This is a genomic window from Sphingomonas sp. F9_3S_D5_B_2, from assembly GCF_054263715.1.
Window position 1 is genome coordinate 293,177 of sequence record NZ_JBSZFB010000003.1, and the last position, 53,880, is coordinate 347,056.

Genomic DNA, 53,880 nt, shown 5'->3' on the forward strand with positions numbered 1-53,880 from the left:
GGCTGACCTGCACGCACGCGAACGTGACGGACAAGGGCGAGTATCGCGCCACCTGCGCCGAACTCGGCCTGATCTTCGTCGCGCCGGACACGAGCCCGCGTGGCGAAGGAGTGCCGGACGCGGAGAGCTATGACTTCGGCCAGGGTGCCGGGTTCTACGTCGATGCGGCGGAGGAGCCGTGGGCGCGCAACTTCCGGATGTGGACCTATGTCACCGACGAACTGCCTTCACTCGTCGCTGCCGAGTTTCCGGTCGACCCTGCCAGGCAGGGAATCACGGGCCATTCCATGGGCGGCCACGGCGCATTGACTGTGGCGCTGCGCCATCCCGAGCGCTTCCGCAGCGTCTCGGCTTTCGCGCCGATCGGCGAACCCACACAGGTGCCGTGGGGCGAGAAGGCGCTTGCCGGCTATCTCGGTGACGACCGCGCAGTCTGGCGCAAGCACGACGCCGTTGCTTTGATCGAGGACGGTGCTCGCTTGCCGGAGCTGCTGGTCGACGTCGGCACAGCGGACCAGTTCCTCGAGCAGGAGCTTCGGCCGGAACTGCTGGAGCGCGCTTGCCATGATGCCGGGATCGCACTGACGCTGCGGCGCCAGCCCGGCTATGATCACAGCTATTACTTCATCTCGACGTTCATGGCCGATCATCTCCGATGGCACGCGGAGCGGCTCAGTTGAACTTGCTTCTCGACTGATTGGCAACGCGGCGCTGCCACAGCACCAGCAGCGGAACGACGATCAGCTCCATAACCAGTGCGTAACGGTGAGCGCCTGCGGGGAAGCCGTCGATGAACCCTGAGAGCAGGCGGCCTGCACCGCCGACCATGACGATTCCGCCGAGCACTCCGAACAGCAGCTTATGGCGCTCGATCGTTGGGATCAGGGCGGCGAAGGCCAGGCCTATTCCGAGCAGCAGGCCGGAGAGATAGCGGAAGTGGCTGTTGAGGTCTGGAGTTGCCGCCGAAACCCCATGGATCATCTGCCCACCGGACCAGACGCCATCTGCGCCGGCAAGAAGAGGCACCAGGGCCGCTAGGGCGACGACGCACTGAAGCGCGCGACGCTCGGCGGACCCGGCGCGCGTCACGCTGGACGGAACAGCAGGGCGAGCCCGTTCATGCAGTAGCGCTGGCCGGTCGGCTTCGGGCCGTCGTCGAAGACGTGGCCCAAGTGGCTGCCGCAGCGGGCGCACACGACTTCCGTACGCTCGAACATGAGGCTGCGGTCGGAGCGCGTGCGGACCGCGTTTGGCAGCGGCTTCCAGAAACTTGGCCAGCCGGTCCCGCTCTCGAACTTGGTTGCGGAGCTGAACAGCGGCAGCTGGCACCCCGCACAGACGAAGGCGCCCCGGCGATGCTCCTTGAGCAGGGGGCTGGTGAACGGCCGTTCGGTCGACGCTTGACGAAGCACCGCGTAGCGGCGCGGCTCGAGAATGCGATGCCAGTCCGCGTCCGAGTGCGTCACCGCGAAAGCAGCGGCTGTCCCGCGACCAGGGCGAATGACGACGGCGACGCCAATCGCCGCCGCAGTGCCGGCCATGAAAGCGCGTCGATTGAAAGCATCACGCATACAAGCGTCTCCCGTGTGACCCCGAAGATACGGGCGGCACGCTCACGCAGATGCATCACGCACCCTTAAGCGCGCCTGACGCAATAATCGGGCCGGTCGGGCCGCCCGTCGGAGAGCCGCCCAACGGCTCGACCGTGACGGCGATGGTCGCGCCTGCCCGCATCAGCTCAATTGCGCTCGCCGGCAATCGGATCAGGGCGTCTTCCGTTTTCGGCATCACTCCCAGTGAGCGCGGCTTGCCGCCCGCGGGTATGACCCACAATTCATGCGATCGCGCCGGCTGCTCCGGCATCCCGGCAGCAGATGCAAGCAACAGCTGCCCTCGCTGCGGATCCCAGCTGGCGACCACCGCAACCTGCTTGTCGTCGGCCAGCCGGGCCACCATCGGCGTCGATGCAGGCCGCTGCGATGGGACAGGCACGGGCGAGCGGAACATGACGAACAGGGCAAGGGATGCCGCCAGCGCAGTCATGACGCCCGACACGCTGCGCCACACCGCAACTTTGCGGCGGAGTACGTGGACGTTGCTCGATTCGCCAATCGTACCAGTTGCTCGCTGGATCTGCGCCCAGACGCTCGCGGGAGGCGAGATCGGCGCTATGTCGTCGAGGAGGGGCGCCATTGAACCGCTCCACCGGGCAACATCTTCGCGGAAGCGGGGATCGGACGCTGCATGCTCGCGGGCTCGCGCGAGCTCCGGCCCCTCGAGGACGCCAAGCGCCAGTTCAGCCGCAAGCGCCGACCGTTCTTCAGACGAGGTGCGGTCGTCAGTCATCGATCCAGGCACCCGCGCAAGCGCTGCAAGCCGCGACGGACCCAGCTCTTCATCGTCCCAAGCGGCACACCTTCGCGCTCGGCAAGTTCCGGATAGCTCGCCCCGTCGAGGAAGGCCGACCGGATGGCGGCCTGCGAGCGTTCTTCAAGTTCGTCCAGGCAACCGGCGAGCCGGGAACGGTCCTGTTCCCGTTCGACGATTTCGAACGCCGATGGAGCGTCGTCCTCGACGTCGCCGGCAGCTCCGAGGTCCTGAGTAGGAGCTGTTCTCTGGCGCAAGCGGTCGATGGCCTTGTTGCGGGCAAGAACGGCAAGCCAGGTGATTGGGCTAGCCCTCGCCGCGTCGTACCGTTCGGCTTTCTGCCACACCTTGATGTAAGTTTCCTGGAGGACGTCCTGCGCTTCCGGCTCGTTACCCATCAACCTCAGGCAGATGCCGTAAAGCTTGGCCGACGTTCGGTCATACAAGATCGCGAACGCCTGCGGGTCGCCTGCCGCGGATGCATGCATCAACGCCACCAGGTCGCCATCGCTCGCCGGCACTCGTCTCGCGTCGGCGTCCATGGCTCCAGTCATGGCTGATCGCCGATGGCAGCGGAAGCGCAAAGTGGCGGAAGAAGCGCATGGGCAAAGGGGACCACGTGCACTCCTCCCGCCTGCACGCCCGGCGGGCACAAGCCGGGCGGCGACATCGTCACGGCATCAGCACGCGGTCGACGACATGAATGACGCCGTTCGACTGCATCACATTGGGGATGGTGATGGTGGCCTTGCCGCCCTTCGCGTCAACGACAGTCCACGCGCTGCCGCTCTTGCGAAACATCAGCTTCTCGCCAGCGACGGTGGTGAGGCTGGCCGTGCCGTGATGACGCGCCGCGAGAGCGGCGATCTGACCGGCGGTGTAGCGGCCCGGGACGACATGGTAGGTCAGGACCTTGGTAAGGGTATCCTTGTTCTCGGGCTTGAGCAGCGTGTCCACCGTTCCGGCCGGCAGGCGGGCGAAGGCAGCGTTGGTCGGCGCGAAGACGGTGAATGGGCCCTTGCCGGAAAGCGTTTCGACCAGCCCGGCTGCTTTGACGGCCGCGACGAGCGTCGTGTGATCCTTCGAGTTGATTGCATTATCGACGATGGTGCGCGTCGGGTACATCGCGGCGCCGCCGACCATCGGATTGCGAGCCGATGCGGCAGACGCGAGGGCAAGCGCTGCGCCGCAGCCGATTGCGAGTGGACGAAAGAATTTGGACATTGGATGCTCCTGTTTCGCGGTTGAGTTCCGGGAAGAGATACGGAAGCGGCAACCACGCGGACGCAGCCATGCGCCCAGTCTGCCACCAATCACGCGACGGGCTTTGGTCCAGCTATGACGTCACCCGGATAAATGCGTCCGTGGGCAGTCGCGGTCCGTAACTGTTGGACCCGATCCAACAGGAGGACGACATGCAACAGGGCAGATTCAATCAGTCGCGGTTAGCAGCCATTGCGATCGCCGGAGCCGCTTTGGCGGCGCGGCCGATCGCTTCACATGCGCAAGATCACTCGACCATCATCGGCCGCGCCGATCTGAAACGGCTGAACGGAAGCACGGCCCGGGGGCAGGCCGAGCTTCGGCTGTCGGCCGACGGGCACACGCTTACGGTGCTGATCCAGGCGAGTGGCCTTGAACCGGGCGGCATTCACTTGAGCCACATCCACGGGCTCAGCCAAAATGGTCAGTCAGTCGACTCCACCTGCCCGACCACGGCGCAGGACACTGACGGCGACCGCTACGTCGAGCTTGCGGAAGGCGCGGTGAAGTACGGACCGATTCTGGTCGACTTCATGAACGTCGATCCGGACACGGACGGACGCGTCCAGTTCCGGAAGGAGTTCGACATCAGCGGCACACAGTCTGCGCTGCCGCTGCAGATGCGCCACGTCGTCATCCATGGAATGACAGTTTCGGGAGCAGGCGCTGGAACGCCGGGCGAGGTCGACGGCACGTCGGGATACAAGACGGTGCTTCCGGTTCTGTGCGGCGAGATCCGCGTCAACGGCAACGCCGGCCCGTTGCAGTTCCGCAAAGTCAAATAGGCAAAGACCGCGCGCGCATGTCACTGGGATATTCGCGCGTGGATTTGGTTCAAGCCTGACCCGTTGGGTCAGTGCTGCATTTGCAGGTTCATCATCTCCGGCGTGGGGCCCATGTTGGCGGCGAGATGGGCCATGATCCAGATCGTGCCCACCATCACCAGGAAGACGATCAGCACGCCGAACGCGAGCGCGAGGACGTTGTTCGTGTTGTCCGGACCGCTCGTGATGTGAAGGAAGAAGACCAGGTGCACGCCCATCTGGGCAATGGCGAGTACGACTAGGCCGACCGCCACGCCCGGGCCCCAGAGCGACGAAGTCGACGCGACCCAGAATGAAATGCCGGTAAGAATCAGCGCAAAAGCGAGGCCGATCACATAAGCGGCCGTCTCGCTGACGAGGCTGTCGTGCGGCGCGCCCGGCGCGACATCGAGCATCTCCTGGTGTTCGTGCTCACTCATGACAGCGTCCCGATCAGATAGACGATGGTGAAAATGGCCACCCAGACGATGTCCAGCGCGTGCCAGAAGATGCTGAAGCACAGCAGCCGGCGCATGATGTGCTCGCGGTACCCCTTGGCGAACAGCTGGGCCATCATCGTGCCGAGCCACAGAAGCCCGGCGAAGACGTGAAGCCCGTGCGTGCCCACGAGCGTGAAGAAGCTCGACAGGAAAGCGCTGCGCTGCGGCGGCGCCCCCTCGCCGATCATGTGCGTGAATTCGTAGAGTTCGATACACAGGAACACGAAACCCAGCGCACCGGTGACGGCCAGCCAGATCTGCGTCCACGGCATGTTGCCGCGCTTGGCCGCGATCACCGCCAGTCCGCAGGTGAAGCTGGAGAAGAGCAGCGCCATCGTCTCGACGGCCACCAGCGTGCGGTCGAACAGCTGGATCGTCGTCGGACCCCCGTCCGTCGCATGCACGAGCGACGCGTAGGTCGCGAACAGGGCCGAGAAGAGCACCATGTCCGAAAGGACGAACAGCCAGAAGCCGTAAGGAACGACGATGCTCTTCGATTCCGGACCGCGGTTGGCGAGGCCGGTGTCTTCAGACGCGCCGTGGGTGAGGCCGATCGTGGCCGCTTCGTGCCCGCTCATACCGACTGGCTCAAATTCTGGAGGTTCTGCTGGCGGATTCGCCGCCGCTCCCGCGAATTCTTGATCACTTCCTCGACCGGGATGACGTGCTCATGCTCATCCTGCCAGGCGTACCAGACGAACACCGCGAAGGCGCCGATCAGGCCGAGAATGGCGAGCCACCAAATGTACCAGATAATGGCGAAGCCGCAGACCGAGGCGAAGAAAGCGACGATCACGCCGGTCGGCGTGCTGAGGGGCATTTCGATCGGCTGATAGTTGGGCTCGGGGATCAGCGTTGCACGCTCGATCGCAAGCTTCTTCCGGTGCCAGTAAGCCTCTTCTCCGTGGACGTCCGGAAGGACGGCGAAGTTGTAGTGCGGCGGCGGCGACAGGGTCAGCCACTCCAGCGTGCGTCCGTCCCAGGGATCGCCGGTGATGTCGCGACGCTTGTCGCGCGTTCGGATCGACCAATAGAGCTGCACCACCATTAACGCGATGGCGCCCGCGATTAGGAAAGCCCCCAGCAACTCAAGCAGCAAGTACGGCCGCCAGCTGACGTCCGGGATGTGCTGCATCCGCCGCGTGCCGCCGAACAGGCCCAGGACGTAGCTTGGGAAGAAAGCCAGCAGGGAGCCGGCGAACCAACCCCAGAACGACAACTTGCCGAGCCGCTCGTCGAGGGTGAAGCCGAACGCCTTGGGGAACCAGTAATGGTAGCCCGCCAGCAGGGCGAACAGGACGCCGCTGATGATCACGTTGTGGAAGTGAGCGACCAGGAAGAGGCTGTTGTGGACCACGAAGTCGACCGGCGGGATGGCCAGCAGCACGCCGGTCATGCCCCCGATTACGAAGGTCACCATGAACCCGATCAGGTAGTGCATTGCCACGCTGAAGCGCACCCGGCCGCCGTACATCGTGAACAGCCAGTTGAAGATCTTAACGCCGGTAGGAATCGCGATCAGCATGCTGGCGATGCCGAAGATGGCGTTGACGTCGGCGCCGGCTCCCATCGTGAAGAAGTGGTGCAGCCAGACCGTGAACGAGAGGATGCAGATCGCCATCGTGGCGAAGACCATCGACCGGTATCCAAACAGCGGCTTGCCGGAAAACGTCGCGGCGACTTCCGAATAGATGCCGAAGGCGGGCAGGACGAGGATGTAGACCTCCGGATGCCCCCAGACCCAGATCAGGTTCATGTAGAGCATCGAGTTGCCGCCACCGTCATTGGTGAAGAAGTGGAAGCCGAGGTACCGGTCCAGCATCAGCATCGCGAGCGTCGCGGTCAGCACCGGGAAAGCAGCAAGCATCAGGAGGCTCGAGGCGAGGCTGGTCCAGCAGAACACCGGCATGCGCATGTAGCTCATGCCCGGAGCGCGGATCTTGAGGATGGTGGTCACGAAGTTGACCGCAGTCAGCGTCGTCCCGACCCCGGATATCTGCAGCGCGACAAGCCAGTAATCGACTCCGACACCGGGGGAGAATTGCTTTTCGCTCAGCGGCGGGAACCCCAGCCAGCCGGTCCGCGCGAACTCGCCGACAAACAGGCTCAAGTTGATCAGCAGCGCGCCTGAGGCGCTGAGCCAGAAACTGACGTTGTTTAGGGTAGGAAAGGCGACGTCGCGGACGCCGAGTTGCAGCGGCACCACGAAGTTCATGAAGCCGATGATGAACGGCATCGCCACGAAGAAGATCATGATGGTGCCGTGGGCAGAGAAGATCTGATTGTAGTGCTCGGGCGTCAGGTACCCCTGCGACGCGCCGATCGCGACCGCCTGCTGAGAGCGCATCATGATGGCGTCAGCGAACCCGCGCAGGAGCATGACCAGCGCCAGCACGATGTACATGATCCCGATGCGCTTGTGGTCTGTGGAAGTCAGGTACTCGTTCCACAGATAGCCCCACCACCCCTTGATCGTGATCAGCGCAGCGACGCCAGCGACGCCGAGGATGACAACGATCGAGGTGATGAGCGCGATCGGCTCATGGAACGGAATCGCGTCCCAGGTCAGCTTACCGAACACCCAGTTCCAGCTCATCCGACCGACCCCGCAGTCGGAGGGTTGTGGGGCAGTTGCTGCGGAGGCGGTGCCTTGCCGGAAGCGATGGCTGCGAACAGGCCGGGAGCAACATTACTAAAGGTCATCGGCTTCACATAAGAGCTGGGTTTGGCGAGCTGGGCATAGCTGCGGCCGTCCAGCACCTGGCCGGAGCCGCGTGCCTGATTGGCCCAGGCGGCGAACTGTTGCGGAGCGACGGCGCGGACGTTGAATTCCATGCCGGGGAAGCCGTCGCCGCTGAAATGGGCCGAGCGGCCCTCGTAAACGCCCTGGCGGTCCGCCTGAAGGTTCAGGCGCGTCGTCATGTTCGGCATGGTGTAGATCATGCTGCCCATCTGCGGGACGAAGAAGGTGTTCCAAACCGTCGCCGAAGTGAGCTGGAAGTTCACGGGAGTTCCGGCGGGAACGACCAACTGGTTGACCGTCGCAATGCCTTGGTCGGGGTAGATGAACAGCCATTTCCAGTCGAGCGAGACGACCTGAACGTTCATGGGCGGAACCTTGGACTCGAGCGGCTTGCTGGGCTCCAGGTCGTGGCTGCCGATCCAGGCAATGCCGCCAAGCAGGACCACCGTGAGCGCCGGGACCGACCAGATGACGAGCTCGACCGCGCCCGAATACTCCCAGTCGGGGCGGTAAGTCGCCTTGGTATTGCCGCGCCGAAACCACCAGGCGAAGGCGAGGGTCAGCACCATCACCGGCACGATGATGGCCAGCATGATGGCCGTCGAATTGATCAGGATCGTCTTCTCGGCCGCGGCAACCGATCCGACTGGATCCATGATGCCCTTACCCGCGCAGCCGCCCAGCAACAGGGCCGCGCCGGCACCAAGTCCCGTTCCCAGCAGTCGCCGAGTGAACGTCGTCACCTTCCAGACCACTAGCCGGTCCACGAGCCTCTTTCCGAGAAAAATCATGTTAAGGGCGGGAGACGCGTTCGCCGTAAGCAAGTGGCGAACGCACTCCCATTACGTATGTTTACTCGAGTCTTCGAACGTCCGATCGGCCTATGGTGACCCCAACGGGAATCGAACCCGTGTTTTCGCCGTGAAAGGGCGACGTCCTAGACCGCTAGACGATGGGGCCTGCGAAGGCGGCTGCCGGTTAGGCGAGCGGCCCAGCAGGGTCAAGCAAACGCCGCATCCTCAAGATGCATCTCGGCAGCATTGCCGCCGTTCCACTCGTCGCGCTTGATCGTCCCCGCGAGCCACCAGCGGCGGTCGGGAGCGGAGGACAAGAGGGCCTGCCCGAGGTCGCTGTCGGCGCTTCGGAAAGCGATCCACTTGAAGCTGCGGCCGTCGTCCCCGCAAGCGATGCCACGGACATGGCCATTGCCGACAATCGACGTCTTGATCAGCCGCGCCGGACCGGCGGCGATCCTGGGGCTCGGCCAGCCGGCGCCATAGGGCCCGCCAGCATCCAGGGCGTCACACAGTGCGCCCGCGACTCCGCCCGGCGCCAGCAGCGCATCGAGCAACAACGCGCGGTCGCCGCGCGACTTCTCAACGTCCGCAGCAAGGCGCTCGTTGATGAACTCGCGGAAGGGTTCGAGACCGCCGGCAGGCAGAGTGAGCCCCGCGGCCATTGCATGACCGCCGCCCGCGACGAGCAGTCCGCTGTCCTTGGCGGCAAGCACGGCGGCGCCGAGATCGACTCCGGAAATGGAGCGGCCGGACCCCTTGCCGGTACCGTCGTCGCATTCGGCGATGACGATCGCCGGGCGTCCGAACCGCTCCTTGATGCGGCCGGCGACGATGCCGATCACGCCTTGGTGCCAGCCCCTGCTCATGACTGTGATCACAGGTGAGCCATCGAGCTTCGCGGCCTGCTCCTCGGCCTGCTCGCACACCAACATCTCGATGGCGCGGCGTTCTTCGTTGAGGCGGTCGAGTTCGGTCGCGATTGTGCGCGCTTCCTCCGGATCGCTGCAGGTCAGAAGGCGGACGCCGAGGTTTGACTTGCCGACGCGGCCGCCTGCGTTGATCCGAGGCCCAAGCGCAAAGCCGAGATCGCGGCAGGACGGCGCCTTCACCAGCCGCGCAGCCTCGGCGAGGGCAACGAGCCCGACGTTCTGCCGCGCTGCCATTACCTTGAGGCCTTGCGTCACGAAGGCCCGGTTGAGGGTACGAAGGCCGGCAACGTCGGCCACGGTCCCGAGCGCGACGAGATCGAGGAGGTCGATGATCTTGGGCTCGCTGCTCTCGCTGAAGAAGCCGCGGCCGCGAAGCTCGCGAAGCAGCGCCACGCCAAGCAGGAACGCCATTCCAACCGCGGCGAGATGTCCGTGCGCGGCACCGTCATCGCTCTCGTCGAGGCGATTCGGATTTATGAGCGCGTGCGCGACGGGAAGCAGGCTCGCGCATTGATGATGGTCGACGACGATCACCTCCAGGGCAGCGGTCTGCGCTTCCTCAAGCGCTTCGAAGGCTTGTGCGCCGCAGTCGACGCACACGGCAACGCTCGCTCCACGGCTCTTGAGCTCGACCAGTGCTTTGCCGCTCGGCCCATAGCCTTCCATCAGGCGGTCCGGGATGTAGACGATGGGCTCGGCGCCGACCCTGCGAAGCAGCAGGACGAGCAAAGCGGCGCTGGTCGCCCCGTCGACGTCATAGTCGCCGAAGATGGCGATCGTCTCGCCGCCCTGAACTGCGTCGGCAAGCCGCCGGGCACCCCTGTCCATGTCCTTGAAACAGGACGGGTCGGGCAGGAAGTCGCGGATGCGCGGATCACGGTGCCGGCCGAGATCGTCGCGCGCCACGCCACGCGCCAGCAGTAGCTCGTCCAGCAGTGCGTCCATGCCGGTTGCAGGCTCGTTCGAACGGCGCCAGCGCCACGGCTGCCCCGTCACGGATCGTTCTATGTCGAGGGCGCCGGTCACCCTGCCAAGGTAAGAGTCGGGGATTCAGCAGTCCAGAGGCGCGGCCGGTGAGAGCGCGGCAATCTGTGGATAGCGTGCGGGCTCGCGTCAGGCCTGACCAAGGTCGCGGAGCAGATCCAGGAACCAGGGGCTCGCCGCGTCGAACGCCTTGCCGCCGCCGATACGCTCGAACTCGACCGCGCGCAGCTCGTCGCCGCGCTCCTCGTCCTCGCCGACCACGCCCGACTCACCCCGTAGCGCAGCGTCGACCGCATAGGTGGTACATTGCCGGATCAGATCGAGATCGGCTTCGTTCGGGGCCGCGGAACGGGAGAAATATCCACTCTTTTGAACGAGCACCTTGTCGGCGCCGAGCTCCGCGGCGAACTGCTTTGCGAACCACTGGCCGGGGTTGATCTTGTCGAGCTGCACGTGGCCGAACGGGTCGCGCGGAACCTCTTCCCCCGCCTGCTCCATTGCGGTCACGATCTCGCTGACGCCCGCACCTTCGGAGATGAAGAGGTTGACCCCGTCCTGCTCGTCCATGACCGTCCGGAGGCGCTTGGCCTCGTCGGCAACATTGAACGGGCGCTCCGGAACGAACACCCCGTGGACGTCCCAGCGGTCAGCGGAGTTCTCGAGCCACTCGGCGAACTGGGCATTCCTTACCCATCGATGGTGGGCCAGCGCCGTGGCGGCCGTGAGCCAGCCGCAGTTGCGGCCCATCACTTCGTGGACGACGAGCATCCGCGGGTTGGACGAATGCTCGGCAATGATGTTGCGAGCGTACAAGGCGCCCTGTTCTGCGGCGGTCCACGCGCCGAGCGACTGCTTGATGGGCACGACGTCGTTGTCGATAGTTTTGGGCAACCCGACGACCGTAAGCTGGTAACCGTTGCCGCGCAGGTAAGCGGCAAGGTCGGCGGCAGTGCCGTTGGTGTCGTCGCCGCCGATCGTGTGCAGGACGTCGACGCCGTCCCGGCTCAGCTGCTCGGCAGCCACGTGCAGCGGGTCCTGGCCCTGCTTCACAAGGCCGCGCTTCTCGCAATCCTTGACGTTGGTGAGCTTGACCCGGCTGTTGCCGATCGGGCTGCCGCCGAAGGCGTGCAGCCGACCAGCGGCAGCACGGACGGCGTCAGTGACCTCGACGCTGTCGCCGGTTAGCAGGCCGGCGTAGCCGTTGCGGTAGGCAATGATGCGTACGTCCGGCGCCACTTCCGTGTAGCGCTCGATAAGGCCGCCGACGGCGGAAGAAAGGCACGGCGCGAGACCGCCTGCGGTAAGCATGGCAACGGTAGTGACTGGCATGGGGAGCCGATAGTCGCGCCGTGAGCCCTCGTCCACGGTGCGCCGATCTGCTCTGTCGTCGAGCCTAGGACTTGGCGTGCGGCTTCGCGGTTTTCGGCGGCGCCGGGAATTTGTCCGAAGCGGCTTTCACCTTCTCCATCATGCCAGGCATAAGCTTCATCATCTCGGGCATGGACGATGCCATCGAGCGCATCATGTCCGGGTCCACCCACATCTGGATATATTGGGCCGCGAGCGCGCGGCCGCTCGGTGTTACGAAGAAGGCATTGATGTCGGCAAGCTGGCGCTCGTCGAATCGCCGCGCCATGGAGCGGGCGAGGCCATCGCGGACACGCGGGTCGATGATCGCGGAGATCTTGCCCGCTTCCTCCATCGCCACCTGCTTGATGGCGGCGGTGCGCTGATCGAAATAGGGGTCCCTGGCGGCCGCTGCGTCGTGCAGCGAAACGTCCCGGGCGCTTGCGTCTTTCTTGCTGCCGGCGCGCATCGGCAAGTCCGATGGCTTCATCGCCATCACCCGGTCGAAGACGCTGCTCATCAGGCCCGTCATCAGCTTGCCGTATGCACCGTCCGGCCACAGCGCGACGGATGATGTTCGAGCCAGCGCCAGACGCGCCGGATCCGGATCGGGCTGCGGCGGGAACAGCTTGTCGAACATGGCGAGCATGGCAGCGAAATCGGGCGGCGACTGCTTGGCGGCTGCCTTTGGCGCGACATGGCGAGACGCAGGCTTGGTCGACGCCGTCGCCGGCGAAGTGCAGAGCGCGATAAGACTCGCGCCGATGATGATTGAGCGCATGGTAATCCCCCTGCCAGGAGATTGAGCCGACGCCGCGCGCCTGTCCAGTCAGCCCTTATCGTCGACTTGATGCTGCAGCAGCTCGGACCGGACTCGCACGGCCCGCGAACCGACCCGCGTCTCGACGAGGAATACGGAAAAGGCGACGCCGATCGCAATCATCGAGCCGATGAAGAGGAGTGCGATCGCCGTTCCGAAATGGACCCGGGTCAGGCTGGCCGCGAACAGCAGCGAGACAACGAGGCAGATAAGGACTGCTGAAAGCACCGCAAGGGTGATCGCCCAGGAGACCAGCGCCATGCGGCGATCGAGGATGTGCATCTCGCCAAGCCAGCGTTCGTGCTCGATACCGCGACTGTCGAGCAGCAGCGGTTCGACCTGCCTCGATCGGTCGACGATCCGCGACAGCCGGGCCGCGCACACGTTGAGGAAAGCACCAATGCCGCTCAGCAAGAACACCGGCGCAACCGCCTGGCGCACGATGTCGCCCACGATGGTCGCGGAAAGGTCGGTAACGGGTACCATCTGCAGCACGGTGTTCCTATGCCTCAGGGGCGGGCAGGAGTTCCAGTCGCCGGGCGGTTAGGCGCGCGCGGCGTTGTCGTCTTCACAACTGGCGACGTCGAGCATCAGCAGGCCATTCACGACGAAGCTTGCGGCCAGGATCCACGCGAAGCTTGCGATGAGTGGCCGGGTAGGTCCGAAGATGCTGACGACGATCGTCGCGATGGAGAGGCCGGTGATCAGAAGCGCGGCCAGGCACAGGTCCATGCCAGCCGAGAGCCCAGTCCAGGTCCGCACCGAACCGCGCGCCTGCGTGCTTGCGGCCCCAAGGATCAGGCTGCGCAGGAGGAGCCAGCCGATAATCGGCCACACCGTCGGAAAAAAGTGCGTGTCGGGGTTGAGCACGAACAGCAGCCCGGCAAGGGCCGTGACGGCACCCGCGGCCATGGCATAGGCCCGAACCTCGCGCCGGAGGGAGCCGGCGACGACCTCGACCAGTCCGGCGGCAATCAGCAAGCCGCCGATAACATCCGAGGAAATCCGCTTGCCTGCCGGGAGCAGTGCAGCGCCGGCGCTGAGAAGAATGACGAGAATCCCCGCAACGCGCATTCCCCGCGCGCGGATTCGCGTCCGATCGCTGCTTTGGGCGTCTGTCGTCACGGTGCCGGTCCGATCCCTTCCGCTAAGCGGCGAACCCTGAGCGCGAAGATAGGTTCCGGCGGGGCGATCCGCTACGCAGCGCTGAGCAGCTTCTTGACGCCGCGTGCGGCCTGGCGAAGGCGTTGCTCATTCTCGACCAGGGCGATGCGGACGAAGCCTTCGCCTTCCTCGCCGAAGCCAACTCCGGGCGCGACCGCGACATGGGCCTCGGTGAGCAGCATCTTGGCAAACGCGATCGAGCCGAGATTGTGAAAGCGCTCCGGGATCGGCGCCCAGGCGAACATCGACGCCTCGGGCACTGGAATCGTCCAGCCGGCGCGGCCGAAGCTCTCGACAAGCACGTCGCGGCGCTTCCGGTACAGGTTGCGGTTCTGCTCGATAATGTCCTGAGGCCCGTTCAGTGCTGCGACGGCGGCGGCCTGCACCGGGGTGAACGCTCCATAGTCGAGATACGACTTCACCCGCGCCAGCGCCGCGATCAACCGCGCGTTGCCCACCGCGAACCCCACGCGCCAACCGGCCATCGAATAGGTCTTGGACATGGACGTGAACTCGACCGCCACCTCCTTGGCGCCCTCCACCTGCAGGATCGATGGCGTCGGCGTCTCGCCGAAGTAGATCTCCGCATAGGCTAGGTCGGAGATCACGATCAGCTCATGTTCGCGGGCGAAGCCGACCAGGCGCGTATAGAAGTCGACGTCGGCGACATAAGCCGTAGGGTTGGACGGATAGCCGACCACCAGCACCTTGGGGCGAGGGACGGTGTAGCGCATCGCCGTCTCGAGGCGGCGAAAGAAGTCTTCGCCCGGCGCCGCAGGAATCGAGCGGATGGCCGCGCCCGCGATGATGAACCCGAAGGTGTGGATCGGGTAGGACGGGTTGGGAGCAAGCACGACATCACCAGGCGCAGTGATCGCCTGCGCCAGGTTCGCCAGCCCCTCCTTCGAACCCAGGGTGACAATCACTTCCGTGTCCGGATCGACCGTGACCCCGAACCGGCGCTGGTAATATGCGGCTTGCGCCTTGCGGAGTCCGGGAATCCCGCGGCTAGCCGAGTAGCGGTGGGCGTTCGGCTTGTCGGCAACCTCGCATAGCTTGTCGATCACGTGCTTCGGCGGAGCACCGTCCGGGTTGCCCATGCCGAGATCGACGATGTCCTCCCCGCGGGCGCGCGCCGCTGCCTTCATCGCGTTCACTTCGGCGAAGACGTACGGCGGCAGGCGCTGAATGCGGTAGAAATCCGAGTCCATCGCGAGAGTCATGGTCGCGATGCTGCGGTGCATCAATCCCTGTAGGCGGGCAGCGACCAGCCGCGATGGATGGCGAGACCGCGAAGGCCGAATGCAGCCATCGCCCCAATGGTTGCTGCGATCGGTCCAGCAACTCCCGAGAGGGTCAGGCCGACGAATAGCCCGGCCGCGAGTGCTGCGGCGGTCACGTACAGTTCGGGACGCATGAGGATGGACGGCTCGCCGGCAAGCACATCGCGGATGATTCCGCCGACGCACGCGGTGAGTACGCCCATCGCGAAAGCCGGCACGGGCGCTACTCCGTAGTCCAGCGCCTTGGCAGAGCCGTAGGTTGCGTAGGAGGCGAGTCCTGCTGCGTCGAACCATAGCAGCGCCTTGCCTGCGAAGCGCCGGCGGCTGAGCAGCCACACGACCAGAGCGGCACCGATGCAAATCAGAAGAGTCGCATTCGTGTGCACCCAGAACACGGGAGCGCCGATCAGCAGGTCGCGCAGGGTGCCGCCGCCCACGCCCGTCACGACCGCGAAGAAGATAAAGGTGACCAGCGTCTGCCGCTTCTCTGCGGCGAGGAGCGCCCCGGAAATCGCGAATACGCCGATTCCGAAATAGTCGAGCAGGACGAGCGCGGATGGAATTTGCGGGGACACCTGCATGACGCCTACATTAGCCCCATGGCGGACGAGACTGAAACGGGCAGCGCGATCCCGAGCTTGCAGGACTGGCAGCATTGGACGCTGGTCATGGGGCGTGCGCAGCAGATGCTGATGGAATTCTGGGCGAATGGCCTGAAGAAGGACCAGCCGTTGCCCAACTTCGCGCTTGGCTGGTCGCCGCCCGCCTTCGGCTTCGGTGAACAATCGGCCGCACCGATGGCAGACCCAGCCAGCATGATGGCGGCCGGGGCGCAGGCCTGGGCGAAGGGTCTCGAGACCTGGGGCAAGGTGCTCGGCGGTGCTGCGGCGCCTTCCGCCGACGGAGCTGCCGACCGCAAGGACCGCCGCTTCGCTGCTCCGGAATGGCGCGAGAACCCGATCTTCGACACGATCCGCAAGACCTACCTTCAGATCTCCGACCAGCTGCTCGGGACGGTGGACGAGGTCGACAATCTCGATCCCGCGATGCGCGAGCGGCTGCGCTTTGCGACCCGCAGTTTCGTCGATGCGATGAGTCCGTCGAACTTTGCCGTGACGAATCCGCAGGTACTGAAACGGACTCTGGAGAGCCGGGGCGAGAATCTGCTCAAGGGCCTGTCCAACATGCTCCGCGACATTGCGGCGGGCCAGCTGACGCAGACGCAATCGGGCGCGTTCGAGGTCGGCCGCAACCTAGCGACCACGCCGGGCAAGGTCGTCCGCCGAACGCCGCTCTACGAGCTGATCCAGTACACGCCGACGACTCCCGACGTGCTGAAGACGCCGCTCGTCATCTTCCCGCCGTGGATCAACCGCTTCTACATCCTCGATCTCACGCCCGAGAAAAGCTTCGTGAAGTGGTGCGTGGACCAGGGGATCACCCTCTTCATGGTGAGCTGGAAGTCGGCGGACGAGAGCCTCGCCCATGTGTCGATCGACGACTATGTCCTCGACGGCCAGATCGACGCGATCGATGCCGTGCGCGAGCTGCTGGACGTGGAGGCGGTCCATGCGATCGGCTATTGCGTGGCGGGCACCACGCTCGCCGCGACCCTGGCTCTGCTGGAGACGAGAGGCGAGGCGGCCAAAGTCAAGTCGGCGACCTTCTTCACCGCCCAGGTCGATTTCGCGGAAGCCGGCGACCTCAAGCTGTTCACCGGCCCTGAGACCATGGCGCTGCTCGAGGAGCTGACCAAGGAGAAGGGGTTTCTGGACGGGCGCTACATGGCCGCGACGTTCAACCTTCTGCGCGGCCGCGACCTCATCTGGAACTATGTGGTCAACAACTACCTGCTGGGCGAGGAGCCGCCGCCGTTCGACCTGCTCCACTGGAACAGCGACACGACGAACCTGCCCGCCGGCTGGCACCGCCACTATCTCGAGACGCTCTACAAGGGGAACAAGCTGGCCGAACAGGGCGGCATCAGCGTCGCCGGCACCGCGATCGACATCGGCTCGGTGAAGACGCCGACCTACGTCCAGGCCGGCCGGGAAGACCACATCGCGCCCCCGCAGAGCGTCTGGAAGATCATGGACCATTTCGCCGGGCCCAAGCGGTTCGTGCTTGCGGGCTCCGGCCATATCGCCGGCGTGGTCAATCCGCCGGCCGCGCAGAAGTACCAGTATTGGGTCAACGAGACGCCGTGCGGGACGCTCGAATCCTTCATCGAGGGAGCCGAGGAGCGCAAGGGCTCCTGGTGGCCGGACTGGCTGGCGTGGCTGAAGGAGCAGGGCCCGGCAACGGTGAAGGCGAGTGGCGCGCGCGTGCCGGGCAAGGGCAAAGTGAAAGCGCTTGGCGACGCGCCGGGGACTTACGTCAAGGAGCGGTGAGCGTCCCCAATGTCTGCTTTGGGTGGAAAGTGGACACAAGCCGAGTAATGTGAGCGCATGGGACTGAAGGTCTACCTCCCGATTGCGGTTTTGATTTTTGCCGCCGCGACGGCTGGTGCTGACGTTATCGCCAGGACCTCACTTGCGGGGCAGCCGTTTGCCGCGGCGTTGCACGAGCATCTCTATTGGGCCCGCGTGGAGCTGGTTGGCACCGTTCTTTTGTTCTCACCATTTCTCGCCGTGGCGGGCGTATGTGGTCTGGTGGAAAGGCGAGCGCGGTCTCGAACTGTCCTGCTCATCTTCGCGATCTCGATGGTTGCACTGCTGTGTTTCTATTTCCAAGGCTATCAGGCGGCGGAACGTGCCGAGCTGGACCACATGTGGACAGCGGCAACGCTGTCGGTCGGGCTGCTACCTGTTGCCGGCCTTTCGGTCGTTCTTGCTGTTGTTGTAGCCGCATGGCTCGCCACCGAGTTCGACCCTCGAGTATCCGAGTAGCCTCCAACTCAATGGCGGCAGGTTTGCGTGGAAAGCGGACGTTACCTCCGACTTGAGATCACACTCGCGTTGAAGGTGGCACCAAAGACCGCGTCCAACAGCATTCGGCCCCAAGCAAGATACACGAACGCTTGGATGACGACACCGAGTAGATCGCGCTGGGCGATACCAGCCGCTACTCCGACGAGGACGAGCAAAAGCCCGCTACCGAGCAAGCCCCAGCGGACCAGAAGCCATCCGCGTATCCACGGCTGAAGACGTCTTGGAATGACGTCTGCGTCACGAGCATCGCTTGGCATGAAACCCACCAGACGGAGCCTAATGAAGGCGAGGATGCCCCACGCAACGACCGCTATGGCCAAGGGGATCAGTCCATAGCTGACGACCGCGCCGAGCGACGGACGAAACAGGCCGACGATCAAAAGGATGATTGCAGCCGCTCCAACTGCGACGCTTCCGCAGACGACTTTGATCGTCCGTTCAGGAACTGCCGCGACGGTGGCTTTTAGGGCAGCATTCATTACTGCAACCTACGGACTAAGGTAATGTCCGCAATTGGTCGAAAGCGGACATTAGCGACCGAACGCCAACCATCACTGGTTCAGCACTTCTCGTACTTCCAATGGCGCTTCTTGCCTTCGGAGAGCCATCCGATGGCGGTGGCGATGCGCTTGTCGCGGGTTGAGTCCTGCTTCGCTTCGGCGATCCACTCCAGATAATCGCGCCGGGCCGAGGGCGCGAACCCGTCGAGCGTCGCCTTCGCCTGCGGCGCCTTGTCGAGGGCGGCCGCGAAGGCAGGGTGCATTTCGGGTGCAGCCTTGGGCGCATGCTTCGCCTTGCGGGGAGCCGGGGCTCCGGCGGCGAGAGTCGCCGCCTCACGGATGAGCTGGTCGAGCTCTGCGTCCGGCGGCAGGTCGTCGATGGACTTAAGCTTGCCGAACTGGCCCATGGCGCCGACCGTCGAATGGCTCGATTCCAGTTCCTGACCGCGCCAGAAGTTCAGCGCCGCGTGCGCTTTGAAGGCGGCGGTGATGAGGACGAGCTTACCGCCAACGGTGTAGGCCGGCATGCGCCACTTCACTGTCTCCTCGGCATTGGGGAGCACGGCATGCACCCGCTCCCGCACTCGCGTCAGTATATCCTGAGCAAACGGCGCCGCGGCCGCGATATAGGCGTCGACTGTGGGATCGCGGGTCACAGGATGCCGCCGCCGAGCATCAGCCGCAGCACGGCGACGACGATCACGAACAGGTTGAGGTTGCGTCCGGAAGTGCCGCGCGAGATCGTGCCGATGCCGGCGCCAAAAATGGCGAGCAGGAGCACCAGCCATTCGCCAATGCCGAGGAGCGGGAGGAAGGCGACGACCGCCAGGACGAGTGCGACGAAGCCGATGATCAGGGAAACGACGTTGAACATGATCCCTGCATAACAGCAGTGAACGCTTCGCGCTCCCCCGTTCACAATCCAGAGAGGAGTGCAGCGCTACCCTGCCATTGAACGCTCATGCTGAACGCCGCGTTGGTTGAAAGGGACGGCGAGCCCTGCCACTTGGACCGAAATCTCGAAAGGTTGTTTATGGCTGGACTGGCCAGGTTCGCGCGGATTTCTGCCCTGCTCATGCTCGGGGCGGCCGTAGCTGCATGCGAGACCAAGCAGACGCCGCCATCGGGCGCTATTCCCCGGGTCACCGTGGAAGCGCCGAGCAAGTCGTCGGTGTGGCGCCAGGTCGCCACGGCTGCCGACCGCGACCGGCTAAACCGGCTGGGCCTGGCATGGCAGTCGGCGCTCGCGGACGCCCGCAAGGATTCGGCCGGCGAGATCGAGAAAGAAGGGGCGTTACTGAAGCCCCGGGGCGCCCTGCCGCGGCCAGCGCCGACACCCGGCAGTTATAATTGCCGGCTGATCAAGCTCGGCAAGGCGACGGCGAAGAGCAAGCCGTACGAGAGCTTCAAGCCCTTCTTCTGCTACGTGGAAGTGGAAGACGAGCTGCTCACCATCGTCAAGCAGACCGGCAGCCAGCGCCCGGCCGGGCGCCTGTGGGAAGACGATGACCAGAGCCGCCTGGTGTTCCTCGGCAGCCTCGCGTTGGGTGACGAGCAGCAGCCGGTTGCTTACGGCGACGATCCGAAGCGTGACATGGCGGGTGTGCTCGAGCGCGTTGGCCCGTTCCGCTGGCGGCTCGTCATTCCGTGGCCGCAGAGCACCTCGAAGCTCGACGTGTTCGAGCTGACTCCGGTCGCCAACCAGCCCGAGTGAGCGAAGGCGCGGGGCTGCTCGCCGATCCGGCGGAAGTGCGCGCCATCCTCGTCGCGTCGGCCCGGGCAGGAGAGCCGATTACCTATTCGGAGCTGCTCGCGCTCCTTGGGCACCAGTTCACCCGTCCGAAAATGCGCGCGGTGTGCAAGGTGCTGGCCTTCGTGGATGATCAAGCCGAGGAGAACGGCGAGCCGGAGCTTGCCGTCCTGGTGGTTCGCCAGTCCGATGGCTTGCCGGGCCAGGGCTGGTGGATCGGGGGAGCGCCCAAGCACGGCTACACCGGGTTGTGGGAGGGGCCCGCCGCCGCGAAGCTCATTCGCAAGCTCCAGAAGCGAGCGTTCGAGTTTTGGGCGGGACGCGAGGCCTAGCTTTCGCTAATCGGCGCCGCGTGACCGACATTCGAAGCTTCAGCGTTGACGATGAGGACGACGGCATCCGCCTGGACCGCTGGTTTAAGCGGCACTTGCCTGACGTCACGTTCAACATGGTGTCGCGCTGGGCGCGAACCGGTCAGTTGAGGGTGGCGGGCAAGCGGGCCGCGCCTGGTGACCGGCTCGAAGCCGGGCAGGAGATCCGCATCCCTCCCGCGCCCCCGCCGCAAGCTCGACCTGCGCGGCCGCAGCCGAAGCGCGAGGCACTCACCGACGAAGAGACGCAGCTCGTCCGCGACATGGTCATCTTCGAGGATGCGAACGCATTCGTCCTCAACAAGCCACCTGGCCTCGCGACCCAAGGAGGCACCAAGACGACTCAGCACCTCGATCGTCTGCTCGACGGCCTCGCCGATGAGGGTGGCCGTCCCAAGCTGGTCCACCGCCTCGACAAGGACACGTCCGGAGCCCTGCTGGTTGCCAAGAGCGCGCGCTCGGCGAACCATTTCGCAAAGGCATTTTCCGGCCGGACGGCGCGGAAGATCTACTGGGCTCTCGTGGTCGGCAATCCGTCTGGTGACCAGGGCGAGATCGACGCGCCGCTTGCCAAGCAGCCCGGCACTGGCGGCGAGAAAATGCATATCAGCGAGGAGCACGGGCTTCCCGCCAAGACTCGCTGGCGCGTGATCGACAATGCCGGGAACCGCGCCGCCTGGGTCGAGCTGCAGCCGCTGACCGGGAGAACGCACCAGCTTCGCGCACACATGGCCTCGCTGGGCCACCCGATTGTCGGCGACGCCAAGTACGGCGGTCCCGAGGCGTTCCTTACCGGCGGCGTCAGCCGCAAGCTCCACCTTCACGCGCGGCGCATCCGCATCGACGCGCCGACCGGCGGCAAGATCGACGTAACGGCTGAACTGCCCGCGCACTTTGCCGAGAGCTTGACGATGCTCAGTTTCGATCGCGCGACCGGCGACCTGCCGCCACCTCCGCCACCCCCGCAGTTGGCGCCGCGAACGGCCAAGCCGGCAAATCGCCGTGGCGAGCGCCGGTCGCGCGGAGGCTCCGACAAGGGCAAGCGGCGGTGAACCGGCTCGCCGTGTTCGATTGCGACGGCACGCTCGTCGACAGCGGAGCGACCATCTATGCGGCGCTGTCGGAGAGCCTCGGCGCCAGCGGGATTGCAGTGCCGCAGCCGGAAATCTCGCGGCGGGTCATCGGGCTTAGTCTCGTCGAAGCCATTGCGCAGCTGACTCCGGAGCTTGGCGACGGCGATCACCGCCGGCTGGCCGAGGACTACAAGCGTGTGTTCATGGCGATGCGGGTCGCTGGGCGTGTCGAGGAGCCGCTGTTCGAGGGGGTGCTCGAGCTGCTCGACGCTCTCGAAGCGAAAGGTTGGCTGCTCGCGGTTGCTACCGGAAAGTCGGACCGGGGCTTGCGCCATTGTCTTGAACAGCACGGCATCCACGCCCGCTTCATTTCCCTCCAGACCGCCGACCGGCACCCGTCCAAGCCGCACCCGTCGATGGTCGAGCAGGCGATCGCCGACGCCCGGTCACGCCCGGAAACGACGATCGTCGTCGGCGACACCAGCTTCGACATGGCGATGGCCGCGGCGGCGGGTGCTCGCGGGATCGGCGCGGCCTGGGGCTATCACGAAGCGGAGGAGCTGCTAGCGGCGGGCGCTGCAGCGATTGCCGAGCGGCCGCTCGACGTGCTCGATCTCGTGCGGAGCGGTGTCGATGCCTGACGAAGCGACCTGGAAGCGCCGCTTCGCGCTGTACACTGCCGCGCGGTTCGGCGGGCTCGGCATCTTCCTGCTCGGAGTCGCGATCGCCTACTCGGACATGCTTCGACCCGGCGGCTGGCCGCAAGTCGGCGCGATCATCGCAATCTTCGGCGTCATCGACGCGCTGTTCGCTCCGCGCCTGCTGAAGCGCGCCTGGGAGCGGGAGGATGCGGGCTCGCAATGAAACGCTTCTGGAAAGAGGTTGTCGTCGAGCACGGTGGGGACGGCTGGAGCGTGCGCCTCGACGGCCGCCCGGTGCGCACGCCAGCTCGGGCTTCGCTGTCCGTACCGACCGAACAGCTCGCCCGTGGCATCGCGGACGAATGGGCTGGCGTAGAGGAAAAGATGGAGCCGGGGGCGATGCCGTTGACGGGGCTTGCCAATGCGGCGATCGACCGCGTGCAGCCGGACCGGCAGGCCTTCGCCTCAAGCCTCGCGGGCTATGGCGAGGCCGATCTGACCTGCTATCGCGCGGAGGCACCGCGAGCGTTGGCCGAGCGTCAGGCGGAAGTCTGGGACCCGCTGCTCGCCTGGGCGCGCCGGCGCTACGACGTCGACTTCTGCACGACGGCGGGGATCGTGCACGTCCCGCAGCCGACTGCGACCGTAAACCGGCTCGCCCATACCGTTGCCGCTCTAGATCCGTTCCAGCTTGCCGGATTGTCGCCGCTGGTGACGATTGGCGGCTCGTTGATCGCTGGTCTGGCCGTGCTTGAGAAGGCGGTATCGGTCGCGCAAGCCTGGGAGGCGGTGAGCGTCGACGAGCGCTGGCAGCTCGATCAGTGGGGCGCTGATGCGGAAGCGGAAGTGGCGCTCGAAAATCGCCATCGCGATTTCATCGCGGCCGCGCACTTTCTGGAGCTGCTCGACGCCTAGTGCTGAGGGCCGACGAGGTCTCGCACGAATTCCACCAGGTCCGTCTGCCGCACACGCTTGGACCGTTCCGCCATCACGATCGCCTGAACGCGGGCCAGGCATGCGTCCATGTCGCGATTGACGAGAATATACTCATACTCGGCCCAGTGATCGATCTCGTCGGCAGCGCGCCGCATGCGGTGCTCGATCACGTCGTTCGAATCCGTGCCGCGCTTGCGAAGGCGCGTCTCGAGTTCGGCCATCGAGGGCGGCAGCAGGAAGATGGTCACGAGGTGCTCGCCGAAGTCCGGCTCGAGCTGCCGTGCGCCCTGCCAGTCGATGTCGAACAGAATGTCGTGCCCCTTGCGAAGCGCGGCCTTCACCGGCGCCTTTGGGGTTCCGTAACGGTAGCCGAACACGCGCGCCCATTCGACGAACTCGCCCGCGGCAATCATCCGGTCGAACTCGGCATCGCCGACGAAATAATAGTCCACGCCGTCCGACTCGCCGGGCCGTCGGGGCCGCGTCGTCGCGGACACGGACATGGTCACGTCGTCGTCTGCCTCCAGAAGCATCCGCGAGATCGTCGACTTGCCGGCGCCCGATGGTGACGAAAGGACGATCAGCAGGCCGCGTCGGCGGCGGGCTGGATGGTCGGGCGCGGCGTCCATGCCCGCTCTTGCTTCCGGCGAACCGTGCGCGTCAAGCGGCGGCTTGCCGCAGTGCACAAATCAGGGCTTGAAATGCTGCGTCGCAGCGCTTATTGTGCACTGCAACACGGAATCACATCAACGAACGAGGTTATTTACGATGGCTGAGGAAACCAAGGTCCAGGCTCAGGCCGCTGCCCAAGCGCCGGCGGACGTTGCCAAGGCGGTCGCTGATACTGCCGAAGCAGTCGCCAAGGAAAGCGCCAAGGCAACTCGCCGTGAGCGCGCAACTGTCGCTCGCCGCGCCAAGCGCCGCGAAGCTGCCGCAGCGCCGAAGGCGACGCGCCGCACAACCAAGACACAGCGCACGGCCAAGCCGCGCCGCAACACTCGCAAGGCCGCCCGCACTGCCGCGGCGGCTCCGGAAAGGATTGAAAACGTGACGAACACCTTCTTCAAGGGCTTCGAAGCCCTGCAGGGCGCAGCGCCGTTCCAGAACCTGTTTGCTGACGCCAATGGCCGCACGCAGGACGCTGTGAAGCGCAGCCAGCGCGTCGCCGAAGAGCTCGCCGAGCTCAGCCGCGCCAATGTCGAAGCGCTCGTCGAGTCGACCCGCGTCGCCACTGAGGGCGCCCGCTCGATCGGCCAGAACGTGGTTGCAAGCAGCCGCGACGGTGTCGAGCAGACCGCCGATGCGATCCGTTCGCTCGCCGAAGCCAAGTCGCCGACCGAATATCTGCAGCTGCAGAGCGACTTCGCCCGCGCTTCCTTCGACCGTCTGGTCGCCGAGAGCTCGAAGCTGACCGAGTCGTTCGTGAAGCTCGCCGGCGAGGCCTTCCAGCCGCTTTCGAACCGCGCGAGCGCCAACGCCGAGCGTTTCAACACTTTCGTTGCCTGACCCTCTCCCCTCCTAAAGTCTGGCAACGGCTCCAGGCGGTCGCTCTCAAGGGAGCGGCCGCCTCTTTTTTTACAGGCATGACAAGTGCTGCCTTGCCGCACTTTGCCTGCGTGCCATATTTCAGGACGACATGAGTATCCGCGAACTGACCAGCACGGCGAATGGCCCCGACAAGGGGGATGGTCTCGACGAGGGCGAGACCGGCGTCGCCACGCGCACCCGCGCCAAGACCAAGAAGCCGTCGAACTACAAGGTGCTGATGCTCAACGACGACTACACTCCGATGGAGTTCGTCGTCCTTGTCCTGCAGCAGTTCTTCTCGATGAGCATCGAGGACGCGACGCGAGTCATGCTCCAGGTGCACCAGCAGGGCGTCGCGGTTTGCGGCGTCTTCACCTACGAGGTTGCGGAGACGAAGGTCACGCAGGTGATCGACTTCGCCCGCGAGAACCAGCACCCGCTCCAGTGCACGCTCGAAAAGGCCTGACCGGCCCGGATCAGGTTCGCCCGACGAACATGAATGCCGCCGCACCGGCTAGGCAGGCAAACGCACCCAGTCAACGCCAGCCGACCGGCTCCTTGAGCACCACTGCGGCAAAGACGGCGAAGACGATCAGCGTGATCACTTCCTGTGTGATCTTGAGCTGCCCGCCAGTGAAGCCGTGCACGTAGCCCAAGCGGTTGGCCGGCACGGCAAAGCAATATTCCACCAAAGCGATGCCCCAGCCCATGAAGATCGCTGTGATCATCGGCAGGTGCGGGAACTTCAGGTGCCCGTACCAGGCGAGCGTCATGAAGATGTTCGAGACGATGAGGAGCAGGATGGTAGGCATCGGCGCGCACTACTCGCGCCCGCGCGTCCATTCCAGCATGCGCCGCAGTCGCTCGGCTGCTTGAACGGCAGGCGAGTCCCGCTAAAGCGCGCCGGTGGACAGCATCTGGATAAAGGGCGGAAACCGCCTCAACGGCGAAATCCCGATCAGTGGCGCGAAGAACGCGGCACTGACGCTCATGCCCTGCGCGCTTCTCACCGAGGAGAAGCTGACGCTACTCAACCTGCCGCGCCTCGCGGACGTGGACACGTTCGGGCACCTGCTCAACCAACTCGGCGTCTCAACGATGGTCGAAGGAGTCCGCAAGGGCGAGTTCGGTCGGCGCATGACGATGCGTGCCAGGGACATCGCGGGAACGGTCGCGCCCTATGACATGGTCCGCAAGATGCGCGCGTCCGTGCTCGTGCTCGGGCCGATGCTTGCGCGTGCGGGCGAAGCAACCGTCTCGCTTCCGGGCGGCTGCGCAATTGGCGACCGCCCCATCGACCTTCACCTGAAGGCGCTCGAAAGCATGGGCGCCGAGATCGAGCTCACCGCGGGCTACGTGAAAGCGAGCGCTCCGAAGGGTCGGCTTTCTGGCGGCGACTTCAGTTTCCCCGTGGTTTCGGTCGGCGCGACCGAGAACGCGCTGATGGCTGCTGTCCTCGCAAAGGGCCGCACGCAGCTGTTCAACGCGGCGCGCGAGCCGGAAATCGTCGACCTCTGCAACCTGCTGGTCGCCATGGGCGCGAAGATCGACGGCATTGGCTCGTCGCACCTTACCATCGACGGCGTCGAAGGACTTCACGGCTGCGAATATGAGGTCATGCCGGACCGCATCGAGGCGGGCAGCTATGCTTGCGCGGCTGGGATCACCGGCGGCTCCATCGACCTCATCGGAGCGCGCCCTGACGACATGCAGGCGACGCTCAATGCGCTGGCGCAAGCCGGCCTGATGATCGAGTTCCACAATCGCGGCATCAAGGTTAGCGCCGATGGAGGGCTGAAGCCCCTGGCGCTCTCCACCTCGCCATTTCCCGGCTTCGCGACCGACATGCAGGCGCAGTTCATGGCCATGCTGACGCTCGCCCAGGGCGACAGCTTCCTTGAGGAGACCATCTTCGAGAACCGTTACATGCACGTGCCCGAACTCCGCCGGATGGGCGCCAACGTCGATATCCACGGCCGCTCGGCGATTGTTCACGGCGTAGCCGGACTCACCGGTGCCAGCGTCATGGCGACGGACCTCCGCGCTTCGATGAGCCTGGTGCTCGCCGGGCTCGTTGCCGAAGGGGAGACGGAAGTGCTGCGCGTCTACCACCTCGATCGCGGCTACGAGCGGCTCGAGGAAAAGCTTTCCGCCGTCGGCGCCACCATCGAGCGCAGGAGCGCCGGCTGAAATCGGCGGAAGCGATGCACGACCGTCTCGAACGAGACGGCGTCGCCTTATCGCCGCGCTTGCTCTCGCCTGGCGAGATCGCGATCATCGAACAACTCGCGGGTCCGCCCCAGGGGGCGGGGAGACGGATCTGCGCAAATTCCGAACTCGACCGGTGGCTGAGGACGGGGCCAGTAGCCCAAGCCCTGCGAGCCGCGGTCGGCCCCAGCCTGCGGCCGGTTAGAGCCATTCTGTTCGACAAGAATCCGGACGCGAACTGGGGCGTCGGGTGGCATCAGGACCGCACGATCGCAGTTCGCGCGCGGGTCGACCTGCCGGGTTTCTCCAGCTGGACGACGAAGTCGGGAATTACGCATGTGGAGCCTCCCTTCTCCGTGATCGAAGGCATGCTGACGGCACGGATCCACCTCGATCCGGTGGTCGGTGAAAACGCTCCATTGCTGGTTGCTCCGGGTTCCCACCGCGAAGGGCGAATCGAAGAGCCGGGCATCCGTGCCGTCGTGCAGCGTTGCGGAAGGGTTGCGTGCCTCGCCGAACCCGGCGACGTCTGGCTGCAACGGTCAGCCATTCTGCATGCGTCCGAAAAGTCTCGCGGGTGCCGGTCGCGCAGGGTGTTGCAGGTCGATTTCTCCAATCGAGAGCTGCCGCGTCCGCTCGAGTGGCTTGGGGTCGGCTGAGCACGTTAGAGAGACTTACAAAAGCGGATGCTGGTCCGCTCGAAGTCCATGTGGTGGTAGAAGGCGTGGGCCTCCGCCAGCCGGTCATTGCTCGTGATCTCGACGAGCTTGCAGCCGACTTTGCGCAACCGCTCTTCCGCTGCCGCAACGAGCATCCGGCCGATGCCCTCGCCTCTTGCCTGCTGTTCGACCACGAGGATGGTGATCCGGCCGACCGGCGATTCGCGGTGCGGGGTGACCATTCGGTGCAATCCGCATAGCCCGACCACTTGCTTGTCGAGCGTGGCGACGAGCGGCGCGTCGCCGGATTTGCGAAGTGCCGCGAGATTTCGGCGGACAGCGTCGGCGCTAATGTCATGCTCCAGCAGTTTGATGAGGTCGACCAGGCGAGCGGCGTCCGAGGGCTTCGCTTCGCGAATTTTCGGGATGGGCTTTGCCTTCGGCGGCGTCTTCGGCGCCGGACGCTTTCGCTCCGGCGGTGCTGACGCTTTGCTCGACGTCCCGCCCTTCTTCCGCTTCGGCTCCGCGACACCAAGCGACGCGCCCCAGTCCTTCGCGTCCAGGCTGCGCAGGTAAGCTTCCACTTCCTCCGGCTTGGCTGTTGGTCCCCTGGCGTCCATGCCGAGGACTGCCTTGCCCGCGGGGTCCGTCAGTCCGACCTTGCCGAAGCGGCGTTTGCCCGGCGTTCGCACGCGCGATCGCACCAGCTTCAGGCCGCGATTGCGGGCGCTCTCGGCCAGCGCATCGAGCAGCGGGTCGCTCACAGTGTGTCGAGGACGTGAAGCACGAGACCGACGAGGCCGCCGACCAGCGTGCCGTTGATACGGATGTACTGAAGGTCGCGGCCGACGGCGGCTTCAAGCCGGGCAGTGACCGTTCTGGCATCCCACCCGCGAATGGTCTCGGACACGAGCTTGACGATGGAGCCGCCATAGCTCGATGCCATTCCGACCACGGCGCGCCGTGCGAAGCGGTTGATGGCGATGCGAATGCGGGTGTCGCGCTCGAGTGTCGTGCCCATCGACTTCAGGATTTCGCCCATCTTGCCGGCGAGCACCGCATCCGGGTTGCGAGCAGCGCGGATGATGCCTTCCCGACCCTTCTGCCAGAGGGTGTCGAGCCACATGCCGACGGAGCGGTTCTCCAGCAGCTGCTCCTTCATGGCATCGACCCGCTGCCGCGTTTCGGGCTTGGTCTGGAGGTCGTTGGCGAGCTGGGCCAGGGCTTCCTCGACTTTGACGCGGACCGGGTGCGCGGGGTCGGTGGACATCTCGGCTGTCAGCTTGCGCAATCCGTCGAGGATCGCGTCGGCGAGCTTCGAGTCGAGACCAGCGAGCTTCACGACCCAGTTCGCCCGCTTGTGAACCATCTCCCGAATCAAAGGCTCATTGGCCTCCAGGGCCCGGGCCATCCAGCGGATTGCTGCTTCCAGCATGGGCACGTGACGGTCCTCGTTGATCGCTGAGGCGAGCGCGTGGCCAAGGAGCGGCGAGACGTCCATCGCCCGCAGTCGCGAGGAGATCGCTGTCTTGACGATGCCGCCGAGCCGCTCGTCGTCGAGACTCTCGAATATGTCGGCAATCAGGCGTGAGGCGCCGGCGCGGATCCGAGTCCCCTCGCCAGCCGGGGTCTGGAGGAAGCGGCCCGTGGCGGCGGCGACGTCGATGTTTCGCATCCGCCGGGCGACCACCGAGGCGGTCAGGAAGTTTTCTCTCAGGAAGTTCGCAAGGGTCTCGCCGATGCGGTCCTTGTTGCGGGGGATGATTGCCGTGTGCGGGATGGGCAGGCCGAGCGGATGTCGGAACAGCGCGGTGACAGCGAACCAGTCGGCGAGGCCGCCGACCATCGCCGCTTCGGCAAACGATTTGACGTAAGCCAGCCACGGATACGCCGGTTCGAGTGCCCTTGCGGTCGCGAATACGGCGGCCATGACCAGCAGCAGCCCGGTGGCAACGGCCTTCATGCCCGCGGCCCCCGGTTGTGCAGGGTTGAATCGCGCCAACGCGCCGTTGCTCATGCGGGCCATTGCCGCTCAATAGCCGAGCAGCAGTTAGGGTTCACCCGCGCCGCTTCACTCCGCGGGTACCGGCTCGCCCGATCGGTGAGCGGCGTCGCCGACGAAGCGGTGGAACAGGCGTCCGATCCGACTTTCGAGCGAGATTGCGATCGAGAAGTAGGAGGGCACCAGCAGTAGCGTCAGCAGCGTCGAGAAAATCAGGCCGCCGATGACGGTGACGCCCATTGGGGCGCGCCAGCTCGCGTCGCCCGTCAGTGAGAGGGCGATCGGCAACATGCCGGCGACCATCGCCACGGTGGTCATGACGATCGGCTGGGCGCGCTTGTGCCCGGCTTCGTAGATGGCTTCGTTCTTGGCCATGCCGTGCTCCATCATTTCGACGGCGAAATCGACCAGCAGGATGGAGTTCTTGGCGACGATTCCGAACAGCATCAGCATCCCGATCAGGACCGGTAACGACAGCGGCTGACCGGCGATGTGAAGGCCGAGGGCAGCGCCGAGCGGGCAGAGCCACAGGGAGCCCATGTTCACGAAGGGCGAGAGGAAGCGGCGGTAGAGGAGCACCAGAACCGCGAACACCAAGCCGACGCCCGACAGCAGAGCGATGATGAAGTAGAAGATCATTTCCGACTGCCACTTCTGCGAGCCGAGGTTCAGCTCGTGAACGCCCTGCGGCAGGTTCTTTACCGTTTTGAGGCTGCGAATCTTCGGCCACACGTCACCGGTGGTGAGGCCGGGCGCGAGATCGGCACCGATCGCGATCCGCCGCTCCTGGTTCGTGCGCTGCACCGTGGTCGGGCCAGCGCCGAACGTGATCTCGGCCACGGACTTCAGCGGCACCGATCCGCCATCGGAGGTTGGCACCGGAAGGTTCTCCAGCGTCGCGATGTTGCGGCGCTCGCTCTGGTCGAGCGAGACGCTGATCGGCACCTGACGGTCGGACAGCGAGAACTTCGCACTGTTCTGCGCGATGTCCCCGATCGTCGCGATCCGGATCGTCTGGCTCAGTGCCGCGGTCGTCACGCCCAAGTTGGCGGCCAGATCGAAGTGCGGCTTGATGACGATTTCGGGCCGGGCGAGATCGCCCATCACCCGCGGAGCGCGGACCTGCGGCATCTTCTCCATCTCGGCCGAAATGGCGTTGGCTGCTGTGAACAGCTGCTCGGGGTCTTCTCCGCCCAGGAACAGCATGATGTCACGGCCGCCGCCGCCGGGGCCGCCGCCGCCCTGGCTGAGGAAGTTCACGCGCGCATCGGCGATGTTGGAAAGCGCCGGAGTGAGCGACCGTTCGAACTGCGTGCTGGTGACCTTGCGGTCTTTTCTAAGGACCAGGTTCACATAGCCGCTGCCGACGTAGATGCGCTCGAACGCGCTCTGGACGGTCGGGTCCTTGCGGACGATCCCGGCCACGTGGTCGACGACCGCCTCAGTCTCCTCAAGCGTGGACCCTGGCGGCAGGTTGACCTGGATGGTCGAGAAATCGACGTTCTGCGGCGGCTGGAAGCTCACCGGAAGTGTCATGATCAGGCCTGCCGTGACACCCAGCGCGAGGAAGCCAGCGAGGACCATGGCCATGCGGTGATCGAAGCGCAGGCTCTTCACCTTGCCCCAGAAGCCCGGGTGGCGTTCGGCGTAGTCGTGGGCCTTGCTGGTATCCAGCGACCAGTTGAGAACGCCCAGATAGGTGTCCATCGCCCGTCCCGAAGCGTGCGGCTGAATACCGTTCGAGCGCAGGAAATAGGCCGCGATCAGCGGGGTGATCATGCGGGCGACGAGCAAGCTCATCATCACTGCGATGACGACGGTGTAGCCGAACGCCTTGAAGAACTGGCCCGAGATGCCGGGCATCAGGGCGACCGGCAGGAACACCGCCACGATCGACATGGTGGTGGCCAAAACCGCCAGGCCGATCTCGTCGGCGGCATCGATGGCCGCCTGGTAGGCGGTCTTGCCCATCCGCATGTGCCTGACGATGTTCTCGATTTCCACGATCGCATCGTCGACGAGCACACCGGCAACAAGGCTCAGCGCCAGCAGCGACAGGCCGTTCAGGTTGATGCCCATCAGGCTCATGAACCAGAATGCCGGAATGGCCGACAGCGGGATCGCGAGCGCGGAGATCAGGGTCGCGCGGATATCCCGGAGGAACAGCAGGACGACGAGGACGGCGAGGACGGCGCCTTCGATCAGGCCCTCGATCGCGGACTTGTACTGCTCCTTGGTGTAGTCGACCTGGTTGGAAATCTCCGAGAAGTGGATGCGCGTATCCTCCTTCTCGATCTTGTGCATTTCCTTCCAGACGTCGTCGTACACCGACACGTCCGATGCGCCCTTGGCGCGCTGGACGTTGAAGCTGATCACCTCGCGGCCGTCGAGCTTGGCCAGTGTCCGCTGCTCGGAATAGCTGTCCTCGACGCGAGCAATATCCTGCAGCCGCACCATGCGGCCGCCGGGGAGCGAGATCTGCGTCTGCGCCAGGTCATGAGCGGTCTTGGCGTTGCCGAGCACGCGTACGGATTGCTCCGAACCCGCAATCTCGGCGCGGCCGCCTGCAGCGTTCAGATTGACCTGCCGGAGCTGCGCGTTGACGGCCGCCGCGGTCAATCCCTGCGACTGCAGTGCGGCGGGGTCGAGGATGACGCGGATTTCACGGTCGACGCCACCCTCGCGAGACACCGCGGCCACGCCGGAAACGCCGCGCAAGCGCTTCGCGACGTCATTGTCCACGTACCAGCTGAGCTGCTCGAGGCTCATGTCGGTCGTCTCGGCAGCGACGAACACGATCGGATCGCCGGCGATGTCGACGCGCTCGACCTGTGGCTCGAGGATGCCCTCGGGCAGGTCGCTGCGGATCTGCGCCATGGCGTTGCGGACGTCGTTGACCGCGCGATCGGTGTTGGTGCCGATCTGGAACTGGATGAAGGTGTTGCTGTAGCCTTCATTCACGGAGCTATCGATTTCATCGACTCCGGTCACGCCGCGGATCGCCGCCTCGACCTTCTGCGTGATCTGCTTTTCCATCTCCGCAGGAGCGGCGCCGGGCTGGCTGACGCCGACGGTCACGCCGGGAAAGTCGATGTCCGGATTGTTGGTGACGGTCATCCGGGCAAACGCGATCACGCCCGCCAGCAGCAACGCGATGAAGAAGACGAGCGGCGGAACCGGGTTGCGAATGCACCAGGACGAGATGTTGCGAAAGTTCATGTCAGCTCAGCTTCTGATGCGCGGAAGACGCCGCCGACGGCCTAGTGGGCCGCCGCCTGGCGCCTCGGGTTGACCTTCTGGCCGGGGTTCAGGAACGGACCGGCCGAAAGCACGACGGCCTCGTTGCCGGACAGACCGGAAGCGATGGACACTCCGTTGTCGTCGACAGCGCCGATCGTGACGTTCTTCCGCTCGACCTCGTTCTTGCCGTTGATGATGTAGACGTAATTGCCCTTTTCATCGCTGAGCACGGCGCTCTGCGGCAGCAGCGGTGCCGTCGTTTGGCCACCGGTGATGCGAGCTTCGGCGAAGCCGCCCGGCTTGATCGCCGGATCGTAGCCAACCGCGATCCGGACGAGGCCCAGGCGCGACTGCGGGTCGATGACCGGCGCGACCTGCCAGACGCTGCCCGAGAAGCTCCGCTCGGAGCCGACGGGAGTGACCGTTGCCGGCATCCCGACGTGCACGGCCATCAGGTCAGCTTGGGAGAGCTGCGCCTGCATTTCCATCTGCCCGCCCTCCGCGAGCCGGAACAGGGCCGGTGAGCCGGGGCTGACGATCTGCCCGACCTCGACGTTGCGGGCGAGGATCAGCCCTGCTGTCGGCGCCAGCACATTGAGCTGGCCGATCTGGGCACGAGTCGCGCCGAGCTGCGCCTGCGCAACCCGGACCTGGGCGTTCGCTGCATCGCGGCTTGCGCGCTTGGAGTCGATCTCGGCCTTCGAAACGAAGCCGCGCGACTGTAGCGAGATCGCGCGTTCGTAATCGGCCTGCGCCAGAGCTGCCTGCGCGCGAGCGGCCTGGATCTGCGCGGCGAGCTGTGCCGCCTGCTGCGTCTGGACCGAACGGTCGACGACGGCGAGCACCTGGCCCGCACGCACCCAGCTGCCGGCATCGACGAGTACTCGGATGACACGGCCACCCTGGCCGGCGATTCCGATTGGCTGGTCGCGGCGGGCACCGAGCGGCCCACTGGCGATGATGGCGCGGCCGAACTGGCTCTGGCCGGGGACGACGACGGTCACCGCCGGCATCTGACCGGCGGGCTTGCCGCCTGCCGGTAGCGCGGCGCTCTTAGAACCTCGCGTGGCCATGTACATGGCGCCAAGCGCAATCAGTATGATGAGGACGGCGGCGATGATGACCCATCGGCGGCGTCGGCTGCGGTCCTGCACGATCAACGTGTCGGACGCATGGATGGTGGTCTCGCGGTTCATCATTCCTTGCCCACTGTTTGCGCGAATCTGCCCAGCTCGTTATCCAAGCTGTATTACGCTAATAAGTCACCGCTCGCAACAGAGCCTTCGTCATCGGCGGAATACAGCAGTTTTCGACTAACGGCGGCACTTGCGCCGCAAGCGCGCGTTAGCACAGGTTGGCGGCGGGTTCGCCCAGTGGTTTGGGTTCACGAAAAAGGGGAAGCGCGGACATGGAGAGCTACGGGATCATCGGCTGGATCGTGATCGGGGGAATCGCCGGCGCAATCGCCAAGTTCCTCATGCCCGGGAAGGACCCGGGGGGCTGCATCGTTACAATCATTCTCGGCATCGTCGGCGCGCTGATCGCCGGCTGGATCGGTCACGCCGTCGGCTGGTACGGACAGAACGAAGGCGCCGGATTCATTGCGGCAATTGTCGGCGCGTTCGTCATCCTCCTGATCTATCGTCTGGTTTCGGGCCGCCGGCGCTAGCCGGAACGGCCGTTCAGGAAACAGCCATGGCGCGCGGGTGAGCCTGCGCGCCACATGGGGAACGAGGACGACCAATGATGAAGCATGCAATCATCGCGGCGCTGCTGTGCGCTGCGCCGCTGCCGACTGCCGCCGAAGCGCAGCAGGCCAACATCACACAGACCATCGCGGGCACGAGGCTTGATGTAAATGCGACCGGCGAGGCAACTCGGGTGCCTGATGTAGCGAACATCTCCGCTGGAGTTGTCAGCCGCTCGAGCACGGCGGGCGCGGCAATCCAGGAAGCGTCGGAGCGGATGGAGCGCGTCCGTTCGGCATTGCGGCGCGCCGGCGTCGCCGATCGCGACGTCCAGACAAGCAACATCAGCCTCAATGCGGAATATCGCTACCCGGAAAACCAGGCGCCGCAGCTCACCGGCTACACGGCGTCCAACCAGCTGACGGTGCGCTTCCGCGACATCCGGAACGCCGGGAAGATCCTCGATGCGCTGGTCGCCCAGGGGGCGAACCAGATTAATGGTCCCAACCTCACCATCGACAAACCCGAAGCTGCGCTCGACGAAGCCCGGGCCAGCGCCATGGCGATCGGCCGCAGTCGCGCCGAGCTCTATGCGCGTTCGCTCGGCATGCGCGTGGTGCGCCTCGTGTCGGTGTCGGAGAGTGGCGGCTACGCGGTTCCGCCGCCGCCGATGCCGGTCATGGCGATGGAGCGCGATTCCGCCGCCACGAAGATCGATCCCGGCATCCAAAAACTGCAGGTGAATTTGGGGATGGTGTTTGAACTTCAGTAAGATCGCGCACTTCGGGCACAAAAACGGCAGGCAGAAAAACGGCAGGCAGAAAAACGGCAGGCACAAAAAAGGCCGCGCGCCCAAGGGCTACGCGGCCTTTTCGTTGCCGGATCGGTCGCCTTAGCGGACCGTGCCCCGGCGGATGAGGTTAACGATCGCAAGCAGGACCACTGCGCCAAGCAGCGAGTAGAGGAAGCTCTGAATCGTAATCCCGTGGTTGAGGTCCGCGCCGCCGCCGAGCAGGAAACCTGCAATCGCAGCACCGACGATGCCCACGACGATGTTCAGGATGATGCCCTGTTGTCCGTCCGTGCGCATGATCATGCTTGCAAGCCAGCCGCAAATGCCGCCGACGATCAGCCAAATGATGATTCCCATCAGCTTTCCCTCCTGTTGAGTGGCCACCTGAGTTCACTGGGTGGCCTGTCCGGCATCAAGACGCGCGATGCGCCCTTGTTGTTCCGGATTCGCAAGGGTCTGTCTAGCGCGATGGGCAGTTGGAAGTGCCGCGAACGAGCGCGAAAGCTTGATAGATGTTGCTGCGCAACGACTTCCGCGCGGCGCTTTTGCGCGATCAATAGCGCTGCTGGCGCTCGTACTGGTCGCGATATTGCTTGATGCGGGTAACGCGAAGGCCGGGCATGCCGCTGCGGTCGACCGCGCGCTGCCAGCTCGTGAACTCCTCGAGGCTCAAGCAATAACGCTTGCAGGCATCGTCGACGCTGAGCAGGCCACCGGCGACAGCTGCCACGACCTCCGCCTTGCGGCGGACGACCCAGCGGGTGGTACCCGCGGGCGGCAACGAGTCGAGCGTCAGCGGCTCGCCGAGCGGACCGATGACCTGTGCTGGCCGAATCTTCTGGTTCTCAAGCATTCGTTCCAACCCTGCTTAATCATTGCCGATGCGAGGTTCTTAAGTCCCCGCCTTTGAAAAGTTTCTGAAGCGTGCTGGTTAATTGCGCGCTCAATCCGCCTTACGTCCCCTTAACTTTGTTGCCGTCGCGGCAAACGCACCGCCAAGCCGCTGCGCGGCCCGTCGCCAGCCTTCGCCACCGGACAGGCAGCAGGTGATAGCCTCCTGCCGATCGCGATCACTCGCGTCGCCGGCCTCCGGGAGCAGCAAGAACAGCTCGCCTTTTCCAAGCTCGCGACGCGCCGCAGCACGAATGTCGGGCTCGTGACGTGCCAATCCTCGCTCCCCCTGGTCACCGAACAGCCTCTAACTAGATTGGAGGAGTGAAGTTCGGGTAAAGACGGCGCCGATGTCCTTCAGCTTCGATCTCGCACGCCCGGCACGGGAGGCAAGAATCGTCGTCGCCATGTCCGGCGGCGTCGACAGCTCCGTCACGGCTGCACTTGCGGCCGAGACCCGCGCCGAGGTCATCGGAGTCACGCTTCAGCTCTACGACTACGGCGAGGCGGCCCGGCGCTCAGGCGCCTGCTGCGCGGGGCAGGACATCTATGACGCAAAGGCCGTCGCGGACCGGCTCGGCATCGCCCATTACGTCCTCGATTACGAAAGCCGCTTCCGCGAAGGGGTGATTGACCGCTTCGTCGACGAATATGCGAGCGGCCGAACGCCGATCCCCTGCGCGCTGTGCAATCAGGGCGTGAAGTTTACCGACCTCATCGCCTTCGCTCGCGAACTCGGCGCCGACTGCCTGGCGACCGGCCACTACGTGCGCCGGATCGTCAACGACCGCGGGGCCGAGCTGCATAAAGGCGCCGATCCGCGCCGCGACCAGAGCTACTTCCTGTACGGCACGACGCGCGACCAGCTGGAGTTCCTGCGCTTTCCGCTCGGAGACCTGCCCAAGAGCGAGGTCCGCGACATCGCTGCCCGGATCGGGCTGGAAGTCGCCGGCAAGCCGGACAGCCAGGACATCTGTTTCGTCCCCGACGGCGATTATGCCGAGCTCGTGAAGCGGCTGCGGCCGGACACCGGCGCAAGTGGCGAGATCGTCGACCTCGGCGGCCGGGTCCTTGGGCAGCACGCCGGCGTCGTCCATTTCACCATCGGCCAGCGCCGCGGCATCGAGATTGGCGGCCAGAAGGAGCCGCTTTACGTCGTCCGCATCGATTCGGAGAAGCGACGTGTCGTCGTCGGTCCTCGGCGCGCGCTCGCGGTCGAGGCGATCCGCGTTACCGACTGGAACTGGCTTGCCGAGGAGCAGCGTGAAGTCAGCGTGAAGGTGCGCTCTCTCGCGCCGCCCGTCGCGGCCTTCCGCGCCGGGGACTGGCTGCGCTTCCTCAATCCTGAATTCGGCGTCGCGCCCGGTCAGGCGGCCGTCGCCTACGAGGGCACCCGGCTGCTCGGCGGCGGGTGGATTGCGGAGACCGTCGCAGCAGACGCGGTGGCGAATGCCGCCGCCGCATAGCGCGGGCATCCTGCTGTTCCGAAGGCAGTCGGATCAGCTCGAAGTGCTGCTCGTGAAGCCAGGCGGACCGTTCTGGAAGAACAAGGACGCAGGGGCCTGGATGATTCCCAAGGGCGGCATCGAGGCCGGCGAGACACCGATCCAGGCCGCGCTTCGGGAATTCGAGGAAGAGACCGGCAAGCGAGTGCAGGTGGAGCCTTTCCCCCTCGCCAAGGTCCGCCAGGCTGGCGGGAAATGGGTCGAGGCTTTCGCCGTTGAAGGCGATCTCGACCCGGCAGCGCTCACGTCCACTGAATTCGAGATGGAATGGCCGCCGCGCTCCGGCAAGCGCCAGCACTTTCCTGAAGTACAGGAAGCCGAGTGGATGACGATGGCACAGGCGCGGCGCTTGATGCTGCCGAGCCAGCTTCCGCTGCTCGATGCGCTCGAGGCGCGGCTTCGCGGCTAAAGCTGGAACCGGCCGACGATGACGGTCCGGCATTGGCCGCCGAGCACGACGCGACCGCCTTCCAGGCGGCAATCGAGAACACCGGTGCGGGCACTTGCCTGCAATGCCGTGAAACTGCTGCGGCCAAGACGCCGGGCCCAGAAGGGCACCAAAGCGGCGTGCGCGGAGCCGGTCACGGGGTCCTCGTCGATCCCGAGGTAGGGCACGAACACGCGGCTGGCGATCGCTTCGGTCCATCCGCAGGCAGTGACCACCGCCATGCGCGGCACTTTGGCGAGGGCGGCGAAGTCCGGCGCAACAGCGCGCACCGCAGCCTCATCCTCGACCTCGACGATCGCGGCGTCGTTGCAGCCTTCAGCCAGCCAGACCGGCTGGTCGGGCAGGCCAAGCGCTGCGCACATCTCCGGCTCCCGAGTCTCCGCCATGGTCGCAGCGGGAAGGTCGAGCTCGAGGAGGCCCTCCCTTCGGGTGACCACGAGAATGCCGGAGCGGGTGGAGAAGCGCACCGGCTGGCCAGTGACGAGTATGTGTCCAGCGGCGATCGTCGCGTGACCGCACAGGTCCACCTCGGCTGCCGGCGTGAACCAGCGCAGGTCATAATCGGCATCCTCGCGTTCGGATGGGACGGTGAACGCCGTTTCGCTAAGGTTATTCTCGGCGGCGATCGCCTGCATGCTCGCATCGTCGAGCCAGTGGTCCAGCGGCATCACCGCGGCCGGGTTGCCGGTGAGCGGCGCGGGCGCAAACGCGTCGACCTGGAAGAAAGGGATGCTCGTCATCTCGCGGCCTCGGTGATGTCGGACGGAAGGAGCGTCTCGCGGTCGGTCTGACCTTCCGGATCGACGTGAATCAGGATTTCGGTGTCGGGAAAACGCTGCTGCAGCGCTTCTTCCGCGCGATCGAGGCGGTCGTGTGCTTCCTGGACCGTCCAGTGCGCCGGAACCCAGACGTGGAACTGCGCAAAATAGTGGGTGCCGCTGCTTCGGGTGCGAAGGTCGTGAAGCCCCGACAGCTCTGGAAAATCCCTGGTTGCTGCAAGAAAGCGGTCGCGCAAGTCGTCGGGCCATTCTCTATCCATCAGCTGGTCGAGCGAATGGCTGGATGCACGCCAGGCACCGACAGCGAGCCAGAGCGCGATGAGCACGCCAAAAACCGCGTCGGCGCCGCGCAAACCCCCGAATTGGTCGAGCCCCAGTGCAACGATGACCGAGCCGTTCAGCAGGAGGTCCGACGAATAGTGCAGCCGGTCCGTACCGATCGCGAGCGAGCCGGTTTGCCGGATCACGTGTCGCTGGAACGCGATCAGCGCGATCGTCAGCAGCATGGCCACGATCGAGACGCCAATTCCGAGATCTCCATTGGCCGTGGCTGCGCCGACGACGAGACGCTGCACAGCGTGATACCCAATGAAGATTGCGGACAAAGTGATGAGGATGACCTGCACCAATGCGGCAAGCGCTTCTGCCTTGCCGTGCCCGAACCGGTGCTCGAAGTCGGCCGGCTGCGCGGCGATGCGTACCCCGAGCAGGACGACGAGGCTGGCGACCAGATCGAGCACGCTGTCGGCAAGGGATCCCAGCATCGCCATCGATGAGGTCGCGAGTGCCGCGTAGGACTTAAGCGCGATGAGCGTCACGGCCATGGAGGTGCTCGCGGCGGCCGCCTGCGAGGTCAGCCTCGAACGATCGGCAGAGCTCGCGCGCGCCTCGCTCACGGGTAGAGCAACCCTTCGGCCCACGTGCCGCCCGAGCGCGTGAACAGCCGCCGCTCGTGCAGGCGGTAGGGCCGGTCGGACCAGAACTCGATGCGTTCGGGGACGACGCGATAGCCGCCCCAGTGCGGCGGCCGGGGCACTGGGGCGCCGTCGAAGCGGTGTTTCACCTCCTCGAACTTCCGTTCGAAGGTGCTGCGGTCATCGAGCGGAGCGGACTGGTCCGATGCCCATGCGCCAAGCTGCGAGTCCCGTGACCGGCTGGCAAAATAAGCGTCAGATTGTTCGTTGCTGACTTGCTCGACGCCGCCTTCCACCCGCACCTGTCGCCGAAGCGACTTCCAGTGAAAGAGTAGCGCCGCCCTGGGATTGTTTTCGAGCTGCTGGGCCTTGGCGCTGTGCCGATTGGTGTAGAAGACGAAGCCTTCCGGTCCGTGGTCCTTCAACAGGACCATTCTGACACTTGGGTTGCCGGCCGCATCCGCCGTTGCCAGCGCCATCGCCTCTGGGTCGTTCGGCTCGCTCTCGCGCGCTTCGGCTAGCCAATCGCCGAACAGGTGGAGCGGATCGCTGGTCATGGGGGTTCGGCCTTAGTCTTGGCCCCGCCGCCACGGCAACCCATCTGGTCAGGCAAGGATCGTTACGGCATGGGAGGACTATGGCACTCGACCTCTATCAACGCCTCGGCCTGCAACGCGGCGCGAACGAGGCGGAAATCAAGAAGGCGTACCGAAGCCTCGCCAAGCAGCTCCATCCCGACCGCAACAAGGACAATCCCAAGGCGGCGGAGCGCTTCGCGCAGGTAACGGCGGCGTACGACATGCTGTCCGACAAGGATAAGCGCGCCCGCTACGACCGCGGCGAGATCGACGAAGAGGGCAATCCGAAGATGCCCTTCGGCGGCGGCTTCGGCGGCTATTCGCCGGGCTCGGGCGGCGGCGGACCGCACCCGGGGGCAGGCGCGGGGTTCGAGAACATGAACTTCGGGGGCGGCGAGGCTGGCGACCTCGGCGATATCTTCGAAGGCCTGTTCGGCGGCGCCGGCGCAGCTCGCGGGCGGAGCGGCCCGGGCGGTTTCGGTGGATTCCGCCAGCGCGGCCGCGCGCCGCAAAAGGGCCCGGACATTTCTTACCGATTGAAGGTGCCGTTTCTCGACGCCGTAAACCTCTCGCCGCAGCGGATCAGGCTGGCGGACGGCAAGACAATCGACCTCAAGCTGCCGCCAGGTCTCGAGGAGGGTACCAAGATCCGCCTCGGCGGCAAGGGCGAAGAGGGGCCTGCGGGCCGGGGGGACGCCCTGGTCACCCTCGAGATCGGCACGCATCCGTTCTTCACCCGGGAGGGCAACAACATCCGGCTCACGCTGCCGGTCAGCCTCAAGGAGGCGGTTCTCGGCGCCAAGGTGAAAGTGCCGACAGCGGAAGGACCGGTCATGCTTACGGTCCCGAAGGGAACCACGTCCGGCAAGGTGTTGCGCCTGAAGGGCCGCGGCTTCTCGGCCAAGGACGGAACGCGCGGCGACCAGCTGGTCACGATCGCAGTCGACGTGCCCGCCAACGACGCGGAACTGCAGGCCTTCGCCGAGCGATGGGACGGCGGGGGCAACCCGCGCGCCGCTCTCGGAGTTTAGGGCTGCTGCCAAGCGCTCCTGAATGAAAGACCTGTCATCCCAATCGCCCGAAGCGAGGCGCAAACGCCTCGCCAGCCTGCGGGCGGCGTTCGGCGCCGACGTCGAGGAGAAGCTCAAGCCGCGCGTGACCGCGTGGGAGATCGTCAAGCGCATCGCTGTCGGCGTCTATGCCGACGGGTTCATCCACGCGGGGAACCTGGCTTACCTGTCGATCGTCGCGCTGTTCCCGTTCTTCATCGTCGCGGCGGCCGTCGCCCACCTGTTCGGCCAGGGGCAGGATGCCCAGCTTGCGGTCATCAACGTGTTGCGGCGGTTGCCGCCGGACGTTGCAACGACTCTGCGCGAGCCCATCCAGGAAGTGCTAACGGTCCGCACGGGCAGCCTGTTGTGGTTCGGCGCAATCGTCGGATTGTGGACCGCGGCGAGCTTCGTCGAGACCATCCGCGATATCCTGAGGCGCGCCTACGGCGTGAAGTTCTGCTCGCCATTCTGGGAGTACAGGCTGGGGTCGATCCTGCTGATCCTTGCCGCGGTCCTCCTCCTGATGCTCGCCTTTGCGGCAAGCGCGGCACTGACTCTGTTCCAGCATTTCCTGATCACCTGGTTCCCCTTCGCGGAGGGGCTGGGCACCACGCTCGGCCTGTCGCGGCTGGTGCCGGCCGCTACGCTGTTCTTTACCTTCTACGTCCTGTTCTTCGCACTGACCCCGTCTCGCTACCGCAGGCGCGGCTGTCGCAAATGGCCTGGCGCGCTGTTCATCACCGCCTGGTGGCTGGCAACGGTCGAGATCCTGCCGAGCACGCTTGGCCTCGCCGGCGGCTACACGCGCACCTACGGCAGCCTTGCAGGCGTGATGATCGCGCTGATTTTCTTCTTCGTGGTCGGGCTTGGCGTAGTGATAGGAGCAGAGTTGAACGCGGCGCTGGCGGAAGCCGGCGCCACCGCGCTAAAGGGCGAGGTCTACAACGGGCCGTATCAGGACGAGCTCGAAGTCGAGGAGCCCCAGCCGGGCGAAGACGTGCAAGCGGAGCTGGAGACAGGGGGACCGCAACTTTGACTGAAGTGACTGGCCGTTTGATGGAAGGAAAGCGCGGGCTCATCATGGGCCTCGCGAACGATCGCTCGCTTGCGTGGGGGATCGCCCGCGCGCTCGGGCAGCAGGGGGCGGAGCTTGCTTTCTCCTACCAGGGCGAAGCGCTCGAGAAGCGCGTGCGGCCATTGGCGGCGGAGCTCGGGTCCGACATGCTGGTAGACTGCGACGTGTCCGACATGCGCGCCCTCGACCGCGCGTTCGATGGCCTGAAGGAACGCTGGCAGACGCTTGACTTCGTCGTCCACGCGATCGGCTATTCGGACAAGAACGAGCTCCGCGGCAAGTTCGTCGATACGTCGATGGACAACTTCCTGATGACCATGAACATCTCGGTCTACAGCTTCGTCGCCGTCGCCCAGCGCGCTCGGCGGCTGATGAGCGGCGGCGGCTCGCTCCTGACCCTGACCTATTACGGCGCCGAGAAGGTCATTCCCCATTACAACGTGATGGGCGTCGCCAAGGCCGGGCTCGAAGCGAGCGTCAAATACCTTGCCATGGACCTCGGTCCCGAAGGCATTCGCGTCAACGGCATCTCGGCCGGGCCGATCCGCACCCTTGCGGCAAGCGGTATCGGCGACTTCCGCTACATCATGAAGTGGAACGAATATAACGCGCCGCTGAGACGGAACGTGACCATCGAGGATGTCGGCGGGGCGGGCCTGTACCTGCTGTCCGACCTCGCCAGCGGGGTTACCGGCGAGATCCACCACGTCGATGCCGGCTACAATGTGGTCGGCATGAAGGCCGAGGACGCGCCGGACATCGCGACGGTCTGATGCTGGGCGGGCTCGCGCTGCTACTCGCCGCGCAGGCTGCCGGCCCGCTCATTCCCAACGATCTCGCGGCGCAGGTCGCAAGTTACGACCGTGCCCAGCTTGACGGCAACTGCCCCGACCTGGAGCGGCTGCTCGCCGACGACTACCTGCTCGTCAACAGCAGTGGCCACACCGAAAACAAGGCGCAGCTGATCGCCGACTACACGGCTGCCGGGTTCGACTTGAAGACGCTGGTGATCGAACAGCCGATCGCGAGAGTCTGGGCCGGTGGCGCAGTCATGGGCGGCATCGGCACGCTTCGCGGCGTCGACGGCGCCAAGCCATTCGAAGCGCGGCTGCGGTTCGCCGATGTGTGGGCCAAGCGCGACGGCCGCTGGCAGGTCATCTACACCCACGCCGAGAGAGCGCCTCCGGCAACGTCATCCTCCACTCCGACCCTGCGGCTAATCGATCCGGCAGCCCTGACGTCCATAATGACCTTCGCGCCGCCCGAGCCGAGGCTGCACATGGCGTCGGGAGGCGAGATCTGGTGGCGGGCGGATGTCGACCTGCCCGCCACGATGAAGCTTAATCAGGTGATCATCGCGGGTTATGCGCCGGTCACGCTCAAAATGGCGGACGGCACCTGCTTCAAGGTCGAATTTACCGGTCCCCAGCCCAAGATGGATGAGGCGGTCGTCTCCAAGTCCGAGTGCCCTGCACCGCCTGGGCGAACTGCGGCCGCTGCCGGCCCGCCGCCGCGAAGCGGCGTGCGATACATGGGTAAGGCATGGGATCTCGACATCTGGAACGATCCGGCCAGGTCGGAAACCCTCCTCACGCAGGTGAGGGAAGGGCGCAGCCGTACCGTCCTGACCACGCGGATGCGCGTGCTGGCGGTGGGCGCAATGGGGTCGCCGGACACGCCGATGACGGAGGTGACGCTCGCCGGCTACGTTGGTCGCCAGCTCACGCTTGCTACGGTAATGCTCTACATCCCGTGAGGTCGACCGCGCCTTGCCGCCACCCGGACATCAACCCGCGAACGGATCCCGGACCAGGATCGTGTCCTCGCGCTCCGGTGAGGTGCTGACGAGTGCAACGGGGCAGCGGATCAGTTCTTCGACGCGGCGGACGTATTTAATGGCGCGGGCCGGCAGGTCGGCCCAGCTGCGTGCACCGCGGGTGGTGCCGGGCCAGCCTTCGACTTCTTCGTAGATTGGCTCGACGCGGAACTGGTCGGCGGCGTGCGGCGGCAGATAGTCGAACTCGTGCCCGTCGATCCGGTAGCCGGTGCAGATCTTCACCGTCTCGAAGCCGTCGAGCACGTCAAGCTTCGTTAGCGCGATCCCCGTCACGCCGCTGACTGCAACTGCCTGGCGGACGAGCACCGCGTCGAACCAGCCGCAGCGGCGGCGGCGGCCCGTGACCGTGCCGAACTCGTGTCCGCGCTCGCCCAGCTTCTGGCCGACTTCATTGTCCTGCTCGGTCGGGAAGGGACCGGAGCCGACGCGGGTTGTGTAGGCCTTGGTGATGCCGAGCACGAAGCCGGCGCCGCGCGGCCCGATGCCGCTGCCGGGGCCGGTCTGCCCCGCAACCGTGTTGGACGACGTGACGAACGGGTACGTGCCGTGATCAACGTCCAGCAGAACGCCCTGGGCGCCTTCGAAGAGAATGCGGCGGCCGCGCTGAAGCGCAGCGTCGAGGTCCCGCCACACCGGCCGAGCGAAGGGCAGCACGAAATCCGCGATGTCGCGCAGGTCGCCGAGGAGGCGCTCGCGGTCGACCGGCGGCTCGTTGAAGCCGGCGCGCAGGGCATCGTGGTGGGCGCAGAGACGATCGAGCTGCGGACCGATGTCGTCGAGACGGGCGAGATCGCACAACCGGACCGAGCGGCGGCCGACCTTGTCCTCGTACGCGGGGCCGATGCCGCGCCGGGTGGTGCCGATCTTGCCGGCGCCGGACGCATCTTCGCGAAGCGCGTCGAGGTCGCGATGGATCGGCAGGATGAGCGGGCAGGTCTCGGCAACCATGAGCACGTCGGGCGTCACGTCGATGCCCTGCGCAGCGATCTTTTCGACCTCGGCCTTGAGGGCCCACGGATCGAGCACGACCCCGTTGCCGATCACCGACGGCGTGCCGCGGACGATCCCGCTCGGAAGCAGCGACAGCTTGTAGGTCTGCTCGCCGACGACGAGCGTATGGCCGGCGTTGTGCCCGCCCTGGAAGCGGACGACCATGTCGGCGCGACTGGCGAGCCAGTCGACGATCTTGCCCTTGCCCTCGTCGCCCCATTGCGCGCCGATGACGGTGACGTTGCCCAATTGCCGTTTCCTGCTGCGAGGTTCGCGCGGGCTCTAAGGTGAAGGGCTGCAGCCGTCCAGTTCAGTCGGCGCTGCGGAAGGCGGCGTAGCTGCCGTAGCTGGCCACGGCGAACGGCACGAGATAGGTCAGGATCAGTTTCCACCACACCGGCCAGTGACCTGTCAGGATCTCTGGCCCTTGGTTGATTGCGTTCAGGACCGTGCCGATGATCGCCGCAACGGCAAGGGATCGGCGCACCGATCCTGCCGCGAAGGTGCGGGCAAGCGCTTGCCGTTGCGACGCCATGGTCAGAAGCTCAGCGGGACGACCTGGAGAACGCCGGGCAGGCTCTGCAACTCGCGCGTGACTTCGGTGGTGATCGGGTCGTCGACGGCGACCAGTGCGATCGCTTCGCCCTTCTCGGCACGGCGGCCGAGGTTGAACGTCGCGATGTTGAGGCCGTGGCGGCCCAGCGCGGTGCCGAGCGCGCCGATGAAGCCGGGCGCGTCGGTGTTGACGATGTAGATCATCTGGCCGGCGAGCTCCGCCTCTACCGGGATGCCGAAGATCTTAACGAGGCGCGGCGCGCGGTTGCCGAACAGCGTGCCTTCGACCCGCCGAGGACCGTGCTCGGTTCCGACCGTCACGGCGACAAGCGTGTGGTAGTCACCCTCGCCCTCGCTGCGAATTTCGCGCACCGGCAGCCCGCGCTCCTTCGCCAGATGCGGGGCGTTGACCATGTTCACTGTGTCCGACCAGGTCCGCATCACGCCCGCCAGGACTGCGCCCGTGATCGGCTTGATGTTGAGCTCGGCGGCCGCCCCTTCGACCTCGACGTCAATGGAGCGGATCTCGGTCCCGGCGATTTGCCCGATCAAGCGGCCGAGCTTCTCGGCGAGGCCCATGTACGGTTTCAGCCGCGGCGCTTCCTCGGCAGACAGCGACGGGACGTTGACCGCATTGATGATTCCGCCGAGCAGCAGGAAGTCGCTCATCTGCTCAGCGACCTGGATCGCGACATTGACCTGCGCTTCCGTGGTCGACGCGCCAAGGTGCGGCGTGCAGATCAGGCCCGGGGTGCCGAACAGTGCGTTTTCTTTCGCGGGCTCCTGCGCAAAAACGTCGAGCGCCGCGCCGGCGATGTGACCGGAGTCGAGGCCCTCCTTCAACGCCGCTTCGTCGATCAAGCCGCCGCGCGCACAATTGACGATGCGGACGCCGTTCTTCGTTTTGGCCAGCGCCTCACGGCTGAGAATGCCGCGAGTCTGGTCGGTCAGCGGCGTATGCAGGCTGATGAAGTCTGCGCGAGCGAGCAGCTCGTCGAGTTCGACCTTGTCGACCCCAAGCTCGACGGCGCGTTCCGGCGACAGGAACGGGTCGTAGGCCGCCACCTTCATCTTGAGGCCGTGGGCACGGTCGGCGACGATCGAGCCGATATTGCCGCAGCCGATGAGGCCCAGGGTCTTGCCGGCAAGCTCGACGCCCATGAAGCGGTTCTTTTCCCACTTGCCGGACTGGGTGGACTGGTCCGCCTGCGGGATCTCGCGGGCGAGTGCGAACAGCATGGCAATCGCGTGCTCGGCGGTGGTGATCGAGTTGCCGAACGGCGTGTTCATGACAACGATGCCACGCGCGGAAGCTGCGGGCACGTCGATGGTGTCGACACCGATGCCGGCGCGGCCGATCACCTTGAGGCGCGGCAGCGCGGCGTCCATGATGGGAGCCGTGATCCGCGCCGAGCTGCGCGCGGCGATACCGTCATAATCGTGGACGATGGCCTTGAGTTCGTCGGGGCCAAGACCCGGCTTCTCGTCCACGGCGATGCCGCGCTCGCGGAATACCGCCGCGGCCCTCGGGTCCATCTTGTCGGCGATGAGAACTTTGATCTGGTCCGTCATATTTACCTCGTCCGCTGATGCGGGCTCGCGTTGTTTGGATTGGCTGTCCGCTTGCGCGGCGCGGGTCAGGGGCGCGTCTGTTCCCAGGCCCAGTCGAGCCACGGGCCGAGCGCCTCGATATCGGCGGTGTCGACCGTCGCTCCGCACCAGATGCGCAGCCCCGGCGGAGCATCGCGATAGGCGCCGATGTCGTAGGCGGCGTTTTCCTGCTCGAGCAGCTTGGTCAGTGCCTTCTGGCGAGCCTTGTTGGCTTCGACGTCCGACCGGTCGGCGAACTGCAGGCATACTGACGTGTTCGATCGGATGGCCGAGTCGGTCGCGAGATGCTCGATCCACTCTGCACGCTGCACCCAGCTGTCGAGCGCGGCTGCGTTGGCATCGGCGCGGGCGATGAGCGCTTGCAGCCCGCCGATCCGCTCGGCCCAGTCGAGCGCGAACAGCCAGTCTTCGGCGGCGAGCATCGAGGGCGTGTTGATCGTCTCGCCCTTGAAAATGCCGTCGATCAGCTTGCCGCCTTTGGTCAGCCGGAAGATCTTCGGCAGCGGCCGCGGCGCCGGCTGGCTCTCGAGCCGCTCAACCGCACGCGGGCTTAGCACGAGCATCCCGTGCGCTGCCTCGCCGCCAAGCGCCTTCTGCCAGCTGAAAGTGCCGACATCGACTTTGGACCAGTCGATATCCTGCGCGAAGGCACCCGACGTGGCGTCGCAAATGCTGAGGCCGGTGCGATCCTCGGAGATGAAGCGGGCATCGGGCACGCGAACGCCGCTGGTGGTGCCGTTCCAGGTGAAGACGACGTCATTCGCCGGATCCATCCCGTCGAGCTTGGCGATCTGCCCGTAGTCGGCGGTGCGGACTTCGGCATTGAGCTTGAGCTGCTTGGCGACATCGCTGACCCAGCCCTCACCGAAGCTTTCCCACGCCAGCATGGTGACCGGCCGCGGCCCGAGCAGTGACCAGATCGCCATTTCCATGGCGCCGGTGTCGGATGCGGGGACGATGCCGAGCTTGTAGTCGGCGGGCAGGCCAAGCAGGGCATGACTGCGCTCTATGGCGTCCTGCAGGCGCGCCTTGCCGAGCGCTCCACGGTGAGAACGGCCAAGCACGCGGGTGTCGAGTTTGTCGGGAGCCCAGCCCGGCGGCTTCGCGCAAGGGCCGGACGAGAAATTCGGCCTGGCAGGGCGGGTATCTGGTTTTGCCGGGCGCACAACCGCGCCCGCTTCGGTAACGTCACTCATTGGACTCTCCTCACAGAGAGCACGCGCCGCGTTGGGACGGCGTGGCCCGGCGCCGTTTGTAAGGGCGATTGCGGCACCCGCAAGGCGCGGCGAAAGATTCTCATTGGCGCCGGAACGACTGTGAAGTTCCACGATCAGTAGCAGTGTTGAACGGTTCACCCCGCCGAGCGGACGGCTCGTCCCGACTAGTGCCACTTGGAGTTGAATTCCTTAACCATCTCCGGACAGTCTCCACTTCGCCGGTCGCGATGGGCAATCGCGTTATTGGCGTCGGGGCTGGGGAGCTCCTGCAAATCGATGGGACAGTCGCCGCGCATCGCGCGGGGCGGGAGCTTTGGAGCGGACGAAGTATGAGCCAAGTGTTGGCAGTTACGGGCACATTGTTTCGCGACCGCGATCTCTTCGTCCATGACGGTTCGAAGCTGCGTCGCTTCCGCCTGTCTGCTCCGGTGCAGGCCGTCTTCTTCATTGTTCTGGCCGCTCTTGTTGGCTGGTCCAGCTACGCCACTGCCCGTTTCATGACGCCCGCCGCAGCGGCGAAGGTCCACGCCGGCCGCTATTCGGCCGAAATCGCCAAGCTGGCTGCCGAGACCGACCGCCGCGTCGCTGCTGTCGAGGAGCGCCAGCTCGCGCTGGCCGCCGCACTTTCCAACGAGAAGGTTGACGACGCGACGCTGCGCCGTCTCGGTTTCATTCCTGTCCAGTCGGGACACGAGGCCCAGGGCGGCCCGTTCGAGAGCGTCGGCAATCCGACCTTCAAGGCCCTGTTCAACAGCTGGAAGAAGCTCGACAACCTGCAGGACGGCGTCATCGCAATTCCGTCCGACAAGCCGGTCAAGACCAACGTCAGCTTCACCAGCGGTTTCGGCGTCCGCGCCGATCCGTTCCACGCCGGTGCGGCCATGCACCCTGGCATCGACCTCGCCGGCTCCTATGGCACGCCGATCTACGCCACCGCCGAGGGCACCGTGCTCCGCGCCGGCTGGAACAGCGGCGGCTATGGCAATCTGGTCGAGATCGACCACGGCCGCGGCATCACAACCCGCTACGGCCACATGTCGGCAATCCTCGTCAGCCCCGGCCAGCACATCACCCGCGGCATGCAGGTCGGCCGGATGGGCTCGACGGGCCGTTCGACGGGTAATCACCTTCACTATGAAGTGCGGATCGACGGGCGCCCGGTGAACCCGATCCCGTTCATGAAATCCACCGACTACGTGATCGCCATGCAGCACCGCGCCAACGCGGCGCCGATGGACGTTGCGATCGGTGGACCGGCCGGCGGCGGCAAGTAAACTTGCTGGCCCCAAGGGCGCTTCCTATCTCTATCGCGTGACCGATGCCCAGATCAGCCTGACGCAAAGCGCGGCGCGGCGCGTTGCGGCGATTGCGCAGCGCCAGTCCAAGCCGGCAATTCTTCGCCTGGCCGTCGATGGCGGCGGCTGCGCCGGCTTCACCTACAAGTTCGAACTAGCGGATGCCCCCGACGCCGAAGACGCAGTCGCGACAACCGACGGCGTGCGCCTCGTCGTCGATCCTTTCAGCCTCGAACTGGTGAAGGGCTCCGCCGTAGATTTCGTCGAGGACCTCGGCGGTGCGGCGTTCAAGGTGACGAACCCGAACGCCCAGTCCGGCTGCGGCTGCGGATCGAGCTTCTCGGTCTAGCGCCGAGCCGCTAGGGCGGCTCCATGAAGCTCGCCACCTACAATCTCAATGGGATCCGTGCGCGGCTTCCGCGCCTACTCGAATGGCTCGATCGCGAGAAGCCGAACGTGGTGTGCCTTCAGGAGCTGAAGTGCGCCCACGAATCGCTGCCGATCGGCGATATCGAGGCGACGGGCTACAACGCCGTCTGGCACGGCCAGAAGGGCTTCAACGGGGTTGCAATCCTGATGCGCGGCGACACGCCTGCGCTCCGCCGCGTCGGGCTTCCCGGCGATCCGGACGACACCCACAGCCGCTACATAGAGGCCGAGGTCGGGGGCGTTATCGTCGGTTCGATTTACCTCCCCAACGGCAATCCGGTCGGCACCGAGAAGTTCGACTACAAGCTGCGGTGGATGGAGCGGCTGTGCGCCCACGCCGCCGAGCTTCTGACGCTGGAGCGGCCGGTCATCCTCTGCGGGGACTGGAACGTCGTTCCGGAGGACCGCGACGTTTTCTCCGTGCGAGCGACCCAGCATGATGCGGTCATGCAGCCGGAAGCGCGCCAGCTCTGGCGCCGCATCGTCAACCAGGGCTGGACCGATGCCCTCCGCGCCGTGCACCCTGACGAGCCTAAGCTCTACACCTTCTGGGACTACACCGCCGGTTGCTGGCAGCGCGACCTCGGCTTCCGGCTCGATCACCTGCTCTGCTCGCCGGAAGCGACCGACCGGTTGCGGGGGGCCGGTGTCGACCGCTGGGCGCGTGGCGAGGAGAAAGCCAGCGACCACGCGCCAACCTGGGTTGAGCTGTCCGACTGAGCATTCGTTGCTAATGTGCCATCCGCTTCAGCTGGATGACGCCGTCGCGGCAACTCGCGCGTGCTGATTGCGTCAGCGAGTACCCGGCGCGTTGGCATGCGGCATGAACGTGCTCGGCATGTCTGACTGCTTCACGGAGGAACCCTGGCCGTCGAGCTGAGCCCACTCGGAGCGGGTATGACAGATGTACCTGAAACCTATGGAGCCCGTGGTCATCATGTCGCGGCACACCTTTTTCTCCGCTGGTGCCCCTGCGTTCGGGGCGGCAGACGCCACTTGCCCGCCGGGTTCAGTCTGGCAGGCGGCGAGCGCGAGAGCTTGAAGCAGGATCGCGCCCTGAAACAGTCGCGGTGAGTTACGCATCATGTAGTCCCGCGTCGTGCAATAACAGTTGCGATTTGATCCTGTTTTGACTGCCTTTGTCAACGCAGGGGCGCGAAGCGCCCCAGTACGCGAGATGAACAGGCGCAGTCAGTCCCCGTCAGCCCCTTCAAACCAACGCCTTCTCGAAAACCCGATAGCGGTGGTTGACGCGCGCCGCGGGTAGCTCGGCGATCGAGACCATTCCTTTGTTGTCCTCGAGGATCCAGCCGAACTCGCCGATTTCGATCCCGAACTTGCCGACGCAATCACGGCGGGTGAACTCGATGAGCATGAAGGCGAGCTGGGTCGCGAGCAGGCTGTGGTGGAGCTTGCGGGCGACGCCCATCAACGGCACCCGCGCGCGCTTCGGACGCGGCTTGCGGAGGCGCCAGAGAAGCTTGGCCCAGCCGAACGGGAACAGGTCGCCGTTCAGGTCCTTGATGAACTCGTTGATGTCGGGGAGCGTCAGCATGAACGCGACGGGCTCACCGTCGTACTCGGCGATCCTCACCAGCTCCTTGTAGATAATCGGCTTCAGCTTCTTGCCCGCGTAGGCGATCTCGGACTCGGTCAGCGGGACGTAGCCCCAATTGTTAGACCAGGCGTCATTCAGCAGGTTGAGGATGACCTGCACTTCCTCTGCAAACCTGGATTTGTCGACCTCGCGGATGCGGATGCGCTTGTTCCGCTCGCCGGCCGCGATCAGGCGATCGATCTTAGCGTCCGACCAGTGGGCGATGTCGACTTCGTAGGTCAGCAGGTCCTTGGCCTTGGAGTAGCCGGCCGCTTCGATCCACGCCTGGTACTCAGGTTTGTGGTGGCCCATCATGACGGTCGGAGCCTCCGCGAACCCTTCGATTTCGAGGCCCGGCTCGTCCCAGATGGACAGGCTGATCGGACCGAGCGAACGGGTCATCCCCTGCTCCCGCAGCCATTGTTCGGCAGTGGCGATCAAAGCGGCAGCAGCTTCGCCGTCGAGGGCTTCGAACATGCCCCAATTGCCGATGCCGGCGCCCATGTGCTCCTGCACGAGATCGTCGACCTGGGCACTGATCCGGCCGACCACCTTGCCGCCGCGCTCGGCAAGCCAGAGCTGGGCCTTGGCATGCTCGAACCAGGGGTTCTTGCCCGGCGTGATCAGCCCGTGAACCTCGTCCTTCAGCGGCGGGATCCAGGCGGGGTCGTTCTTGTACACCTCCCACGCGAAGTCGACGAACGACTTGCGGCCGGCCTTGCTGGCGACGGGGAGGATTGTCAGGGGCGCGGAGCTCATGGCGAAGAGCTAGCGGCAGATACCAGCCTAAGCCAGTGAACCTTGCTTCAGCGCCTTGAACCGCGCCAGCTGCTCGCGGCCAGACGTCCGACCAGCGGCGACAGGCCGCGATGGCTGGAGTGGTGATAGATCGACTGGCGGTCGAGCTCGCGGCAGAGGCGGCGGTGCGCTTCGCCCAGGGCATGATAGGGCAAACCCGGCAACAGGTGGTGAAGCGCGTGGTAGCGCAGGCCCACCGGCGCCCACAGAGCGGGCAGTGTAGACGGCGGCGGCACATTGACGCTGTCGAGATATTGCGCCGTGACGCTCATCGGTTCGCCGTCATTCTCCCAGAGATGGGCGACAAGCGTGCGGATCTGGTTGAGGAACATGACGCCGGCAGCAATGCCGAGGAAGATCAGGAAGTCGCGAATCGGGATGACGCCGGTTGCCGTCATCGCAAGAAGGGCGATGGCCCACAGACTGCAGGCCGTTTCCTGCCAGCGCCAGTCGCGGGCAAATTCCCCTTCGGGCGCCGGGCGGCGGAAGGAGGGGTTGATCTGCAGACCCGAATAGCGCTGCACGACGACGGTGCGCAGCCGCGGCGACAGCAACGAGAGCGGCGCCAGTATCGCGAAGCGGATCAGCATGCCGATCGGCGCCAGAGCGGCGGCGACCAGGAAGACCGGCAGCGTCCACGGCTTCATCAGCGCCAGCGGCAGGTATTCGGGGTCGTTGGCGGTCCCGTAGTAGGTTTTCGCGTGATGCTGGTTGTGCACGCCTTCGTACATGAAGGACGGCACCAGCAGCGGCACGCCGACGATCACGTTCCACGCGAGGCGGAAGCCGCGCACGGCACCCTTCTTGATATGCGTGAGCTCGTGGATGAACGAGCCGGCGCGATAGAGCGCCAGGACTGCGACGACCGCCGCGAGCAGCGCCAGCGGCGTCGAACGCACCAGCATTGCCGAGAACAGCCCAGCATAGCCGATCAGCGCGGAGCCGAGCATGTCCGCCCAGTAGATGCGCGCGCTCGGCACGTTGAGGTCGC

Annotated in this window: 61 protein-coding genes and 1 tRNA gene (2 of these 62 only partly in view); 25 read left to right on the forward strand and 37 right to left on the reverse strand. The window is 65.4% G+C overall.

The genetic code is table 11. From position 1 onward, the window contains the following. Positions 1-680 carry the 3' portion of an S-formylglutathione hydrolase gene (gene fghA, locus ACUXST_RS10095; protein WP_458389846.1) on the forward strand. The gene continues 160 nt to the left of window position 1, outside the view, so only the last 680 of its 840 coding nucleotides appear in the window; its start codon lies beyond the left edge, outside the window; the stop codon is at positions 678-680. On the opposite strand, the gene ACUXST_RS10100 is transcribed toward fghA, so the two are convergent. The 5 genes from ACUXST_RS10100 to ACUXST_RS10120 form a co-directional block, all read right to left on the reverse strand. Beyond that, complete coding sequence (locus tag ACUXST_RS10100; RefSeq protein ID WP_458389847.1) at positions 673-1,194, reverse strand: DUF4345 domain-containing protein; 522 nt, start codon at positions 1,192-1,194, stop codon at positions 673-675. The genes fghA and ACUXST_RS10100 overlap by 8 nt on opposite strands. Continuing rightward, a complete protein-coding gene (gene msrB, locus ACUXST_RS10105; protein ID WP_458389848.1) occupies positions 1,086-1,571 on the reverse strand; it encodes a peptide-methionine (R)-S-oxide reductase MsrB in 486 nt (161 codons plus the stop codon). Before msrB ends, ACUXST_RS10100 begins: the two co-directional genes overlap by 109 nt. 55 nt (positions 1,572-1,626) lie before the next feature. After that, positions 1,627-2,346, reverse strand: a complete 720-nt coding sequence (locus ACUXST_RS10110; RefSeq protein WP_458389849.1) for an anti-sigma factor — start codon at positions 2,344-2,346, stop codon at positions 1,627-1,629. Then, positions 2,343-2,909: a sigma-70 family RNA polymerase sigma factor gene (locus tag ACUXST_RS10115; RefSeq protein WP_458389850.1), complete on the reverse strand. Its 567-nt coding sequence runs from the start codon at positions 2,907-2,909 to the stop codon at positions 2,343-2,345. The genes ACUXST_RS10110 and ACUXST_RS10115 overlap by 4 nt, the downstream gene beginning before the upstream one ends. A 130-nt stretch (positions 2,910-3,039) precedes the next feature. After that, positions 3,040-3,591: a fasciclin domain-containing protein gene (locus tag ACUXST_RS10120; RefSeq protein WP_458389851.1), complete on the reverse strand. Its 552-nt coding sequence runs from the start codon at positions 3,589-3,591 to the stop codon at positions 3,040-3,042. A 191-nt stretch (positions 3,592-3,782) separates the two neighbouring features. Here ACUXST_RS10120 and ACUXST_RS10125 point away from each other — a divergent pair, with 191 nt between their 5' ends. Next, entirely contained in the window at positions 3,783-4,415 is a 633-nt protein-coding gene (locus tag ACUXST_RS10125; RefSeq protein ID WP_458389852.1) for a CHRD domain-containing protein, read from the forward strand. A 68-nt stretch (positions 4,416-4,483) separates the two neighbouring features. Here the strand turns inward: ACUXST_RS10125 and cyoD are convergent, their stop codons facing one another. From cyoD to ACUXST_RS10185, 12 genes are all read right to left on the reverse strand, one after another. Beyond that, the gene (gene cyoD, locus ACUXST_RS10130) at positions 4,484-4,873 is read right to left on the reverse strand and encodes a cytochrome o ubiquinol oxidase subunit IV (protein WP_458389853.1); all 390 of its coding nucleotides are present in this window, start codon (positions 4,871-4,873) and stop codon (positions 4,484-4,486) included. Continuing rightward, positions 4,870-5,511 carry a cytochrome o ubiquinol oxidase subunit III gene (gene cyoC, locus ACUXST_RS10135; RefSeq protein WP_458389854.1) on the reverse strand — a complete coding sequence of 214 codons (642 nt, stop codon included), beginning with the start codon at positions 5,509-5,511 and terminating at the stop codon, positions 4,870-4,872. Before cyoC ends, cyoD begins: the two co-directional genes overlap by 4 nt. After that, positions 5,508-7,529, reverse strand: a complete 2,022-nt coding sequence (cyoB, locus tag ACUXST_RS10140) for a cytochrome o ubiquinol oxidase subunit I (protein WP_458389855.1) — start codon at positions 7,527-7,529, stop codon at positions 5,508-5,510. The genes cyoC and cyoB overlap by 4 nt, the downstream gene beginning before the upstream one ends. Continuing rightward, complete coding sequence (gene cyoA, locus ACUXST_RS10145; RefSeq protein ID WP_458389856.1) at positions 7,526-8,467, reverse strand: ubiquinol oxidase subunit II; 942 nt, start codon at positions 8,465-8,467, stop codon at positions 7,526-7,528. Before cyoA ends, cyoB begins: the two co-directional genes overlap by 4 nt. Before the next feature lie 93 nt (positions 8,468-8,560). Continuing rightward, positions 8,561-8,636: transfer RNA gene (locus ACUXST_RS10150), tRNA-Glu, on the reverse strand. 40 nt (positions 8,637-8,676) lie between these two features. Then, positions 8,677-10,428, reverse strand: a complete 1,752-nt coding sequence (gene recJ / locus ACUXST_RS10155; protein ID WP_458389857.1) for a single-stranded-DNA-specific exonuclease RecJ — start codon at positions 10,426-10,428, stop codon at positions 8,677-8,679. An 87-nt stretch (positions 10,429-10,515) separates the two neighbouring features. Then, on the reverse strand, positions 10,516-11,715 hold the full coding sequence (locus ACUXST_RS10160) for a pyrophosphate--fructose-6-phosphate 1-phosphotransferase (RefSeq protein WP_458389858.1): 1,200 nt from the start codon (positions 11,713-11,715) through the stop codon (positions 10,516-10,518). 64 nt (positions 11,716-11,779) lie between these two features. Continuing rightward, positions 11,780-12,514 (reverse strand): hypothetical protein, encoded by a 735-nt coding sequence (locus ACUXST_RS10165; protein ID WP_458389859.1) that lies wholly within the window; start codon positions 12,512-12,514, stop codon positions 11,780-11,782. Positions 12,515-12,562: 48 nt separating this feature from the next. Further along, complete coding sequence (locus tag ACUXST_RS10170; RefSeq protein WP_458390046.1) at positions 12,563-13,039, reverse strand: DUF2721 domain-containing protein; 477 nt, start codon at positions 13,037-13,039, stop codon at positions 12,563-12,565. 57 nt (positions 13,040-13,096) lie between these two features. Beyond that, positions 13,097-13,678: a hypothetical protein gene (locus ACUXST_RS10175; protein ID WP_458389860.1), complete on the reverse strand. Its 582-nt coding sequence runs from the start codon at positions 13,676-13,678 to the stop codon at positions 13,097-13,099. A gap of 71 nt (positions 13,679-13,749) precedes the next feature. Then, positions 13,750-14,928 carry an LL-diaminopimelate aminotransferase gene (locus ACUXST_RS10180; RefSeq protein WP_458390047.1) on the reverse strand — a complete coding sequence of 393 codons (1,179 nt, stop codon included), beginning with the start codon at positions 14,926-14,928 and terminating at the stop codon, positions 13,750-13,752. 32 nt (positions 14,929-14,960) lie between these two features. After that, on the reverse strand, positions 14,961-15,581 hold the full coding sequence (locus ACUXST_RS10185) for a trimeric intracellular cation channel family protein (protein WP_458389861.1): 621 nt from the start codon (positions 15,579-15,581) through the stop codon (positions 14,961-14,963). Between the two features lie 18 nt (positions 15,582-15,599). Between ACUXST_RS10185 and ACUXST_RS10190 the strand changes: the two genes are divergently transcribed. Then, positions 15,600-17,390 (forward strand): PHA/PHB synthase family protein, encoded by a 1,791-nt coding sequence (locus ACUXST_RS10190; RefSeq protein WP_458389862.1) that lies wholly within the window; start codon positions 15,600-15,602, stop codon positions 17,388-17,390. Positions 17,391-17,447: 57 nt separating this feature from the next. Beyond that, a complete protein-coding gene (locus tag ACUXST_RS10195) occupies positions 17,448-17,888 on the forward strand; it encodes a hypothetical protein (RefSeq protein ID WP_458389863.1) in 441 nt (146 codons plus the stop codon). A 41-nt stretch (positions 17,889-17,929) separates the two neighbouring features. Here ACUXST_RS10195 and ACUXST_RS10200 read toward each other — a convergent pair whose 3' ends face one another. From ACUXST_RS10200 to ACUXST_RS10210, 3 genes are all read right to left on the reverse strand, one after another. Further along, positions 17,930-18,409, reverse strand: coding sequence for a hypothetical protein (locus ACUXST_RS10200; protein WP_458389864.1), 480 nt, complete (start codon positions 18,407-18,409; stop codon positions 17,930-17,932). Positions 18,410-18,489: 80 nt separating this feature from the next. Beyond that, positions 18,490-19,086 carry a YdeI/OmpD-associated family protein gene (locus ACUXST_RS10205; RefSeq protein ID WP_458389865.1) on the reverse strand — a complete coding sequence of 199 codons (597 nt, stop codon included), beginning with the start codon at positions 19,084-19,086 and terminating at the stop codon, positions 18,490-18,492. After that, a complete protein-coding gene (locus ACUXST_RS10210) occupies positions 19,083-19,304 on the reverse strand; it encodes a hypothetical protein (protein WP_458389866.1) in 222 nt (73 codons plus the stop codon). The genes ACUXST_RS10205 and ACUXST_RS10210 overlap by 4 nt, the downstream gene beginning before the upstream one ends. Before the next feature lie 87 nt (positions 19,305-19,391). Here ACUXST_RS10210 and ACUXST_RS10215 point away from each other — a divergent pair, with 87 nt between their 5' ends. Genes ACUXST_RS10215 through ACUXST_RS10240 form a run of 6 tightly spaced genes read left to right on the forward strand, consistent with a single transcriptional unit; the run spans position 19,392 to position 23,180 of the window. Next, positions 19,392-20,144, forward strand: coding sequence for a DUF4893 domain-containing protein (locus ACUXST_RS10215; protein WP_458389867.1), 753 nt, complete (start codon positions 19,392-19,394; stop codon positions 20,142-20,144). Then, positions 20,141-20,512, forward strand: coding sequence for a ribose-phosphate pyrophosphokinase (locus ACUXST_RS10220; protein WP_458389868.1), 372 nt, complete (start codon positions 20,141-20,143; stop codon positions 20,510-20,512). Before ACUXST_RS10215 ends, ACUXST_RS10220 begins: the two co-directional genes overlap by 4 nt. Before the next feature lie 20 nt (positions 20,513-20,532). Beyond that, positions 20,533-21,603, forward strand: coding sequence for an RluA family pseudouridine synthase (locus ACUXST_RS10225; protein ID WP_458389869.1), 1,071 nt, complete (start codon positions 20,533-20,535; stop codon positions 21,601-21,603). Next, positions 21,600-22,265, forward strand: coding sequence for an HAD-IA family hydrolase (locus ACUXST_RS10230; protein ID WP_458389870.1), 666 nt, complete (start codon positions 21,600-21,602; stop codon positions 22,263-22,265). The genes ACUXST_RS10225 and ACUXST_RS10230 overlap by 4 nt, the downstream gene beginning before the upstream one ends. Beyond that, entirely contained in the window at positions 22,258-22,488 is a 231-nt protein-coding gene (locus ACUXST_RS10235) for a hypothetical protein (protein WP_458389871.1), read from the forward strand. Before ACUXST_RS10230 ends, ACUXST_RS10235 begins: the two co-directional genes overlap by 8 nt. Continuing rightward, entirely contained in the window at positions 22,485-23,180 is a 696-nt protein-coding gene (locus tag ACUXST_RS10240; RefSeq protein WP_458389872.1) for an ATP12 family chaperone protein, read from the forward strand. The genes ACUXST_RS10235 and ACUXST_RS10240 overlap by 4 nt, the downstream gene beginning before the upstream one ends. On the opposite strand, the gene gmk is transcribed toward ACUXST_RS10240, so the two are convergent. Continuing rightward, positions 23,177-23,830 carry a guanylate kinase gene (gene gmk, locus ACUXST_RS10245; RefSeq protein ID WP_458389873.1) on the reverse strand — a complete coding sequence of 218 codons (654 nt, stop codon included), beginning with the start codon at positions 23,828-23,830 and terminating at the stop codon, positions 23,177-23,179. The two genes, ACUXST_RS10240 and gmk, sit on opposite strands and share 4 nt — an antisense overlap. 139 nt (positions 23,831-23,969) lie before the next feature. Between gmk and ACUXST_RS10250 the strand changes: the two genes are divergently transcribed. Beyond that, positions 23,970-24,707 carry a phasin family protein gene (locus ACUXST_RS10250; RefSeq protein WP_458389874.1) on the forward strand — a complete coding sequence of 246 codons (738 nt, stop codon included), beginning with the start codon at positions 23,970-23,972 and terminating at the stop codon, positions 24,705-24,707. A 130-nt stretch (positions 24,708-24,837) separates the two neighbouring features. After that, on the forward strand, positions 24,838-25,194 hold the full coding sequence (gene clpS, locus ACUXST_RS10255; RefSeq protein WP_458389875.1) for an ATP-dependent Clp protease adapter ClpS: 357 nt from the start codon (positions 24,838-24,840) through the stop codon (positions 25,192-25,194). Between the two features lie 70 nt (positions 25,195-25,264). Here clpS and ACUXST_RS10260 read toward each other — a convergent pair whose 3' ends face one another. Beyond that, positions 25,265-25,540, reverse strand: coding sequence for a DMT family protein (locus tag ACUXST_RS10260; protein ID WP_458389876.1), 276 nt, complete (start codon positions 25,538-25,540; stop codon positions 25,265-25,267). Between the two features lie 94 nt (positions 25,541-25,634). On the opposite strand from ACUXST_RS10260, the gene murA reads away from it, so the two are divergent. Both murA and ACUXST_RS10270 read left to right on the forward strand, forming a co-directional pair. After that, entirely contained in the window at positions 25,635-26,918 is a 1,284-nt protein-coding gene (gene murA / locus ACUXST_RS10265) for a UDP-N-acetylglucosamine 1-carboxyvinyltransferase (RefSeq protein WP_458389877.1), read from the forward strand. A 14-nt stretch (positions 26,919-26,932) separates the two neighbouring features. Next, on the forward strand, positions 26,933-27,595 hold the full coding sequence (locus tag ACUXST_RS10270) for a phytanoyl-CoA dioxygenase family protein (protein ID WP_458389878.1): 663 nt from the start codon (positions 26,933-26,935) through the stop codon (positions 27,593-27,595). Between the two features lie 5 nt (positions 27,596-27,600). Here ACUXST_RS10270 and ACUXST_RS10275 read toward each other — a convergent pair whose 3' ends face one another. The 4 genes from ACUXST_RS10275 to ACUXST_RS10290 all read right to left on the reverse strand — a co-directional run bounded on the left by ACUXST_RS10275 (position 27,601) and on the right by ACUXST_RS10290 (position 34,033). Beyond that, the gene (locus ACUXST_RS10275) at positions 27,601-28,359 is read right to left on the reverse strand and encodes a GNAT family N-acetyltransferase (protein WP_458389879.1); all 759 of its coding nucleotides are present in this window, start codon (positions 28,357-28,359) and stop codon (positions 27,601-27,603) included. Then, positions 28,356-29,558: a DUF445 domain-containing protein gene (locus tag ACUXST_RS10280; protein ID WP_458389880.1), complete on the reverse strand. Its 1,203-nt coding sequence runs from the start codon at positions 29,556-29,558 to the stop codon at positions 28,356-28,358. The genes ACUXST_RS10275 and ACUXST_RS10280 overlap by 4 nt, the downstream gene beginning before the upstream one ends. A 108-nt stretch (positions 29,559-29,666) precedes the next feature. After that, positions 29,667-32,816, reverse strand: coding sequence for an efflux RND transporter permease subunit (locus tag ACUXST_RS10285; protein WP_458389881.1), 3,150 nt, complete (start codon positions 32,814-32,816; stop codon positions 29,667-29,669). A 41-nt stretch (positions 32,817-32,857) separates the two neighbouring features. Beyond that, on the reverse strand, positions 32,858-34,033 hold the full coding sequence (locus ACUXST_RS10290; RefSeq protein ID WP_458389882.1) for an efflux RND transporter periplasmic adaptor subunit: 1,176 nt from the start codon (positions 34,031-34,033) through the stop codon (positions 32,858-32,860). Positions 34,034-34,245: 212 nt separating this feature from the next. Between ACUXST_RS10290 and ACUXST_RS10295 the strand changes: the two genes are divergently transcribed. Both ACUXST_RS10295 and ACUXST_RS10300 read left to right on the forward strand, forming a co-directional pair. Then, positions 34,246-34,506 carry a GlsB/YeaQ/YmgE family stress response membrane protein gene (locus ACUXST_RS10295; RefSeq protein ID WP_458389883.1) on the forward strand — a complete coding sequence of 87 codons (261 nt, stop codon included), beginning with the start codon at positions 34,246-34,248 and terminating at the stop codon, positions 34,504-34,506. 74 nt (positions 34,507-34,580) lie between these two features. Further along, on the forward strand, positions 34,581-35,297 hold the full coding sequence (locus ACUXST_RS10300) for an SIMPL domain-containing protein (RefSeq protein ID WP_458389884.1): 717 nt from the start codon (positions 34,581-34,583) through the stop codon (positions 35,295-35,297). A gap of 120 nt (positions 35,298-35,417) precedes the next feature. Here the strand turns inward: ACUXST_RS10300 and ACUXST_RS10305 are convergent, their stop codons facing one another. Together ACUXST_RS10305 and sciP are read right to left on the reverse strand one after the other, a co-directional pair. Further along, positions 35,418-35,675 carry a GlsB/YeaQ/YmgE family stress response membrane protein gene (locus tag ACUXST_RS10305; protein WP_458389885.1) on the reverse strand — a complete coding sequence of 86 codons (258 nt, stop codon included), beginning with the start codon at positions 35,673-35,675 and terminating at the stop codon, positions 35,418-35,420. A gap of 196 nt (positions 35,676-35,871) precedes the next feature. Continuing rightward, a complete protein-coding gene (sciP, locus tag ACUXST_RS10310) occupies positions 35,872-36,171 on the reverse strand; it encodes a CtrA inhibitor SciP (protein ID WP_458389886.1) in 300 nt (99 codons plus the stop codon). Positions 36,172-36,559: 388 nt separating this feature from the next. On the opposite strand from sciP, the gene mnmA reads away from it, so the two are divergent. Together mnmA and ACUXST_RS10320 are read left to right on the forward strand one after the other, a co-directional pair. After that, the gene (gene mnmA / locus ACUXST_RS10315) at positions 36,560-37,675 is read left to right on the forward strand and encodes a tRNA 2-thiouridine(34) synthase MnmA (RefSeq protein WP_458389887.1); all 1,116 of its coding nucleotides are present in this window, start codon (positions 36,560-36,562) and stop codon (positions 37,673-37,675) included. Beyond that, entirely contained in the window at positions 37,659-38,123 is a 465-nt protein-coding gene (locus ACUXST_RS10320) for an NUDIX domain-containing protein (protein ID WP_458389888.1), read from the forward strand. The genes mnmA and ACUXST_RS10320 overlap by 17 nt, the downstream gene beginning before the upstream one ends. Here the strand turns inward: ACUXST_RS10320 and ACUXST_RS10325 are convergent. The 3 genes from ACUXST_RS10325 to pdxH form a co-directional block, all read right to left on the reverse strand. Next, positions 38,120-38,902, reverse strand: coding sequence for a PhzF family phenazine biosynthesis protein (locus ACUXST_RS10325; protein WP_458389889.1), 783 nt, complete (start codon positions 38,900-38,902; stop codon positions 38,120-38,122). The two genes, ACUXST_RS10320 and ACUXST_RS10325, sit on opposite strands and share 4 nt — an antisense overlap. Further along, a complete protein-coding gene (locus ACUXST_RS10330) occupies positions 38,899-39,765 on the reverse strand; it encodes a cation diffusion facilitator family transporter (RefSeq protein WP_458390048.1) in 867 nt (288 codons plus the stop codon). Before ACUXST_RS10330 ends, ACUXST_RS10325 begins: the two co-directional genes overlap by 4 nt. Before the next feature lie 68 nt (positions 39,766-39,833). Then, positions 39,834-40,412 (reverse strand): pyridoxamine 5'-phosphate oxidase, encoded by a 579-nt coding sequence (gene pdxH / locus ACUXST_RS10335; RefSeq protein ID WP_458389890.1) that lies wholly within the window; start codon positions 40,410-40,412, stop codon positions 39,834-39,836. Between the two features lie 80 nt (positions 40,413-40,492). Between pdxH and ACUXST_RS10340 the strand changes: the two genes are divergently transcribed. The 4 genes from ACUXST_RS10340 to ACUXST_RS10355 are packed head-to-tail and all read left to right on the forward strand — an operon-like array spanning position 40,493 to position 44,316. After that, positions 40,493-41,464, forward strand: coding sequence for a DnaJ C-terminal domain-containing protein (locus tag ACUXST_RS10340; RefSeq protein ID WP_458389891.1), 972 nt, complete (start codon positions 40,493-40,495; stop codon positions 41,462-41,464). A gap of 22 nt (positions 41,465-41,486) precedes the next feature. Next, the gene (locus ACUXST_RS10345) at positions 41,487-42,521 is read left to right on the forward strand and encodes a YihY/virulence factor BrkB family protein (protein ID WP_458389892.1); all 1,035 of its coding nucleotides are present in this window, start codon (positions 41,487-41,489) and stop codon (positions 42,519-42,521) included. A gap of 20 nt (positions 42,522-42,541) precedes the next feature. Beyond that, positions 42,542-43,333 carry an enoyl-ACP reductase FabI gene (gene fabI / locus ACUXST_RS10350; protein WP_458390049.1) on the forward strand — a complete coding sequence of 264 codons (792 nt, stop codon included), beginning with the start codon at positions 42,542-42,544 and terminating at the stop codon, positions 43,331-43,333. Then, positions 43,333-44,316: a nuclear transport factor 2 family protein gene (locus ACUXST_RS10355; protein WP_458389893.1), complete on the forward strand. Its 984-nt coding sequence runs from the start codon at positions 43,333-43,335 to the stop codon at positions 44,314-44,316. Before fabI ends, ACUXST_RS10355 begins: the two co-directional genes overlap by 1 nt. Positions 44,317-44,346: 30 nt before the next feature. Here ACUXST_RS10355 and ACUXST_RS10360 read toward each other — a convergent pair whose 3' ends face one another. The 4 genes from ACUXST_RS10360 to ACUXST_RS10375 all read right to left on the reverse strand — a co-directional run bounded on the left by ACUXST_RS10360 (position 44,347) and on the right by ACUXST_RS10375 (position 48,749). Next, complete coding sequence (locus ACUXST_RS10360; RefSeq protein WP_458389894.1) at positions 44,347-45,636, reverse strand: adenylosuccinate synthase; 1,290 nt, start codon at positions 45,634-45,636, stop codon at positions 44,347-44,349. Between the two features lie 61 nt (positions 45,637-45,697). After that, on the reverse strand, positions 45,698-45,922 hold the full coding sequence (gene nrtS / locus ACUXST_RS10365; RefSeq protein ID WP_458389895.1) for a nitrate/nitrite transporter NrtS: 225 nt from the start codon (positions 45,920-45,922) through the stop codon (positions 45,698-45,700). Between the two features lie 2 nt (positions 45,923-45,924). Beyond that, positions 45,925-47,514, reverse strand: coding sequence for a phosphoglycerate dehydrogenase (gene serA / locus ACUXST_RS10370; RefSeq protein WP_458389896.1), 1,590 nt, complete (start codon positions 47,512-47,514; stop codon positions 45,925-45,927). 65 nt (positions 47,515-47,579) lie between these two features. Continuing rightward, positions 47,580-48,749: a phosphoserine transaminase gene (locus ACUXST_RS10375; RefSeq protein WP_458389897.1), complete on the reverse strand. Its 1,170-nt coding sequence runs from the start codon at positions 48,747-48,749 to the stop codon at positions 47,580-47,582. 350 nt (positions 48,750-49,099) lie between these two features. On the opposite strand from ACUXST_RS10375, the gene ACUXST_RS10380 reads away from it, so the two are divergent. From ACUXST_RS10380 to xth, 3 genes are read left to right on the forward strand one after another with little or no spacing between them, the layout of a single operon-like run. Next, complete coding sequence (locus ACUXST_RS10380; protein WP_458389898.1) at positions 49,100-50,044, forward strand: M23 family metallopeptidase; 945 nt, start codon at positions 49,100-49,102, stop codon at positions 50,042-50,044. Positions 50,045-50,081: 37 nt separating this feature from the next. Beyond that, the gene (gene erpA, locus ACUXST_RS10385) at positions 50,082-50,414 is read left to right on the forward strand and encodes an iron-sulfur cluster insertion protein ErpA (protein WP_458389899.1); all 333 of its coding nucleotides are present in this window, start codon (positions 50,082-50,084) and stop codon (positions 50,412-50,414) included. 23 nt (positions 50,415-50,437) lie between these two features. Further along, positions 50,438-51,214: an exodeoxyribonuclease III gene (gene xth / locus ACUXST_RS10390; RefSeq protein WP_458389900.1), complete on the forward strand. Its 777-nt coding sequence runs from the start codon at positions 50,438-50,440 to the stop codon at positions 51,212-51,214. A 490-nt stretch (positions 51,215-51,704) separates the two neighbouring features. On the opposite strand, the gene ACUXST_RS10395 is transcribed toward xth, so the two are convergent. Beyond that, a complete protein-coding gene (locus tag ACUXST_RS10395; RefSeq protein ID WP_458389901.1) occupies positions 51,705-52,850 on the reverse strand; it encodes an N-acetyltransferase in 1,146 nt (381 codons plus the stop codon). A gap of 47 nt (positions 52,851-52,897) precedes the next feature. Next, positions 52,898-53,880, reverse strand: partial view of a fatty acid desaturase family protein gene (locus ACUXST_RS10400; protein WP_458389902.1) — the 3' portion only. 121 nt of this gene lie beyond the right edge of the window; 983 of the gene's 1,104 nt are visible here — the last part of the coding sequence; its start codon lies off the right edge, out of view; its stop codon occupies positions 52,898-52,900.

What these genes read in the sequence shown, in the direction of transcription:
- msrB (WP_458389848.1), bottom strand. Translation starts at nt 1,571, where the DNA reads ATGCGTGATGCTTTCAATCGACGCGCTTTCATGGCCGGCACTGCGGCG.
- ACUXST_RS10110 (WP_458389849.1), bottom strand. Translation starts at nt 2,346, where the DNA reads ATGACTGACGACCGCACCTCGTCTGAAGAACGGTCGGCGCTTGCGGCT.
- ACUXST_RS10115 (WP_458389850.1), bottom strand. Translation starts at nt 2,909, where the DNA reads ATGGACGCCGACGCGAGACGAGTGCCGGCGAGCGATGGCGACCTGGTG.
- ACUXST_RS10120 (WP_458389851.1), bottom strand. Translation starts at nt 3,591, where the DNA reads ATGTCCAAATTCTTTCGTCCACTCGCAATCGGCTGCGGCGCAGCGCTT.
- ACUXST_RS10125 (WP_458389852.1), top strand. Translation starts at nt 3,783, where the DNA reads ATGCAACAGGGCAGATTCAATCAGTCGCGGTTAGCAGCCATTGCGATC.
- cyoD (WP_458389853.1), bottom strand. Translation starts at nt 4,873, where the DNA reads ATGAGTGAGCACGAACACCAGGAGATGCTCGATGTCGCGCCGGGCGCG.
- cyoC (WP_458389854.1), bottom strand. Translation starts at nt 5,511, where the DNA reads ATGAGCGGGCACGAAGCGGCCACGATCGGCCTCACCCACGGCGCGTCT.
- cyoB (WP_458389855.1), bottom strand. Translation starts at nt 7,529, where the DNA reads ATGAGCTGGAACTGGGTGTTCGGTAAGCTGACCTGGGACGCGATTCCG.
- cyoA (WP_458389856.1), bottom strand. Translation starts at nt 8,467, where the DNA reads ATGATTTTTCTCGGAAAGAGGCTCGTGGACCGGCTAGTGGTCTGGAAG.
- ACUXST_RS10160 (WP_458389858.1), bottom strand. Translation starts at nt 11,715, where the DNA reads ATGCCAGTCACTACCGTTGCCATGCTTACCGCAGGCGGTCTCGCGCCG.
- ACUXST_RS10165 (WP_458389859.1), bottom strand. Translation starts at nt 12,514, where the DNA reads ATGCGCTCAATCATCATCGGCGCGAGTCTTATCGCGCTCTGCACTTCG.
- ACUXST_RS10170 (WP_458390046.1), bottom strand. Translation starts at nt 13,039, where the DNA reads ATGGTACCCGTTACCGACCTTTCCGCGACCATCGTGGGCGACATCGTG.
- ACUXST_RS10180 (WP_458390047.1), bottom strand. Translation starts at nt 14,928, where the DNA reads ATGGACTCGGATTTCTACCGCATTCAGCGCCTGCCGCCGTACGTCTTC.
- ACUXST_RS10185 (WP_458389861.1), bottom strand. Translation starts at nt 15,581, where the DNA reads ATGCAGGTGTCCCCGCAAATTCCATCCGCGCTCGTCCTGCTCGACTAT.
- ACUXST_RS10190 (WP_458389862.1), top strand. Translation starts at nt 15,600, where the DNA reads ATGGCGGACGAGACTGAAACGGGCAGCGCGATCCCGAGCTTGCAGGAC.
- ACUXST_RS10195 (WP_458389863.1), top strand. Translation starts at nt 17,448, where the DNA reads ATGGGACTGAAGGTCTACCTCCCGATTGCGGTTTTGATTTTTGCCGCC.
- ACUXST_RS10200 (WP_458389864.1), bottom strand. Translation starts at nt 18,409, where the DNA reads ATGAATGCTGCCCTAAAAGCCACCGTCGCGGCAGTTCCTGAACGGACG.
- ACUXST_RS10210 (WP_458389866.1), bottom strand. Translation starts at nt 19,304, where the DNA reads ATGTTCAACGTCGTTTCCCTGATCATCGGCTTCGTCGCACTCGTCCTG.
- ACUXST_RS10215 (WP_458389867.1), top strand. Translation starts at nt 19,392, where the DNA reads ATGCTGAACGCCGCGTTGGTTGAAAGGGACGGCGAGCCCTGCCACTTG.
- ACUXST_RS10235 (WP_458389871.1), top strand. Translation starts at nt 22,258, where the DNA reads ATGCCTGACGAAGCGACCTGGAAGCGCCGCTTCGCGCTGTACACTGCC.
- ACUXST_RS10240 (WP_458389872.1), top strand. Translation starts at nt 22,485, where the DNA reads ATGAAACGCTTCTGGAAAGAGGTTGTCGTCGAGCACGGTGGGGACGGC.
- gmk (WP_458389873.1), bottom strand. Translation starts at nt 23,830, where the DNA reads ATGGACGCCGCGCCCGACCATCCAGCCCGCCGCCGACGCGGCCTGCTG.
- ACUXST_RS10250 (WP_458389874.1), top strand. Translation starts at nt 23,970, where the DNA reads ATGGCTGAGGAAACCAAGGTCCAGGCTCAGGCCGCTGCCCAAGCGCCG.
- clpS (WP_458389875.1), top strand. Translation starts at nt 24,838, where the DNA reads ATGAGTATCCGCGAACTGACCAGCACGGCGAATGGCCCCGACAAGGGG.
- ACUXST_RS10260 (WP_458389876.1), bottom strand. Translation starts at nt 25,540, where the DNA reads ATGCCTACCATCCTGCTCCTCATCGTCTCGAACATCTTCATGACGCTC.
- ACUXST_RS10270 (WP_458389878.1), top strand. Translation starts at nt 26,933, where the DNA reads ATGCACGACCGTCTCGAACGAGACGGCGTCGCCTTATCGCCGCGCTTG.
- ACUXST_RS10280 (WP_458389880.1), bottom strand. Translation starts at nt 29,558, where the DNA reads ATGAAGGCCGTTGCCACCGGGCTGCTGCTGGTCATGGCCGCCGTATTC.
- ACUXST_RS10285 (WP_458389881.1), bottom strand. Translation starts at nt 32,816, where the DNA reads ATGAACTTTCGCAACATCTCGTCCTGGTGCATTCGCAACCCGGTTCCG.
- ACUXST_RS10290 (WP_458389882.1), bottom strand. Translation starts at nt 34,033, where the DNA reads ATGAACCGCGAGACCACCATCCATGCGTCCGACACGTTGATCGTGCAG.
- ACUXST_RS10295 (WP_458389883.1), top strand. Translation starts at nt 34,246, where the DNA reads ATGGAGAGCTACGGGATCATCGGCTGGATCGTGATCGGGGGAATCGCC.
- ACUXST_RS10300 (WP_458389884.1), top strand. Translation starts at nt 34,581, where the DNA reads ATGATGAAGCATGCAATCATCGCGGCGCTGCTGTGCGCTGCGCCGCTG.
- ACUXST_RS10305 (WP_458389885.1), bottom strand. Translation starts at nt 35,675, where the DNA reads ATGGGAATCATCATTTGGCTGATCGTCGGCGGCATTTGCGGCTGGCTT.
- sciP (WP_458389886.1), bottom strand. Translation starts at nt 36,171, where the DNA reads ATGCTTGAGAACCAGAAGATTCGGCCAGCACAGGTCATCGGTCCGCTC.
- mnmA (WP_458389887.1), top strand. Translation starts at nt 36,560, where the DNA reads ATGTCCTTCAGCTTCGATCTCGCACGCCCGGCACGGGAGGCAAGAATC.
- ACUXST_RS10320 (WP_458389888.1), top strand. Translation starts at nt 37,659, where the DNA reads ATGCCGCCGCCGCATAGCGCGGGCATCCTGCTGTTCCGAAGGCAGTCG.
- ACUXST_RS10325 (WP_458389889.1), bottom strand. Translation starts at nt 38,902, where the DNA reads ATGACGAGCATCCCTTTCTTCCAGGTCGACGCGTTTGCGCCCGCGCCG.
- ACUXST_RS10330 (WP_458390048.1), bottom strand. Translation starts at nt 39,765, where the DNA reads ATGGCCGTGACGCTCATCGCGCTTAAGTCCTACGCGGCACTCGCGACC.
- pdxH (WP_458389890.1), bottom strand. Translation starts at nt 40,412, where the DNA reads ATGACCAGCGATCCGCTCCACCTGTTCGGCGATTGGCTAGCCGAAGCG.
- ACUXST_RS10340 (WP_458389891.1), top strand. Translation starts at nt 40,493, where the DNA reads ATGGCACTCGACCTCTATCAACGCCTCGGCCTGCAACGCGGCGCGAAC.
- ACUXST_RS10345 (WP_458389892.1), top strand. Translation starts at nt 41,487, where the DNA reads ATGAAAGACCTGTCATCCCAATCGCCCGAAGCGAGGCGCAAACGCCTC.
- fabI (WP_458390049.1), top strand. Translation starts at nt 42,542, where the DNA reads ATGGAAGGAAAGCGCGGGCTCATCATGGGCCTCGCGAACGATCGCTCG.
- ACUXST_RS10355 (WP_458389893.1), top strand. Translation starts at nt 43,333, where the DNA reads ATGCTGGGCGGGCTCGCGCTGCTACTCGCCGCGCAGGCTGCCGGCCCG.
- nrtS (WP_458389895.1), bottom strand. Translation starts at nt 45,922, where the DNA reads ATGGCGTCGCAACGGCAAGCGCTTGCCCGCACCTTCGCGGCAGGATCG.
- serA (WP_458389896.1), bottom strand. Translation starts at nt 47,514, where the DNA reads ATGACGGACCAGATCAAAGTTCTCATCGCCGACAAGATGGACCCGAGG.
- ACUXST_RS10375 (WP_458389897.1), bottom strand. Translation starts at nt 48,749, where the DNA reads ATGAGTGACGTTACCGAAGCGGGCGCGGTTGTGCGCCCGGCAAAACCA.
- ACUXST_RS10380 (WP_458389898.1), top strand. Translation starts at nt 49,100, where the DNA reads ATGAGCCAAGTGTTGGCAGTTACGGGCACATTGTTTCGCGACCGCGAT.
- xth (WP_458389900.1), top strand. Translation starts at nt 50,438, where the DNA reads ATGAAGCTCGCCACCTACAATCTCAATGGGATCCGTGCGCGGCTTCCG.
- ACUXST_RS10395 (WP_458389901.1), bottom strand. Translation starts at nt 52,850, where the DNA reads ATGAGCTCCGCGCCCCTGACAATCCTCCCCGTCGCCAGCAAGGCCGGC.